The sequence below is a fragment of the Paenibacillus sp. P32E genome (assembly GCF_001909085.1).
In the GTDB taxonomy this organism is placed as follows: domain Bacteria; phylum Bacillota; class Bacilli; order Paenibacillales; family Paenibacillaceae; genus Paenibacillus_AQ; species Paenibacillus_AQ helianthi.
This window is the reverse complement of sequence record NZ_LVYY01000016.1, coordinates 1-57,671: the sequence shown is the minus strand read 5'-3', so window position 1 is coordinate 57,671 and position 57,671 is coordinate 1. Positions and strand designations below refer to the sequence as shown.

Below are 57,671 nucleotides of genomic sequence, written 5' to 3'. Positions count from 1 at the left end.
AATCTCCAAAACACGGGTAGAGCGGGACATCGCAACCAGCATGGTCAGCATTCGTCCATAACCCGGCGCGATGGACACCTCAGGCATGCCGCTCTCTTTAATATCCTGCTTCACCTTAAGCAGGAGCGTGTCCTCTGTATATAAATGTTCACTATATTCTTCTTGATTGGGCATATGTATTCTCCTTTGTGGTTAGTACTGTTCCTAGAACATCAAGCGGGCAGAATACGGCAGGACGGGCATTGTGCTGCGTCCATCATTCCCCTATACTTGATAAGCAAGCCGTATGAGGACTACCGGAAGCACCGCTTCCCTTATTGTAAAGGTTATATGTATTCATCCACAAGTTAAACGGAGTTGAGCGAATTTGGGCAAATTACAATTGATTGCGACCGCCCCCATGGGGCTGGAAGCTGTCGTAGCACGTGAATTAAACGAACTGGGTTATGAGACTACGGTCGAGAATGGCCGGGTATTGTTCAGTGGAGATTACATCGATATCTGCCGCTGTAATCTTTGGCTCAGGACTTCTGACCGTGTTTTAGTGGAAATGGGTCAGTTCCCGGCCAAAACCTTCGACGAGCTGTTTGAAGGCGTCAAAGCCATGGAGTGGCAGGACTGGATTCCCGAAAACGGAGAATTCCCTGTGGAAGGAAGGTCGCATAAATCCCAGCTTACCAGCGTACCTGCCTGTCAGGGCATTGTCAAGAAAGCTATTGTCGAAAAGCTGAAGCTATCCTATCGTACCGAATGGTTCCCGGAGAACGGCCCACGGTATGTGGTAGAAGTGATTCTTCTAAATGATACCGCTCTGATTACGCTGGATACCACCGGTCCTGCGCTGCACAAACGCGGATACCGCCGCCAGGCAACGGAAGCACCGCTGAAGGAAACCATGGCTGCCGCGCTGATCCAGATCAGCCGCTGGAACGGCCACCGTCCGCTGTATGATCCATGTTGCGGCTCCGGCACGCTCCTGATTGAAGCGGCGATGATTGCCTGGAATATTGCGCCAGGCCTGCGGCGCTCATTTCCATCCGAACATTGGCCGGAAATCCCGCAGCGTCTCTGGGAAGAAGCACGCGAGGAAGCCTTTGACGCTGTCCGCGACGACTATCCGCTGCAGCTGACCGGCACAGACATCGATCCCGCAGCGATTGAAATCGCCGAAGCCAATGCCAAGAGTGCCGGACTTGCCGGCGAGATCACATTTCAGGCTATAGCTGCCGCTAAGGCCAGACCGCAAGGCGAATACGGCTGCATCATCACCAATCCCCCTTATGGGGAACGGATCAGTAATGACAAGGAAGTGGAGAAGCTCACCCGCCAATTCGGTGAAATGATGCTGTATCTTCCGACATGGTCCTTTTTCGCCATCAGCCCCTATAAGGAATTCGAACAATTCTACGGACGCAAGGCGGACAAACGGCGCAAGCTGTACAACGGTCGTATCGAGTGCCAGTATTATCAATACCTGGGCCCCCTCCCTCCGCGCAATCCGCAATAAACCAGCATACAGGCAGGCAACACCACTCTGCAAAAATAATAAACGGACATTTCCCAATAAGGAATATGTCCGTTTTTGTATTTAGAATAGCACCTTGTCCGGATCGGAGCCCACTCGCTCACCGACATCCAGTCCGCTGATGGCAGCCAGCTCATCCGCCGACAGCTCGAAATCGAAGATTTCGCTGTTTTCCTTAATTCTCGATGCAGTTACCGATTTCGGGATGATCACGATTCCGTTCTGCAGCCCCCACCGTAAAATAACCTGGGATACCGTCTTGCTGTGCTTGCCTGCAATTCCTTGCAGCAGCTCATTATCCTGCAGTCTGCCCTTCATCAGAGGGGCCCAGGCTTCAATCTGAATGGAGCGGCTGGCGCAGTAGTCATGCAGCTCCTTTTGGATAAAACGCGGATGCAGCTCCACCTGGTTCACCGCAGGCACTGTTTCACTATCCTTACGCAATTCTTCCAGATGGTGAATCTGGAAATTGCTCACACCTATTGCCCGTACGCGGCCTTCAGCATACAGCCGTTCCAGTGCACGCCAGGTAGCTTTATATTTATCCGTGCCCGGCCAGTGGATCAAATAGAGATCAATGATGTCCAGACCCAGCTTTTTGCTGCTGATTTCGAAGGCTCTTAATGTCTCATCGTAGCCTTGATCGGAATTCCATACCTTTGTCGTGACGAAAAGATTATCCCGCGCAATGCCGCTGGCAGCTATCGAGCGGCCCACCTCTTCCTCATTGCCATAGACCGCAGCGGTATCAATACTCCGGTATCCCAGCTCCAGCGCAGTTGCAACAGCCTGGGCTACCTCTTCGCCCTCTGCCTTGTAAGTACCCAGTCCAAACCGGGGCATGACAATCCCGTTATTCAGAATCGTTCCATCGGCAATATGCTTCATTTGGCTCCATTACCTCCTATGTATCTATCTGATTTTGAGAACCTCACCATTATATCATGGGCCTCCGCGCAAACCCAAACACGCAGGATAGGGGCGAAAAAAGCAAAAAACCCCCCGCTTCTCTCAGCGGAGGTGATGCTGCAACACTGTGCCTAGTCCTTAGTAACCGGCTGTTTGACAAATGCCTCGGCTTTGGCCAGCACCTCATCTTCAGTAGGGGCACTGACATACCGTCCGTTAATATAGACAAACGGCCGCTTGCCGCAAGGGCCGCAATAGGAGATGCACCCGGTTTTGATCTCGGCATCCGGCGCCATCTTGCGCAGCTTGGGGAGGATACTTTTCATCTTGATATGATTACATTCGTCACAAATACGTATATCGTTAGCCATGGAGCAACCCTTCTTTATGTCCGTAAAATACGGGCGAACACTTAGTGATCGCCATGATTTCCTTTAGACGGATTAGTGATAACAAAACCTTCTTCTGGGAAGTACAGATAATCGATCTTCACACCGTCCAGCAGCGGCTGGTTCGGGTCAAGAATTACATCAATTTCTTTATCCGTGGATACGATAACATCGTTTTCCTTAGGCGTGTCCAGGTCAAGGCCGTAGTGAGCATGATCGCCGTGGGCATGTGTAATAGCTACGCGCAGCTTCAACTCGCTGTTGCCTTCAAGTTCCATCGTTTTCTTTATCACTTTAGCCGCATTGCGGGTAATTTTGACGTTCATCCTCATCCATCTCCCAGGCATCTATAGTTTAAATACTCAATAATTTATTTTAAGGAAATCAGCCCGTAAAAGCAACCATAATGGCGAAATAGTTCCGGATGAGGCGGGGAAAATTCTCTAAACCTTCATCTTCCGGTCTCCAGAGCCGGGTATTTGCGTTCCATCCGCGAGACGAACCAGCCCATGAGCAGCATCGTTACACCAATATCATCAATCGGCAGAAATGGCATGAAATCAGGCAGCACCCAATATAAGATTACCGGTATTGTGAATAGCAGCTTGTCCGGCATTGCCACATTCGGGGAGATGACATACTGCCAGGAGCTGCGGAATATATGGGACCATTGCTTAAGCGACAGCAGTTTTCTCAGTTTCATATGGGTCCTCCTAAAAGTTTTGTATGTGGCAGCCTCATCAAAAAAAAGGATCCAGCCGCGAAGCGCATCTAGGAATGACTGCGGCCGTACCCTTTGCTGGTATATTACGCAAATTTGCAGGAATTGTTTCATTTTTATTTGAAATTTGAAAGAATGGCTGCTAAAACAAGACCGGTCTCCAGTGCCATATCCTCAAAATCAGCCAGCGGAAGCGGATTTTTGCCACTCCCCAGCTCCACGGTGAAGCCGGGCCGGCGAAAGCGCTGAATGAACCAATCCTTGTATCCGGCATCACTGCCGTTCAATTCCACCGCCCTATAACCGCTGGCTGCCGCGAGCAGGGTTGCCAGCGCCTTGCTCTCCGGAGGCTCATAGCCCCGGTAATTCCAGTAGATCTCACCTCCCTGGCTGTGCAGTGATACGGCCGCATCGCCGGGAACCTTCTCCGCCAGCTGCGCCAGGGCAGCAGCTTCCGGTTCACTTAATGGAGCCCTTCCGCTGTAATCACGCGGTCCCGGACCTGACACGGCCCGCCGATTCCGCTCCTCCTCCCAATGGGCGGGAAACTGGTCTCCGAGATCTACCCCGCGGATGTTGGCCTTCCAGTGACGGAAGCTGCGCCGTCCACCGTTCCATGTTCTCAGCTCATCGTAATACGGATGACCAGGCCATCCCCCTTCCTGAACCAGCTCCACCCCGTCGGGATTGGCCATGGGCACAGCCCATAATGTCCAGTTGTTATACCACGCTTCAGGATTGTGGCTATTCCAGTCTTTGCCTGCAGCATAGGCCGCGGCATACTGCTCAACAAAAGACATCAGACATGGCGATGTCAGCCATTCATTCGCATGCAGAGACGCATTGACGTGAAGATGACGCGGCCCGCAGCCAATCCGCAGCACATGGAGCGGCTTCCCCAGGATGCTAGTGCCTATAGTTTCAGCATGGAGAAATGGATACCTGATGAGCAGCTTTCCAATATCCTCATCTACTTCCGCAGGTCCGTACTCCCCGCGCAGGAATACAACCGTTTGAGGTGCCGCCTCAGGAATGACCAGCACTTTGCCGGGTGAACACCCATAGGCCGAGCTAACGCCCGGATTCAGCTTTTCAAGTCCCCCTACATCCACTCCAAATAAGGCGGAAATGCTCAAGGCATCATCGCCCTCCTGCACAACATAGCGTTTGCGCGGAGCAGAAGGCAGATATAAAACCTGCCCCGGGTATAAATACGGCTGCTTCCCTGCCCATGGATTTCCTTGTATCACGTGCTCCGGTGTAAGTCCATGCCTCGCGGCAATCCGGTGAACAGTGTCTCCCTTGCGGGCAATATACTGCTGCATATGTCTCATCCTCCCGGCCCTCTAGTTAGTGTCATCCAATGCCATCAGCCGGAAAGTTCACGGGAGACATTCGGACACAGCCCACTAATCCATTCTATGCAGACTGTGCTGTCCACCATGAAATTTTTGATGAGCCAGATGCAGCAAAAGACCGGAACATTTGCTGTCCCGGCCTCAAGTTTCAGTTCTAAAATCACCCCTGAATCAGGGGTTTGTCCCTAATCAACTCACTGCTGCGATTCTTAGAGCGAAGACACCTGCCATACCACGGGCGTGCGCTTTATCTGCTCCCCGAGCCAATCCCGGGCGATCCGCTGGAACATCTCCGCATCTCCACTGCAGAAGAACTGGTGGATTGGGCTTTCGTCCCCGCTGGACAGCTTTCCTTTGTCATACAGGATCGTGCTAATCTCTCTTGCGGTCTCGTCCGCCGAGCTGATCAGCTTCACCCCCGGTCCCATCACCTTGCCTATGGGTTCTACCAGGAACGGGTAATGGGTACAGCCCAGAATCAGCGTGTCGATGGGCTCGTATTTGATGCCATTGAGCGATTCCGCCACTGCGATATGACTCTCCTCCGAACGGAACATGCCTTGCTCCACAAAGGGGACAAGCGCCGGACAGGCCTGGCTGACCACCTGAACGAACGGGGAGAGCTGCTTCAGAGCAGCGGTGTAGGCGCCACTCTTGATTGTGCCCACAGTGCCAATGACACCCACCTGCCCTGTTTTACTTGCGCTTATGGCTGCACGTGCGCCGGGATGGATGACGCCGATAACGGGAATAGATACTTTCGCTGAGATATAGTCAAGTGCGGCCGCAGTTGCTGTATTGCAGGCAATAACAATCATTTTTGGATTAAATTGAATTAAATAGTCCACAATCTGTTCGGTGAACATTTTCACTTCTTCTGTCGAACGGGGTCCGTACGGGGCCCTTGCGGTGTCGCCAAAATAAATGATCTTCTCCCGCGGGAGCTGTCTCATCACTTCCTTGACAACTGTTAGTCCCCCTACACCTGAGTCTAGTATTGCGATAGCTTGCTGCACGAACACACCGCTTCCTTTTTACTTGTTTTGTGTAGCTTATGTAGAGCAAAAACAAAATGTACCTGGGCTTCAGCCCCAATTGCAGATAATACTCCAAATTGCGGGACAGTTCAAGAGCCGCCCTCCGCCGGAATGCGAAAAGCGGCTCATGGCCGGGAAGTACAAGTATGATTGATGGCGTGAACCATGTGATTTTTTTTTGAAAAGGTGATATCCGCCCGCCTAGGCGATGCTGCTGCCATCTTTGTCATTTTCGGTGTCATCTTCCAAAGCCGCTTCGGCATCGGATTCAGCATCCAGCACATCCAGCTCTACCAACTCATCAAGCTCTTCACCAGCTTCATCATAAATGATGCCAGTCTCTTCACCTTCAGCAACAATACCACTTACCGCAGCCTTCTCCTCTTCATCGGCACAGGTATATTGCTTGCTCCATTCCTTGACTTCAGTGACGACAGTGAGGGCAGCGTCTTTAGTTTTGCTGTACAGCTCCGTGCTTTTTTCACTTACCGTTCCGGCAACTTCCTGCACTTTATCTAGGGCTCCAGCAGTTCCTTCCGCAATGTCCTTGCGCAGCTCCTTGCCTGGCTTAGGGGCGAACAGCAAAGCCGTTACAGAACCTACCACAGTACCTGCAAGAATACCCCACAGCAAGCTTTTGTTGTCTTTTTTCATCTTTCATCTCTCCCTTGGAATCGTTTTGAGCCTCTGCCCGGCCATCCGGGCTATCGCCTAGTTCTGCTACATCATAAGCAACGAGAGTTTGTCTTGTGACAGATTATCCGCTCATTTCCGAAGTTTTGTCTTTCTTAAGGGGCGCTATGGCATACCGGCAGCTCTGACCGCCTTCAGCCATACATTCCGTTCGGGTAACCTTCGCGCTCAGCAGTTCCTCGAACAGCCCCTGTTCACACTGGCATGCCTTGCGGTATTGGGTTGCCACCTGGCGGATCGGACAGTTGTACTCCTGCATCACAAATGTGCCGTCCTCTTCCCGGTTCCACTCGGCCATATAGCCGCCTGCATTCTGAATGGAGGATAGCTCGGCAACCCGTTCCTCCAGATCACGGTTCTCCATCATGGGTGAATACTGGGCCAGCATACGCCTTTTACGGCCTTCAAACAGCACATTAACCGCATCCAGCCCACTTCCGTGATCCAGCTCACGCAGCAGCTCCAGTGCCAGATTATGATAGTTTTTGGGAAAATGGTCTTCCGCCCGCTCTGTCAGCGAATACACATGCAGCGGACGACCCATCGCCTGGCGGACGACCTTGGTTTTGGCCAGCGATTCCTGCTCCAGCTGCAGTACATGCCGCCGGACGCCCATTTCGGTTATTCCCAGTTCCTCCGCGAGCGCACCGATCGTCAGCGGGCCTTTCATCTTCAGGAGCGTCATAATCATGCGCCTCGTAGATCCGCTTTCCTGCCCCTTCTTCATCATCAAGGACCCCTTCCTTTCACAGCTGACGCCTGTGGTCACCTTTATATCGTTATATCCCAATTGCCGCTGTAACGTTACACTGGAGCCTGTGCGCCCAGCTCCTGATCCAGATAGCTTCGCACCTCGGCCGCAAATTGCTCCAGTGCCTCCGGCAACAGCGCGGCAAGCGGGTGAAGTGCCGTACGGTCCCATACATAGTAATCCTGTACCAATGGCTTGCGGAGCGCCACAAGCTGGATGAGCAAATCATATAGGCCGCTGCCGGCAAAAACCTTTTCCTCATGGATGATGGAAATAATGTCCTCGTAGCTTCCGGCATCACGCATAATGAATCCGTCAATCAAAGAGCTGCCTACATCGGTAACAACCTCGATCGCCAGATGCAGACATCTTTCCTGAACTAATCCCATGAATGTTCCGCCATCCCACGAGGCTGACGCTCCCCGCAGTCCGGTATTGATATCGGGTATCTGCCCGAGTATAGTTTCGATCTGTTTCCGGTTAACATAGTACACAGTAGACCCTCCAAGTCAGGTGATGTGGCAATTGAGCGGCTAGCAGAGTCCGGACTATTTCCCCCGTTTGCCACGGCGTTTCAGCCAGAACAGCATAATGATGCACGCGGCCAGAAAAACGACCAAATAGGTTAACGCTTCCATCGGGTATTCAAGCTCTCGCATAGACGTCACACCTTCCGGTATTTGATGGCGGTTGCCGCCTTATTCTGCATTCTATCCTAGATTTCGTAATCCACGGCAAATGAGACTTCTTTGACCTCGTTGATGTGTGCTATGACTTCCTTATGGGCCGGATGCACTTGATACGCCTGTAAATCCTCCATAGAAGCGACTACCGTCACCAGCGCAATATCAAAAGAACGCTCAGAGTGAACGAGATCAGCCCCCACCTCGATGGAGATCAGCTGTGGAATCTTGCCTTCCATGTTCCGGAGCACCGCTACGGTTTCCTGGACTTTTTCCGGAGCACGGTCTTTTAATTTGAAGAATACAATGTGCTTAATCATCTATATCGCTCCCTGCGCGTTAAGTATTGTAAAATAGATTACTAAAAATATATCATACCAGCATCACTTCTGAAAGAAACTTAAGCACAGGCGGACCGCCAAGCATTTCACCCTGGACGAAAGTGTAACCGAAATGTTAAAGTCATATAAAGCCGAACCAGAAAATTTACTAAATTATTAAATTAGTATATCGGAGGAATTATGCCTAAGAATCAGCAAGAATCACATAAAATTCAGGCCTGGTCTCTGATCAACCGCAAATATCTTGGACAAGGTGTACGGGTCAAACGATTCCGCCGGCCGAAGCGCAGCCAGATCCGCAACCGCGTGCTGCTTGCCATTCTAATGGCTAAAGACATGAAGCTGTCCCGGCTTGCTGAAGAACTCTCCGTCTCTTCACGCAGCGTTAGCGCATGGGTCTATGAAGGACGTATTCCTTCCAGAACCAATCTGGAGAAGGTCTGCCGTATTCTAGGCTATCCGTCCCATATCTTGTTCAATGAGGCTCTTCTGCGGCAAAGTCCGATTGTATGCCAGCCGACGCCTTCACGCTTCATGAAAAGATCCAATGCCCATTCCCCCCAGAGTAATGTGATTCTTACGGGGCTGTGCATGGTATATGATTTTTCCGTTACGGATGTCAGCATTTGGATCGGGGTCCATCCCGGAACGTTCCGCAAATGGCTGCATCAATGCCACCTTCCTACACTGGCGCTGCAGGAAAAAGCCGAGAATTTCTTCCATATTCCGCGCCATATCCTGTTTGCTGACTGCGAACGGCGATAACAAGAAGAAAACGGCTTCGCCGTCTGTTAAAAAAGCTAATGCTCTCGAAGCAGGGATACTGCGATTCGCTTTCAGGTATCCGTTTCAACGAGAAATCAAGAAAGCCGCAAGCTACATACTGCAACTGCGCATAACTGCTTATTATACCATCACCAGGCCCTGCTTCCTTTGGAAGAGGGCCTTTTGGTGCTCCTCCTGCTTCCTCAGCGTGAAACCTTTAATGTATATGTTAATAAAAGGTCATACTACAAGAAGACGTCCAGATTAATCTTCATAAAAACACAGGAGGTGCGCGGGTGGAATTGAATGGAATATTGACGGCAGGCCTGACCGACACTTGGGATGTTGCAGAGGGTGTAGCCGGTCTTCGGACATTATTTGTCAACGTTGTCTATATAGGTCATTCTGCATCAGATTGGATCCTGGTTGACACCGGACTGGGCAATTTCGCAGGGAGCATACTGCAAACTTCCTGGGAGCGGTTCGGCAAGCCGCCGGCAGCCATTATCCTGACACATGGTCACTTTGATCATGTTGGCAATCTAAAGGAGCTTTTGGAGGAATGGAAAGGGGTTCCGGTGTACGCACATCGCTTGGAGCTCCCTTATCTCACAGGCTCCCGGGATTATCCTCCGGCTGATCCTGCTGTGGGTGGAGGCCTCATGGCAACCGTATCGCCGCTATACCCGCACAGGGGGATTAATCTTGGGGATGCTGTTCATCCGCTTCCGCAAAATGGTACAGTCCCTTACGCGGAAGGCTGGACTTGGGTGCATACACCAGGCCACAGCCCTGGCCATATTTCTCTTTTCCGGCCTGACGACAAGGTGCTAATTGCCGGGGATGCCGTGATCACTGTCAAGCAGGAGTCAGCTTTTGCAGTCATCACCCAGCACAAGGAGCTGCACGGTCCTCCGGCCTATTTCACAACAAACTGGGTAGAGGCGGAGAAGTCCGTCCGCAAGCTGGCTCTCCTTGACCCGCGGATCGTAATGACCGGGCATGGACTGCCCATGTCCGTGCCCGAGCTGTCCACGGAATTCGCCCATTTATGCAAGACATTCAAGGAGCTATCCGTCCCCTCTCAGGGGAAATTCGTCTGATTCCCGGCGCGGCCTGTAAATAATATAGGGCCGCGCCCTGCTATGATTTACCTTCATCCTTATTTTCTCTTACGCGCGAGGATAGACCTCAATATGTACTCATGCGTCCCGCTTCCGGGGCTTGGCAGCGATTCAGTAAAGGTTCCCGTCTCCACAATCTCCACTGCGGCAAAATGCTCCCGCAAATCCGCATCGCTGAAAAAGTGGGCGTACTTCCCTTCCTTATATTCATATGTGCCCGGCTCCAGCATTATCCCGTGGCCATGGTTTGGGTCTTCATCGGAAAAGCTGGTGAAATACATCAGGCCTCCGGGCCGGAGCTGCGCAAGACTGGCGTCTATGAGCTGTCGGCGCTCTGCGGCAAGAAATAAATGAAGTACATCATAGCAATATACTGCATCTACCGTAATGTCCAGTTGAGGCTCCAATGCCGATCCTTCAATAAATCGGGTTCCACCGTCCCACGCTGCGGCAAGTTCCAGGGCAGCATGGCTGAGTTCTACCCCATAAGTGTCCATATCAGAGGAGAACACCTTGGTGTTGCGTCCATATCCAGCACCGGGAACCAAAACGGATTCTACTCCATGCTCAAGAAACCATGCTTTGGCCTGAAAAGCCGATGGACTGGGCTGATTCCCCCAGATCATACCCTCGCGGGCAAATCTTGTACTCCAATACTCTGACATACGGTTTTCTCCTCCTAATGCCGGCTCTTCACTCTGTACCAGTATTGATAAATTTCATGGTAGCCCAGCTTGTCATATAGGGCTGAAGCCCCTGCATTGGCCTGCACCACCTGAAGAAAAGAATGGGCCGCCCCCAGATTTTTGGCCCAGTTCAACAGGCTGCACAGCATTTCCTCCGCCATCCCCTGCCGGCGGAATGCAGGAGCTGTACATACATCATATAGTCCGATGTACCCGTGCTGGATAACACCGAGCCCGCAGGCCGCTGGCATCTCATCCTTTAGCAACAGGGCAAATCCCTGCTTCAAAGAGGAAGCAGACAGCATTCTGCGCAGAGTATCCCGGCTTGCAAACGACAGAGCTGTCATTCCCGCGAAAGCCTCCAGCCAATCTTCTGTTAGCTCCTCCCGGATTTGGACATTGTACCTTCCAGCTGGAGCGGGCAGATCCTGCAGATCCAGAGTCCTGACAGACGAAGGCTCCACGATCTCGTAGCCCTGCTCAGCCAAGCGTCCGTCCAGGTCTCCGGGCTGGATGAAGGGAGTGATTTTGAACACGGTGTTCAGCCCGGCACCCGCATAATACTGCTCGGCGAGGCGGATTTTGTCCATGATTTCCAGTCCGCTCTGCTGTGCATCGAGTCCGTATAGCGGATTTACTGAATTCGCACGTTTGGTGTAGCCTGCCGAGGTGCGGAGTACCCAGCCCTCCAGCAGCACACTTTGCTCTGCAGGCCAGGTATTTAGCGTGATCTCTTCAATATATTTATGCAAAATTCGGTGCTCCTCTTTGTCATTTTTTGTTGCGCATCGCATTCAGCTGCCTGACGCAGCTCACGCTATCGGATGTGAAATGATCATACTCCGGGGACTCTTTGCCATACAGGGCGATTTTCCCCTCATGATTATAGTGGATACCCCAGCCATATCTTTTGGGCAGCATGGAGGCGCGCAAGCAAGGGTGGCTTTTGGAGAAAAGCTCAGTCCAGATCTCCTCCTTATGCTCCGCTCTCTCCTGGTCAGGAATCTCCTTATGGCGCACATGTACCTCGTACAGCAGTTCTTCATGGGTATAGGTATAAGGCGCCCCTGAGAGCAACTCATACTGTATGACATGGACCGGCGGGTGCAGGCGTGCAGACACAGGAATAATACCTGTCTCGACCGGACAATCGACAGCTACACGGATGAACGTATCGGTATAACTCATGATCTGGCCTCCTTCAAGGTCGGTTACATTTGTCTACTATCATAATTCACCCCGCTTCATCAGGCAAAGCCTAACCGCCCGATATTTGGTAAAACCTTGTATATACAGTAAAACGGCTATCTCTCCGCTTAAGCAGAGAAACAGCCGTTCTATCTGAAACGGGTATACAGTCGAACCGGTTACCAGCTTGATTTGGTAATGCCGGGGATTTGTCCTTTGAGCGCAAGCTCCCGGAAAATAATCCTTGAAACCTGAAACTTGCTTAGGTATCCCCGGGGTCTGCCGGAAACGGCACAACGGTTCTTTTGCCGGGTGGTTGACGAATCGCGCGGCAGCTTTTGCAGAGCCATGTAATCCCCCTCTGCCTTTAGCGCTCTCCGTCTGTCAGCATATTCTGCCACAAGTTTCTGCCTCTTCATTTCTTTCACGATCTTCGATTTCTTGGCCATGCTGCTTCATCTTCCCCCTTCATAGGTGTATTGTATCTAACTCTATTCGTTCAACGCTGTCTTCAGCGCTTCGAGGTTCTTACGCATAATACTCAAGTAATCCAGATTGCTGCTGCGGTCCTCATCGGTCAAGCCTTCAATCGGATTGAGCACCGCGGTCTTGGCACCAATCTCCCGGGCGACCGTATCAGCGACACTGGATGATACCAGGGTTTCAAAAAAGATGGTTTTCACATCATGTGCCTTGGCGAACTCCACAATACCGGCCATTTGGGCGGCGGAAGGCTCCTGCTCTGGAGAAAGACCGGCGATTGGGACTTGCGTCAGGCCATACTCCTTCGCCAGATAGCCGAAGGCAGCATGCTGGGTGATGAAATCTTTGCGCTTTGTATCTTTCAGACCTTCCTTAAAATCCCGGTCAAGCTGCTCCAGCTTGGCGACATAGGCATCACTATTCGATTTGAAGGTTGAAGCATTCTCAGGAGACGCTGCGGACAAAGCGGCGGTGATCGTCTGAACCTCCTTGATGGCAAGGGAAGGTGCCAGCCAGACATGCGGATCAAGACCGCCATGGTCGTGGCCTTCATCGGTATGCCCGCCTTCTTCATCAGTATGTTCGCCTTCTTCAGGAGCATGATCATCTTCCGCTCCGGTGTGATCCTCTTCTTCCTCTTCCACACCTTCCATAATATTCAGCCCTTTACTGGCTTCAACAGCAATCAGCGGGGTGCCGGAAGCACTTCCGATCACCTGCTGCGCCCAGCCCTCCATACCGGCACCGTTGTATACAAGCATGTCGGCAGCAGATATTTCAGCCATATCCTGAGCCGTCGGCTCCCAGTCATGCGGCTCTACACCTGCTGGAATCAGCGTTTCCACATCGGCCAAATCGCCGGCAATATTTTTGGTGAACTCATACATCGGGTAAAAGCTGACTTTGATGTCCAGCTTGTCAGCCTTGACATCGGTACCGGCGGCTGTCGGCTCTGTGCTTCCAGATGAAGCAGGGGCGGCACTTTCCGCATTGCTTGGGGTTTTGTTATTGTTGCAGCCCGCGGCAATCAGGGTTAGGGCTAGGGAAAGAACGGCAAGGTGGCGGATTTTAAAACTCAGCATAGTGGGATCAAGCTCCTTTTTTATGTGGACTTACGGACATTGCGGCGTCTTCGGACTGCCAACAGCTTCTGAATGGAAATGGCACCCAAGAGAAAGCTCAATAAAATAAGAGCTATCGTACCTCCGGGCGGTGTGTTGATGTAATAAGAAGCGGTCAGGCCGCTGAAAACACCCGCAAGGCCAACACTGACCGAAATCAGAATGGCGGCGGTAAAACCGGATGCAATCCGCAGAGCGATGGACGCCGGAAGGACAATCAGCGCGGATACGAGCAATACGCCGACAACCGGCATAGCCGCTGCAACCGTCATGCCGGTCAGTACAGCAAATGAGAATGACAACAAGCCGGTATGAACACCGCTGATCGAGGCGGTCTCTTCGTCAAAGGTCAGGCTATAGAGCGGACGTCGAAGAAGAATAAAATACAATAGACCCACTGCAGCCACTATGGCTATCAGCCCCAGCTGGGTATTACTGACGGCGACGATGGAGCCAAACAGATAGGAGGTAAAGCTCCGGCTCAGGTTCTGTTTCAGACTCATCAGTACTACCGCCAGCGCAAGGCCTGAGGTCATAATGATCGCTACCGGAAGCTCACTGTATGTACGGTAAGAACGGCGGAGCTGCTCAATGACAAGGCCACCGGCCACAGCCACTGCAAATCCGCTGAGCGCCGGATTCAGCTGCAGCACTGAACCCAGCGCTACACCGGCAAGCGACACGTGAGATAGCGTATCGGCCATTAGCACCTGCCTGCGCAGCATCAGGTATACACCCAGCAGCGGACCGATAATGCCGATCAGGCCCCCGGCCCAAAATGCGCGCTGCATGAATTCGTAACCAAGCATGTCCAGCCCTCCTGCTCTTTTCGTTCCAGACTAATCGTGGTGTCCAGATAGGGACTAGTCTCTTCAAGACCGTGTGTGACCATAATGACCGTCCGGCCGTGGTTGCTCACATAATGGCGCATCAGCTTATAAAATCCGGTGCGGCTCCCGATATCCATGCCTGTTGCCGGTTCATCCAGCACCAGTACCTGCGGCTGCTGGGCCAGTGCCCGTGCGATGCAGATGCGCTGCTTCTGCCCGCCGGACAACTCCCCGATCCTGCGGTTCCGGTATTCCCACATGTCCACCTGCCGCAAACTCCGCTCCACAAGCTCCTCCTGCTCCTTCGTAAAACGTCCGAACAACCCCAGCCGCGGATAGCAGCCGGACCGGACCAGCTCGATGACCTTGCTCGGAAATCCGGCGTTGAAGGAAGCGACCTGCTGCGGAACATAGCCGATGACAAGCTTCCCTCCCTCCGTCATCTCCTTGTTAAGAGAAACGGTTCCGCTCCAAGGCCGAAGCAGACCGAGCAGAAGCTTGAGCAGTGTGGTTTTGGCTGCTCCGTTCGGTCCGGTGATCCCGATAAACTGTCCGGCTTCAATATCGAGCGACAGGTTGTCAATGACCGGCTCATGTCCGTAACCGAACACCACATCCTTCATGGATGATAAAATCACGGCGTATCCCCTCCCTTTATAATTTCGCGTCTGTTTCGGACGGGTTTATTCGTAATAATTACGTATTAACTCCAATGATATTATCGTAATAATTACGATTTGTAAATACAAAATGAATAATTAATCGTAATAATTATGATTAGAGTCACTAACCATTGATAAATCAACGTCATATTTCGCCCGCTCTACTGGTCAGGTTATTCTCATACAAAAGAGCCGGAATCACAGATTCATGATCCCGGCTCATTCCATGACTTCAAGCTCCAGCTCTAGATTCCGCTCCCATTGGGAGTGGTTCAAGTCTGCTTACTCCAAGGCTGCAACCCTTTCCCCGGCTGGCCAAGGCAGCGGGTTATTGAAGCTACTCCAATCCTGCTGCATCTCACTGGTGGTCAGCAGGCATCTGTCCAGCCGGGCTTCAATATTCGCCCGGTTCATACCGATGCCAATAAATACGACCTCATTCATGCGGTCGCCCCAGCGCTCGTCCCATCTGGCTGTCATATCGGGCTCCGTGGCAAGTACTTCAAGCTGCTGCTCCTCAGGCAGCGTTGCCAGCCAGTAGCCTGCAGGGCCGAACTGGATCGAGGGCCCCGCCTGGCTAATCGTTGCGGCAAGGTCACCTTTGGCCGCCAGCCATACCAGCCCCTTGGCCCGTACCACTTCTTCTGGCCAATTGCTGAAGAAGAAGCTTAGCCGCTGCGGATGAAAGGGCGCTCTGCGGCGGTACACAAAGGAACCAATACCGTATTCTTCCGTCTCCGGCGTATGCTCCTCCTTGTTCAGCTCCGCAATCCAGCCGGAGGACATGCTGGTTCGTTCGAAATCGAACCGTCCTGTATTCAGAATCTCTTCGGGATCAACCACACCATTAACCGTACGGATGATCTTCGCGGCAGGTTGTAGTCTCCGCAGCACAGATTCCAGCTTGTTCAGCTCCCGCTCCTCCACCAGATCACATTTATTCAAGAGCAGGACATCACAGGTTTCAATCTGATCGATAAGCAGATCGACAATATCGCGTGCATCTTCTTCGCCGGCAACAGTTCCACGGTCAATCAGGCTGTCGCCCGAAGCAAAATCATGCCAGAAGCGGTTGGCATCGACTACGGTAACCATAGTATCAAGTCTGGCCAGAGCAGTCAGATCAATATCTAACTCAGAATTGGCATAGGTAAACGTCTGGGCTACAGGCACAGGTTCACTGATGCCGGAGGACTCGATCAGAATATAATCGAAACGCCCCTCCGCCGCCAGACTCTGCACTTCACGCAGCAGGTCATCGCGCAGCGTGCAGCAAATGCACCCATTGGACATTTCAACCAGCTTCTCCTCCGTCCGGGAAAGAGTGTTGCCTGATTTCACCAGGCCCGCATCCACATTGACTTCACTCATGTCATTCACAATTACGGCCACCTTCAGGCCGTCCCGGTTGTGAAGGATGTGATTAAGCAATGTAGTCTTGCCTGAGCCCAGGTATCCGCTGAGCACGGTAACAGGAATGGGGTTCATAGGTTATCTCCTTAATCTCGCCTGAGATGTTATAGGTTTACAGCTTGTCTTACAACGATCCGTAGATCATCGGGTCTCACGGTGCAGCGTAACCCGTTTCAGACGGGGGCTGTATTTCTTCATCTCGATTCGGCCCGGCTGAGTCTTCTTATTCTTGGTGGTGGTGTAATTGCGGTCGCCGGTTTCTGTACAGGCCAGTGTCACGATAACTCTCATTAACATCAGCTCCTTTATGTTTAATCGTAATGTTTACGATTTACACATTCTACAGGTTTGTTCTGCTCAATGTCAACAGCAATCCCAAAAAATTTCAACTCTCTTAGATTTGTGGTCTTTCTGGCAGATCCATTACGTATAGATGGAATTATGAAAATATGATTCTTGCAATAGCAGGAATGTAGCGGGAGGGAGAAACATGAAGATACCGGTAATCATCCTGAGCGGATTTCTGGGGAGCGGCAAAACAACTCTGCTGCTCACGCTGCTTAAGGCGAGTAAAGCAAGAGGTCTGAATCCCGGCGTTGTAATGAATGAACTGGGTAAAAAGGATGTCGATGGCTACATTCTGCAGGAGCATGGCGGCACCATTGTGGAAAAGCTCCTGGACGGCTGCGTCTGCTGCAGCCGCAAGGAGGAACTTCCAAAAACGCTGGGCCTGCTGCTCTCACGTCGGCCGGATGTGATCTTCATCGAGCTTACCGGCGTTGCCGATCCCGAGGAAATCGCCAAATCACTGCTGGAGCCTTCGCTTAGCGAGCGGCTGAAGCTGCACTACTCCATAACCGTGCTGGATGCAGAGAATGTGCTGGAATATGGCAGCCGCTTCTCCGCCGACAAGCAGCTTGTGCGGACACTGCGCCGCCAGCTGTCCAGTGCTGATCTGATTATTGTCAACAGGAGCGATCTTGTGGAACCGGAAACCCTATGGCGGATTGAAAAAATGGCCAGCCGTCATAATGCAGAATCCGAAATTGTATTTACACATTACAGCGAAATCAATCTCACTCCGCTGCTGGCAGGGATCATCCCCCGTGAACAGCGTACTTCAGGACCACAGCGCGGGCGCAGTGATATGAACGGCACCACACTTAAGCGGATGAATAGTCTCCACGGCGGACAAGGAGCAACCGCTGTGCAGGAACCGGAATCTGCCCAGCAGGCCTCGTATTCGCAAGTAGCTGCGGTGACACTGACCTTTCCGCCAGAAGCTGCAAGCGGAATCCGGATGGAGCAGCTTGAGGGCTTTTTCCGTGAATGGGGAGACAGCCTGGTGAGAGCCAAGGGGCATGTCCGGCTCGCCGGGCAGGACGGGGTCCAACTGGTCCAATACGCAGGAAACCGCTGCACTTGGGAGTTCTCGCGCTATCCCGGCCACCCTTATCTGGTATTCATCGGACTACATCTGGACGAGAAGCAGCTGACAGACCGCTGGTCCGCCTTGTTCCAGCAGCCTTGAGCACCCTTTCACCGCTCAAAATGCTGCCCCTGCTGATTCCTGCCGCTTTCCTGATTACAGCGGGTGTCCTCTGGCTTCCGGGTCACCCGCGGATGCTGGACAACGCCTATACCGCAGCCTTCAAAACCGGATTTATCGGCATTTTGCTGGAAGCATTGCCATTTGTCCTTCTGGGCGCGCTGCTCTCTTCACTCCTCCGTGTATTCGTACCGGATGAGATGATCTCACGCTGGATTCCGCGGCGGCCGGTTCCGGCGATCCTATTCGGCTGCCTGCTTGGCATTCTTTTCCCTGTATGTGAATGCGGGATGATTCCGCTGGTCCGCCGCCTGATGCACAAAGGGATGCCGCTATACGTGGCCATCGTCTTCATCCTGTCGGGTCCAATCCTGAATCCAGTGGTCTACGGGGCTACATTGACGGCCTTCCGCGCCCATCCGGAGCTGGCTTATGCGCGGATGGGACTGGCCTTTCTCGTGGCCTTCGTGATCGGTTTGGTGGTGTATGCCACCGTCCGCAAATCACCGCTCCGGCTTTCGATCAGCCGGGAGGGCGGAGAAATCCATGAGCGCAGTACGCGCGGCGGCAAACTGGTTGCTGTATTCGTGCATACGTCGGAGGAGTTTTTTGAAATGGGCAAATATCTGATCATCGGGTGTCTGCTCACCTCCGGCATTCAGACCTTCATGGATCAAGGCAGCCTGGCCGCCATTGGCGGGAAGCCGCTGGGCTCCTATCTGTTCATGATGGGGCTGGCGTATGTACTCTCGCTATGCTCCACCTCGGACGCCTTTGTTGCCTCCACTTTTCTGCATACATTTCCCAGCGGCTCTCTGCTTGCCTTTATGGTGCTGGGACCGATGCTCGATTTCAAAAACTCGCTGATGCTGCTCTCGCTATTCAAGACCAAATTTGCTTTTTATTTGTTTTTCCTGATCTTTTCAGCTGTGTTTATCGCTTCCGTTCTAGCCTCGCTGTGGCTATGATACCCTCAAGAACGTTCAGGAGGTCCGTATATGAATGACTCCCGGAGCATCCGGCTGCACTATGGATTCAGGTCGCTGGTCCTGCTGCTCTTCGCGCTCTATATCGGGCACCTGGTTCAGCAGGATGCGCTGCATTACTATGTCGCCCCCAAGCTGGCACGCTGGATTCGCCTTTGTCCGGTACCGCTGGCACTGATGGCGCTAAGTCTCGGAATCCAGGCGTTATTCGGCAAAAGCACGCTGCTCTGCGACTGTGAGCACCGCCTGCCGCGATCCGGACTGGGCAGCGCTATGCTGTACAGCCTGTTTCTTTTCCCGCTGCTGCTAGGCTTCCTGCTTCCCGACCGTTCGCTAGGCAGCGAGGCAGCGGCCAAGAAAGGTATCGCCTTATCCTACATTGCCGAGGAAGCTGCTGAGCATGTGAAATTCAATGCCGCAAGTCCTTACCTGGAGGAGTTCGCCGAGCTCGCCGGGAAGCTGTATGCGCAGCCTGTAATTCAGGTGTATCCGGAGATTTTTTCGGAAACCCTGGGAGCTATCGACTTGTACAAACCGCAATTTGAGGGCAAATCGATAACTGTGACCGGATTTCTATACCAGGAGAACGGAAAAGGGGCCAAAAAGGCGTTCGCGGTTAGCCGCTTCCTGGTGCAGTGCTGTACGGCAGACGCAACTCCCCTGGGCATCCTCCTTGATCCCGCAACGCAAATAAGCCTGCCGGCCGATACCTGGATTGAGGTTCGGGGCAAGCTCCATATGTCGTTTTATCAGGGCAAGGAAGTCATAAAAATAATACCCGATAGCATTGTTCCGGTTCCGTCCCCCTCCACTCCCTATGTCTATACCAATGCTGACTCGGTGGCTGCCTGGGCTGAGATCCACGAATCCGGACACGTGGCTGAATAACCGCAGCCTTTAAAATCTTCACGTGTCAACGCCTGCGCAGCCTCTTCAGGATGATCCGCAGCCAGACTGTAATCGCCGCATAGATCACAAGAACCACGATTAGGGTGAGCGTCCGCTCTTTGGCGGAGCCGTCGGCGAACAGCACCGGACCGAGGACGAAGAATGTGGTCAACAGATACAGTATTGCAAACAGCACATACAAAAGCCCTCTCATTCACAAGCCCCTTTTCAAAAAAACACACCTTATCTGTGGATATGGGCGGACCATTCCCGCAGCACTCTATCTACTTCAGCCGGTGAGATCGGCTTGGAGATAAAGTCCTGCATACCCGCTCTAAGACACAGCTCCTTGTCCTCTTTGCGGGCAAAAGCTGTTGCAGCAACAATAACCGGAGTCTGCCCCATTTCGTGGCGGATGATGCTGGTCGCTTCAATCCCGTCCATGAGCGGCATTTGAATATCCATGAATACCAGATCATAATGATGTGAGCGCACCGCTTCAACAGCCTTCTCCCCGTTCAACACCACATCGGCGCAATATCCGCGCTTTTTGAGGTAGGCCTGAAGCAATTGCAGATTCACCGGGTGATCTTCAGCAATCAAGATAGACAACGGACCGTATTCACCCTCCGAGGAGGTTCTGTCCCCTGCGTTCTTCTCATTACTCGCACCAGCGGCACTTATGGAGAGTTGGTCATAGGTAAGTTCCGACAGCGGCAGGAAAACATGGATAGTGAAAAAGAATTCCGCCCCTTCTCCTTCGTTACTGTCTACACCGATCATTCCGCCCAGCAGTTCCACCAGTCTTTTGCTGATCGCCAGTCCAAGTCCTGTGCCGCCATACTTGCGGTTGATCGAGGGGTGAAGCTGGGAAAAGGACTGAAACAGAAGGCCCTGGCTGCCTTGCGGAATGCCGATTCCTGTATCTTTCACAGTGAATTTAACAACCAGATCACCGGTATCGGCAATGGATTGCAGCTTCGCAGTAATGTGAATTTCGCCCTCTTCGGTAAATTTCACTGCATTGCCGAGGAGATTCACCAGAATCTGGCGCAATCTGGCCTCATCCGTCACCACAAGTAGCGGTAAATCCGGGTCCAGCTCAGTATGAAGCAGCAGGCCCTTTTCCTTGACTTTTGGATAAAACAGCTCGGTCACATTCTGAAGCACCTGGGACAGATCTACTGTCTGCAGATCCAGCGTCATCATCCCGGCTTCAATCTTGCTGAAATCCAGCACCTCGTTCAGAATATGCAGCAAGGTCTCGCTGCTTTTGTTGATAATTTGTGTGTAGTATTCCTGCTCTTCATCAAGCTCAGTTCCAGCCAAAAGATCCGCCATGCCAATGATTCCGTTCATCGGCGTACGCAGCTCATGGCTCATGATTGCCAGGAATTCCGACTTGGCCCGGTCTGCCTGCTCCGCTGATTCCTTTGCCCTTACAATAGCCTTTTCTTCCGTAATGTCCCGGAAGACGACAACCGCGCCCTTCCGTTCCCCATGATCAAATAATGGAGACATGCGGTATTTCACCAGGAAGCTGGAACCGTCCTGTCTCCAGAACACCCCTTCCTTGTCCTCGTATGAGAGATAGCTTGCGAGGGAGTCCGATAGCGACCTCCGTCCGCTGGTATACGGTTCGGCGTCCAGCCATGTCTGTTCCACGGTATGCAGCTTAATATTCCTCGCCAGTTCACCTGGCTCATACCCCAGCATCGTCGATGCAGCCGGATTAATAAACATCGTTTCGCCCTCAAGATTCATACCAAAGATACCTTCGGAGACCGAATTCAGAATCAGCGCATGCTCATAGCTGAGCTTCTCAATCTGCTGCAGATGGCGTTTGCGTTCTGTGATGTTACTGGTAATACCGAACACACCCACGACTTGGCTGTTCACCATAATCGGCACATAGATCACGCTGACCTCAACCGGATAACCTCCCCTGTGGATCAGTCTGCTCTCAAAGGTCTGAGGTAATCCTTGCGCTGCCTGCTCAAAACGTTCCTGGGCAAAATCCAGCTCTTCCGGGTCAATAATCTCGCTGTAACTGGAATGCAGAAGACTCCCGCGCGGATAGCCGCTCAGTTGCTGGAGACTGGCATTCAGTGACTGGATATGCCCATCCAGATCCATCGCACTGATCGCGGACGGATTATACTCAAATAGGGATTTATAACGGTTCTCACTTTCCAGCAGCTTCAGTTCATATTGCTTGCGCTCGGACACATTGCGGGTGACACAGACCATTTCGGCCATGCCACCCGGGCCTGCACTGATATGGCGCAGCGTCGTTTCCACCCATAAGTAAGAGCCATCCTTGCACAAGAAGCGGAAATTGATTGGCTCCAGCTTGCTGCCCTCCATGCTCTTCTGCAGATAAGAATGAACTCTGTCAACATCATCCGGATGAACGTACTGCATGCCACTCGAGCCTTCCAGCTCCTCTGGTGTGTAACCTAGCATAGGCTGGCAAACTGGCGATGCATACAGGTAAGCAGCCTCGCTGTCCGTGGTATTCCGGGAGATAAAATCCAATGAATTCTCAGAAATCAGCCGGTAGTTCCGCTCACTCTCACGAAGCTGCTCCTCCATCCGGTAGCGTTCGGTGATATCCTGTACAATCCCATTCACCTGTAAGGTTTTACCTGCTGTATCCAGCACGACTTCCCAGTAGGTATAAATAACCCTGCGCTCGCCCTTCTCGTTCTCAATTCTAAACACATATTGACCATTAACCCCGGACTTCAATGTCTTGTGCAGCTCCACCCGCAGCTGCGCCAGGTCCTCTGGAACCACGCGGGCTAACAGCTGCAAATAATCAATATGGCTGTGCGTGCCAATTTCGCCATTTTCGCACATATCAAAAATTAACCGCAGCTGTTTCGAAACGGTCATTTGCCTGCTTGGGGAATCCCATTCCCATGAACCCATCTGGCCCAGCGCCTGGGCAGTTGCCAGCATATTCTCATATTTCTTGCGTTCTGTGATATCACGGGCAATAGTCAGTACCTGCTCTACATTCCCATCGCTGTCACGCATCACCTGAAATGAATTTTCGAGCCACAGATAATGCCCATCCTTATGCCGGGCCCGGCGGGTAAACACATCACTGTCGGAATATGCCTTCCCGTGCTCAGTCATTTCTATCACATCTTCTTCATGATAGAAATCCGGTCTTTTCCTGCCGATCACCTCTTCCATCGGGTAACCAAGCAGCTTCTCAACGGATGGAGACACGTAGCGTACCGTTCCGTCCGCATCCGCAAAGGAAATCATATCCGGTGTATTCTGCGTAATCAGATTATAGAGCAGCCGGTCCTCCTCAATCTTTTTCTCGGCGAGCTTACGGCTTGTAATTTCCGTCAATTCGGCGATTAGGTGAAGAGGATCACCGGTAGTCTCATCAAACGTTAAGAAAATATGTAATGCAATCCAAATGATCCTGCCGTCCTTGCGCACAAAACGTCTCTCTTTATTTACAGCCGCACCGGGACTGCGCAGCAAATATTGCATGATCATATCATGATCAGCAGCAGGCTTATCCTCCGGGTACGCAATATCCAGGTAACGGAGATTCATCATTTCTGCTTCCGAATACCCGAACATACTGCAGAGCGCGGGATTCGCCATAATCATGGTACCGTCTTTCGTGGAGACTACTGCGAACCCTATAGAGGACCGCAAAAACAGATGCTTAAAGAGTATGTCGGTCAAGTGATAGAGCCTCCTCTGTGAAAGTGGGGACTGAAACTAATCCTAGTATACCTTTTTTTCGGAAAAGATGCTTCTGGTGTAACAGTCTCGTTTTTGACTCCCGGTGCTTACTCCCCGGTACTGAGCTTTTTGCAGACAACCAGCCCAAATACGGTCAAGCCGTTCCGGTTATCAAGTCTTAGCACACCTCTGTGCAGCTCCATGATTTGCTTGGTGATAGCCAGCCCCAATCCGGTTCCCCCATCTCCCGGCCGGGCCGCATCTCCACGTACAAAGGGCTCAAAAATTACATCCTTCAGCTCATCAGAGATCCCAACACCGTTATCCTGAACCGTTATCACTACTTCATCAGCCAATTCTTCAAGTGCGATATAGACCTCTGTACCCTCAGGGTTATGCAGGAGAACGTTGGACAGCAGGTTACCTATGGCTCTACCCATGAGAGCAGAGTCATAATTGGCCAATACCTCACCCGGGGGTATATCCATTTCCATAGCCATACCCTTTTCTTCAAAGGGATCATAATAATCAGCCGCAATTTTTCTCAGCAATTCTGCTAGATCTCCCTGCTCCAACAACACAGGATATTCCGTACGCTCCAGCTTGGAAAGTCTAAACAGATCATCAATCAGCTCAGTGACCAGAGTTGCCTTATTGTACATGAGCTGCAGATACCGCTCTTTCTTTTCCTCATTATCAACCAGCCCCAGCTGGAATGCCTTGGCATAACCCTGTATGGTTGTTATCGGTGTCTTGAGATCATGGGACAGATCGGCCAGCATCCGTTGCTTGCCTTCCTGCAGCCTGCGATTCTCCTTCTCCGCCTGTTCCAGAGACTCCGCCATTTCATTGAACCGGTGCTGAATTACCGAGAACTCATAATCCCCCGTTATAAGGAGACGCTCGTTATATTGTCCCTTGCCCATTCTCTCTATGGCTTCTGCGATATGCTCCAGTGGCCTGGTAACCCGTTTCGCCGTCCAGAGGCCGTATATGTAAATGCTCATGCCAAACAGCGCAAGCAGCAGAAGCAGCATGGGTAATGTCAGCTCAATAGTCTGGCTGTTCAAGTCAATAACCAGCATCAGGAAGACTACAACAACCAGCCCCAAAGTAAGGGCAAAATAAACATAGGATCGGATCAGCTTGGAGATCAGCTTTGTTTTTTTCAGCGGAAATCATCCTTTTTGGCAAACTTGTACCCCAGTCCCCGGATCGTGCGAATGTACACGGGCTGCTTCGGAGCTTCCTCCACCTTATCGCGCAATCTGGAGATGTGGACCATAATGGTGTTGGCATCCTCATAGTATTGTTCCGACCAGACCTGCTCAAACAATTGCTTCTTGGTAAAAATGCGCCCCGGCGCGTTCATAAACGTGGACAGCAGCTTATATTCGATTGCGGTCAACGGTATCTCCCGCCCTGACTTGTATACCACGCAGTCCCCATGGTCAAGCGTCAGCTCACCGATACTGCTCTGCGCCGGAGGTTCCTGACCAAGTGCTGCCGGTTCATTTAAGTCATAAGTACGCCTAAGCATTGCATGAATCCGGGCCACAACCTCTAAGGGATTAAACGGTTTGGAGATGAAATCATCGGCTCCAAGACGAAGGCCAAGAATCTTGTCACTATCCTGATTCTTGGCAGACAGCAATATTACCGGCAGCTTGTACTCCGTGCGGAGCAACTGCAGCAATTGAACACCGTTAAGCTCAGGCATCATAATATCAAGCACGGCCAGATCAACGGGCTCCTGCTGAATGCATGCCCATGCTTGAGCGCCATTATAGGCTTCTATAACGCGCAGTCCTTCCTTTTCCAGAAAAAGTCTCAACAGCTCTACAATTTCCGGGTTGTCATCGACGAGCAGTACCGTTCGCTGCACATCCCAGCCTCCTCATTCATCCAGCTTCCATGACCATTAGTTTATCATATCCCGGGCTGTTTTCAGCGATTTAAGGTTATTGTAAGATTGGCGACATGGCTCTGAAAGAATGCTCCCTTATTCTTATTCCAGAAGACTTGCACATATCTGTCTGGGAGGTTCTGATAGTGAATTTGAAATCTGTAGTAAGTATTTCTGTTATGGTGTGGATGAGTATTTTCGGAGGGGTGTCTGCTGCGCAAGCAGCCAGCGGAGATGACGCAATGACGCAGGAACGACTGGAAGCGACTCTGACTCCGCTCCTCAGCGGAATCATGAAGGCCGATCATATTCCAGGCACTGCTGTCGTAGTGACGAAGGACAATCGCATTGTATTCAGCAAAGGCTATGGCTATGCCGATATGGAGAAGCAGATTCCTGTTAATCCCGCTCAGACAGTTATGCGGATCGGCTCGCTCACCAAGTCCATCACGGCAGCAGCAGTCATGCAGTTGCAAGAGCAAGGGAAGCTGTCCATGGATAAGAATATTAACACCTATCTGACCAGCTTCAAGGTGCCCCTCTACAAGAATCACCCCATTACCCTGCACCAGTTGTTGACTCACACGGCTGGCCTGGATGAAGCTATCTATCATCTGGCAGCGCAATCACCGGACAAGGTTATACCGGCTGGGAGTTTTTTGCGGCAATATCTCGACAAGCAACCTCCTGTTCGGGAGCCTGGGACAGAATATGCTTACAGTAATGCCGGAGTGGGGCTTGCCAGCTTCCTCATCGAACAGGTGACGGGAGGCACGCTTGAGACTTATATGAAACATAGCTTATTCGATCCTCTTCAAATGCCAAGTGCCAGCCTGCTGCATCAGGAGAACGACAGGAACATGGCCAAATCCTATCAGTATCAGAAGGGAAAGTATCAGGAAATCCCCTATTCTTACTTGAATCTGCCGGGGGCGGGAGCCCTCAGTGTGATACCTGATGAATGGGCTCACTACATGATGGCTTTGTTGAACGAAGGAGGCTACCGGGAACAGCATATTCTAAAACGGACCAGCATAAATGAAATGCAGGCAAGGCAGTTTACAGAGCATCCGGATGTGGAGGGCGTAGGCTACGGCTTATTTCGAAACCGCTTAAAAAGTGGCCTGCTTTCCCTGTCGCATACTGGCGACATCGATGGCTATTCTGCCAAGATGGAGCTTATACCCAAGTATCGACTTGGTATATTTGTTGTGAGCAACGCAGTCTCATCAGGAAAGCCTCTTCGCGATCAAGTGACAGATGCCATTGTCCGCCTGCTGCCGGAGGAACAAAAACAGGCTGCTCCAATTGTCTCTACCCCCTCCCCCGATCTGGAGCAATATGTGCGGACATACACCATCGGTCTGGGGCCTCAGCATGGCTGGGGCAAATGGTTTAGATGGCTGGGCGGAAGAAACTTTGAAGTGCAAAGCACCGGGAAGTCGCTGCTGGTTAATGGAGTCTTTCCCGAAGGAACTGGATCGGAGCAAACCAAAACCTATATTCCTGCAGGAACAGGATTGTTTCGTGACAAGGACAGCGGAGACTTCATCTGGTTCCATCGACAGCACGGCCCCTGGAAGCTGACCTTTATCCAAGGGGTAACCATTAAGGAAGAGCCGCCGTTTGTACAGCAACCCGCCACCCTTCTTGCCGTCTACGCAGGTGTTGGCTTGTTGTGGATCTTCATCACAATTATTGCTCTGGCTCGAAGCCTGCTGCGATTGATGCTGCGCAAGAGACCACACGGTCCCGGACATGTGGGATGTATCGCGGCAGTCTTTTCAGTCTTCCTGATAGGCCAATTCCTGTATGGGAACTCACAAGTAATGACATTCGGATACCCGGCATGGTATGCCTGGGGCTTCTCCTCTCTGCCTTTTCTTGCTTCCGCCGCTGCGATCACCCTTGCTGTTAGGACTGCGAGCCTCCATCGTTCGAATCCTGCTCAGCACCGGCTTGTTACGTACGGCCGTTATTTGCTGGCACTCATGAGCCTTGGTTATACTTTTTTCTTATTCTATTGGAATATGCTCTCCATTCATTTTTCTTGAAGAACAAGATCATGCCCATGCTCAAGTCATGAGCAATAGCTTAAGTCTCCAATCCACGTAAAAAAGGTCCGTAATTGCCTAAGCAACTACGAACCATATTTGTAAGGTGATGCGGTCAAGAGGACTCGAACCTCCACGATATTGCTATCACTGGCACCTGAAGCCAGCGCGTCTGCCAATTCCGCCATGACCGCACATTATGAACTTCAGCGTTTTGATCGCTGTATATAAGACTATACTCTCTTTGCCAATCAATTGCAAGAGAATTTTGTTGCAGCTTATGGAGCAAAGAACGAATATCTTACTAAGCTAAAGTGGATAGCGAATTCTGGACTGCATTACACAAGATATCACTTGGTCTTCATGGATGCCATTGATTATAAAATTATCACAGGTACACTTTACTGAGTTTATCTTTTGTCGCCCACAAAACGGCTACTGCCCGCTCCAAGTCCTACTATGAACAATAAAATGCTTGCCACAGCAAGTAATGCCAGCGGCACGTTCCAGCTATGGGTCACGTCATGCAGCAGTCCGAAGAGGGCGGGACCCATTGCAGCAAGCAGATACCCCACCGATTGGGCCATACCGGACAGCCCGCTGGCTTCCTGTGTGCTGCGGGTCCTCAGACTGAAAAACATCATGACGAGGCCGAAGGCAAACCCGCCGGCAATTCCTATGCAGATAGCCCAAACTGCCATCCAGCCACTGCTGCCCAGCCATACCCCGAGAATTCCAATCATAAAAAGAATGGATGTAATGAGCACCAGGCTGCGCTGGTTTTTCATTTTGCCCGCCCAAAGGGGCACGAAAAAAGTAAACGGCAGCTGGGCCAGCTGCATGAGAGATAGAACCCAGCCCGCATGGCTGGAGGTCATCCCCCGTTCAACCAATATCACGGAAAACCAGGCAATCAGCACGTAATACAGCAGCGATTGGAGCCCCATGAACAGGGTAACCTGCCAGGCTAGCGGAGACCGCCAGAGCTGAACGGAGGATTGCCGTTTACCCTCACTGCCGCCCCTCGTCATATTCCGCATCTGAGGAATCCAGAACAGGGTCGCCAGCGCGGCCACAATAAACCACATCGCCAGAGTCCCCCGCCAGCCGAATCCGGCATGCTGTGCCAGCGGGACGCTGATGCCTGAGGCAGCAGCCGCACAGATATTCATGGATAGGGTATAAACCCCGGTCATAAGTCCGATATTCTCCGGGAATCTTCCCTTGATCAGTCCCGGCAGCAGTACATTGCAGACGGCGATGGACAACCCGATTATCGCTGTGCCTGCGAACAGCATGGCCGTTCCCGAACCCGAGCGGATCAGAATGCCCATGGATAAGGCCAGCATGGCCAGCACAAGAACATTGGCGGTGCCAAACCGCAGGGCCAGCTGTGGCGCAAAAGGTGACAGCATAGCAAATGCCAGCAGCGGCAACGTGGTAATCGCTCCCGCCAGTGTATTTGACAATCCCAGATCATCACGGATCATGCCCAGCAATGGTCCAACGGAGGTGAAGGGAGCCCGAAGAGCCGCAGCGACGCAGATAATCCCCACGATCAGCAGAATACGGCTGGCTTCCTTGTCCGGCCGGGCCTTGCCCAGTTCCGGTAATGCAGCATCTTGATGTTTTACTTTCATGTTGTCCTCCCGATTGCAGTCTTTCACCCTTACACTCCAAAGGCTTGTCCAGGTAATAAGGCTGTTCTATGTAATAATCACATTGTTACATTATATCCCCTCCAAGAATGCTCTGCACAAATTTTCCGGCAAAGTTTCCGCCATACACAATAAAAAAAACCAGTCTGTGGGACTGGCTTTACAGTTGGAGACACATCACTAATTATACCCAGAGGGATTTAGAAATGATAACGAGCAGGATGAACAGTACCAGAATTGCGCCAGTGGAAGTAAATGCACCGTATCCTCTTCCATTTTCACTCATGTAAATTCCTCCTTTATGCTTGTATACACTACACTATGTACATAAAGCAGCTGAGGATTGGGTGATTAGACAAAAATACGCAGGTACTGTTTCGTTCTCCACTTAAAATATCTTTCCGTTGACAAAACACTTCACCCTCTTTAGTATCCTTAACATGAGGTTCTTATTGAGAATGACTCTCAACAGTGAAATATCACTATAAAGAAATGAGTGAATAAGAGATGCTGCGTCGTTTTTTTTCCTATTACCGTCCATACAAAAAATTATTTATTCTCGACTTCGCCTGTGCGGTGGGAGCCGGTCTGCTGGAGCTGGCATTTCCAGTGGCGGTTAATAAATTCATCGACGAATTGCTGCCCGGGCAGGACTGGCCGCTGATTCTGATCGCTTGCATCGCCCTGATGGCCATTTACGCGCTAAATACCGCAATGCAATATATTGTAACCTACTGGGGGCATATGCTGGGGATCAACATCGAGACCGATATGCGCAAAAAAATGTTCGATCATATTCAGAAATTATCCTTCCGGTTCTTTGACAACAACAAAACCGGTCATCTGATCGGCCGGATTACGAATGATCTCAACGATATCGGCGAGGTGGCGCATCATGGGCCGGAGGATGTGTTCATCGCCGTGATGACCCTCGTGGGCGCATTTATCCTGATGGCCGATATCAATCTCAAGCTGGCGGTTATTACCTTCATCATTGTTCCGCTTATGGCCTGGATCATTATCCATTTTGGCCGTAACATGACCTCCACGTATCACCAGCTTTTCAGCAATGTGGGCAATTTCAATGCCCGGATTGAGGACAATGTCGGGGGAATCCGCGTGGTTCAATCTTTTGCCAATGAGGAGTATGAGAAACATCTGTTTGCCGTCGACAACCAGATGTTCCGCAAGACCAAGCTCATGGCGTATAAGCTGATGGCCAAAAGCTTGTCAGTCAGCTATATGATGACCCGTCTGATTACGATCGTCGTGATGGTCTGCGGTGCCTGGTTCTTCATTCAGGGTGAGCTTGAGATTGGCGAATTTGTTGCGTTTATTCTGCTGTCCAATATCTTTTTCCGGCCGATTGACAAGATCAATGCGGTCATTGAGAGCTATCCAAAAGGCATTGCCGGTTTCAAACGCTACCTTGAGGTCATTGATACAGAGCCCGATATCGCCGATCAGCCCGGCGCTGTGGATGTCCACGCCCTCCGCGGAGATATCGTCTTTGACCGTGTCAGCTTCGGTTATGATCCGGGCCGTCCGGTGCTGGATGGCATCAGTCTGAAGGTAAATGCCGGTGAGACCATTGCTTTCGTCGGGCCCTCCGGCGCAGGTAAAACCACTATTTGCAGCCTGCTGCCCCGCTTCTATGATGTGACCGGCGGCTATATTTCCATTGACGGAACCGATATCCGCAGCATGAAGCTGAATGCGCTGCGGAAGCAAATCGGGATTGTGCAGCAGGATGTCTTCCTCTTCTCCGGCACGATCCGCGAGAATATCGCCTACGGCAAACTCGATGCCGAGCTGCCGGAAATCTGGGAGGCAGCGAGACGCGCGCATCTGGAGGAACTGATTAACGGCCTGCCTGCCGGAATGGATACCGTTATTGGCGAACGCGGTGTGAAGCTGTCCGGCGGGCAGAAGCAGCGGCTCGCCATCGCCCGGATGTTCCTGAAGAATCCGCCGATCCTAATTCTGGACGAAGCGACCTCGGCACTGGATACGGAGACGGAAGCCGCGATTCAGCAGTCGCTGGCGGACCTGTCTGTTGGACGGACAACCCTTGTGATCGCCCACCGTCTGACAACCATCAAAAATGCTGACCGGATCATCGTCGTGAACGAGGACGGCATCTCCGAGGAAGGCCGTCACGAGGAACTGGTAAATGCCGGAGGCACTTACAGCCGCCTGTATCAGGCGCAGTATAATGCATAGGCGAAAGACTTCATAAAGTCAAACGTCCTTACAGAATGTCTATCTGTAGCTCTTCATGAGCATGCTGAACAAGCAAAACCTTCCGTGAGACGCCTCAGCATAAAGGCGATTACGGAAGGTTTTTTGTGGTGTAATATCATATAAGTCTTAAACAGCTTATGGGCGCTACGCCCGAATAATGAGATGCGTAGCGCGGCAGCAGGTACAGCAGTTTATAGCTCCAGACCCGGCCCGACCCGATTACTTTTTTTAAAATCAACGGTATTCCCCAAGGTTTTGCAGCCGAAAAAGTCACCTTCTGGCCTCTCCTCTATACCCTGTGCCGCTTCCGGTACTCTGCCGGGCTCATTCCAGAGGCGTTCGTAAACACTCTGCTTAAATAAAATCCGTTCTCATAGCCGCAGCGTTCGGCGATCTGTGCCAGGGTTAGCTCACTGTCCTTCAGCAGCGTGCGTGCTTTGCCTAGACGTATGGATTTCAGGTACGAGGATGGCGTTTCCCCGAATGCTTCACGGAACCGCCTAGTCAGCTGCACAGGACTCAGCCCCAGGCTCCGCGCGGTGTCCAGCAGACTTAACGGTTCCCAGGCCTGTGCAGTAATGGCCGCTGCCGCATCCGCCATCAGGGCATCTTCCGTAAATTTGCCCACCCCTGCAGCCTCTCTGCTCTCCATGTGGTACAGCTGCCACAAATCCGCTACGAGGTGCGTTTTCCATCCCAACGACTCAGGGCTGCTGTCCTCGGCAAGCTGGCGCAGATAGGCATAAGTGGAGCTCAGCCGTTTCGTGTCATTCAAATGAAGCAGACCTGGAGGAAGCCGGCATCCGGCATCCGCAGTGAACTGGATATAATGAAAGGTCAGGGGCGTGACCGTTTCCCGAACGAAGGGGACTCCCGGCGGACAGACCACTAGATCTGCAAATCCCGCTTCCCCCGAGTGCCCGCCAATCTCAAAGCGGAACACACCCTCTTCAACAGCAAAAACCACCCATGCTACATAGCGGTCCCACGGCAGCGCAAACTCCCTCTTCTGCCTCCAGTAGATATGGTCCAACAGTTCCATGCCCCGCCTCCCTGCTCTGAAATAAAGTACATGCTAAATGATAAATACATGCATTTAAAAAGTAAAGTGGCAGCTTCATTATGAAACTATAGATATGTTCAAACATCAACCGATATGAGGTGCTGTAGGGATGAAGCAGGAGCTAGTGAACAATGACATTACGGTAATCGGGGGCGGATTGGCCGGGGTATGTGCAGCCATCGCAGCAGCCCGACTGGGGCAAAAAGTGGCGCTGGTGCAGAACCGCCCCGTGCTCGGTGGCAACTCCAGCAGTGAGGTGCGTGTCTGGGTCTGCGGAGCAACTGCACATGGTACGAACCGATATGCACGCGAAACCGGTATTATGGGCGAGCTGTTCATCGAGAACCAGTACCGGAACCCCGAAGGCAATCCTTATGTATGGGATTTGGTTGTGCTGGAGGCCGTCAAAGCTGAAGCGAATATTTCACTCTATCTAAATACAGATATTCATGAGGTAATGGCTGAAGGCCCGGAGCATGACCGGACGATCACCGCCGTGGTGGGCTGGATGATGGCCTCGGAGCGGCGGATCACGTTCAAGAGCAGCCTGTATCTGGACTGTACAGGCGATGGATTGATCGGCTTTCTGGCCGGGGCCACATTCGCCCTCGGCCGGGAAGCCCGCAGTGAATACGGCGAGGAGTGGGCTCCTGAAATTGCGGACGGGATTACGCTTGGCAGTACCATTCTCTTTTATACGAAGGATACGGGGGTACCGGTAAACTTTGTTCCGCCTTCCTTTGCCAAGGATATCTCGGAGACCACGATTCCGCTCCGCCGGGTTATTAAAAGCGGCGACTCCGGCTGCCACTACTGGTGGATTGAGTGGGGCGGCGAGCACGACACGGTGCATGACAATGAAATGATCCGTGACGAGCTGTGGTCGGTCATCTACGGCATTTGGGACTATATCAAAAATTCCGGCAAGTTCGGCGCGGAGAACATGACGCTGGAATGGGTCGGCTCCCTGCCCGGCAAACGTGAATACCGGAGGTTCACCGGCGACTACGTGCTGAACCAGAATGATATTATCACCCAGCGCGGGTTCGCGGACGGGGTGGCCTTTGGCGGCTGGTCGATCGACCTCCATCCCCCGCAGGGGATGTACGCCGATGCCAGCGGCTCAAAGCATATGCATGCGGACGGGGTGTACCACATCCCCTTCCGATCCCTGTATTCCGTAAATGTGCGGAATATGCTCATGGCCGGGCGCAATATCAGTGCCACCCATGTCGCCTTCGGCACGACGCGGGTGATGGCAACTTGCGCCGTCATCGGCGAAGCCGCCGGCACCGGGGCGGCGCTCGCCAGCCGCCTGGGGCTTACGCCGCGCGAGCTGCAAGCGCGGCACCTGCCGGAGCTGCGGCAGACGCTGCTGCGGCAGGACGCTTCGATCATCGGCCTGCAGAGCAGCGATGAAGCAGATCTGGCCCGGAAGGCGCGGGTAAGCGCCTCTAGCGCGCGCTGCGCGCTCGGGCTGACGCAGCCGGGCGAAGCCTGGCCGCTGCGCAGCGATGTTGCCGTGCTATTCCCGGCAGACCCGGGAATCCACGGCTTTGAGCTGCTGCTGGACGCGGAGCAGGCAGCGGAAGTGACGGCCGAGCTGTGGGACACCGGCCGCGGGGAGAATTACGTGCCGCATACCTTGCGGGCACGGGCAACGGCACCTGCCGGAGCCGGGCGGCGGCAGTGGGTTGCCTTCGATCTGCAGTGGCAGCCGGAGGTGCCGCAGAACGCTTTTGTAATCATCAAGGCGAACCCTGCGGTCAGCCTTCATCATTCGCTGGAGCCGCACAGCGGCGTGCTGGTCTTCTTCAAGGATGAGCACCCGCAGATCTCGAAGGATCTGGAGGACCACTCGACGGATCAGCTCGTCGTCCTCTGGAAGATGAAGGGCCAGGCCAGGCGGCCGTTCTGCTTCCGGCTCAGCTCACCGACGGCGGCGTTCGCGGCGGACAAAGCCGTGAACGGTTATCACCGCCCGTTCGGCGGTCCGCAGCAGTGGATGTCGGAGCCGATCACGGCCGGTAAGCCGGAATGGCTGCAGCTGGAATGGGATACAGAACAGAGTATTGCCGAGATTCATCTGACCTTCAACGATGATGTGAACGAAGATCTGGTGAATCTGCACCATCATCGTACCCCTTTTACGGTCATCCCCGAGCTGGTCCGTGATTACCGGGTGGAAGCCCAGGGTGCTGGCGGACAGTGGACGGAGATTACAGGCGGCACCGGCAACCGCAAACGCAAAGTAATCCATCTGTTGCCGGAACCTGTGCAGGCACAGCGTATAAGAGTCCTCGTAGACGCAACCAACGGAAGCCGGCACGCGGAGCTAATCGAGATCCGGGCGTATGAGGAAGCTCACTAAACCTTCAATCTGCGGCAGCTGCTAAGTAGTAACAGAAATATTAATTTACTGGGCATGCTGAGCACGAGGGACAGTTTAATTTACTGGAAACCAAGTACGCGGCTAAAAAGCTAGGTGGAAAAAGGATCACTAATTCTGAGGTATACATGCACTTCAGCATGCTAGGTGGAAAAAGGATCATTAATTCACCTGTTGAACCCTCTTGCCGGGTTTTTTGGTTAAAGTAGGTCTACTTTTTCCATATAAAAACTCATAATAGTTTATTTTTAACAAATTAAGTTTACTTTTTCCATCTATTTCTCCGTTACTTGGACGGGAGGCTTGAATACGTGAGATTCACTTTAAGAGTTTCGAGGGGCTTTCCGGGGGGCGGGGGGTGCAGGTCCTTAGTTTGATTAAGTAAACGGACCCACATCTACGGGAATACAGAACAGAACGTGAACTTGAGCATGTCAGGCTCATACATGAGGAATGCCTCGATATTCAATGAGCTTCCTCAAATATCACTATGCCTTCTCAAGTTCTTTGAAATAAAACGAAGCCTCCGCTTTGCCCATAAGGCTATGCGGAGGCTTTTTCATACGGCAATATATTAATGGTTCTGCGTAATTACCGGTGATATCTGTTAGCTTACACATCTACGTCCATACGGACATCAACTGTATACATTGGGTAGCTACTTAACGGATTGCCAGCTGCTCTACTTCTTCGCAAGATGCACCTTCAGCAGCTTGCCCTTCACTGTTGTGTCCTTCATCGCCTGCAATACCAGCGACCCTTTGCCGTTCAGAATATCCACGTAGGTAACATTATCCTGGATCGTGATGATCCCGATGTCTTCAGCGGTGATCCCTTCCAGCTTGGCAATGGTGCCGACGAAGTCAACAGCTCTTAGCTTCTTTTTCTTTCCTCCGTTGAAATAGAGCTTCATGATGTCCTGGTTCATGACCTCAGTTTTGCCCTTCTTGCGGACCTGCTGTTTGCCCAGCTTCTCGTCAAAGGCAGGTTTGGCATAAGCCACGGCATCCTCCGAAGGAGCTTTCATCACCGGCAGGCTGAAGCCGATATAGCTCTCTATGTCCTTCACCCATTTGTGCTCGTTCGGCGTAGCGAGGGTGATGGCTTTGCCACTTTTGCCTGCACGTGCGGTGCGTCCGGTACGGTGTACGTAGCTCTCTTTTTCCATCGGAATATCGTAGTTGATCACATGGGTGATGTTCTCAATATCAATGCCGCGTGCGGCTACGTCAGTAGCGATCAGATAGCGGAACTGGCCCCGTTTAAAAGCGTTCATCACCTCAAAGCGCTCGTCCTGCATCATGCCTCCGTGAATTTTGTCCACCGGGTACTCCAGATCGGCCATCCCCCGGAACAGCGCGTTCACCTGATCCTGTGTCCGGCAAAAAATAATGCAGCTGTCCGGGTTCTCCACCGTAAGCAAGTCGCATAAGAGGCCAAACTTCGCAGCTTGTCTCACTTCAATCAGTGCATGCTCAATCGTCGCTGTCGTGATGCCGCTGGCTTCAATCTCAATGTCCACCGGCTCCGTCATATATTTACGGCACAGGCTCTTCACTGCATCCGGCAATGTGGCGGAAAATAACATTGTAACGCGATCACGGGGCAGCTTCTGGATAATCTGCTCGATCTGCTCAATAAAGCCCATGCTCAGCATCTCATCCGCTTCATCAATCACCAGATATTTAATCCGGTTCAGCGGCAGCGTACCGCGCTCGATATGGTCAAACACCCGTCCCGGAGTGCCTACGACGACATGTGTTTTTTGCGTAAGTTCAATCTTCTGCGGCGCAAAAGGCTGCTTGCCAAACAATGCGACCGCCTTGATCCGCTTGAAGCGGCCAATATTGGTAATATCCTCTTTGACCTGTGCAGCCAGCTCGCGCGTCGGCGTCAGCACCAGAGCCTGGGGCTTGTTCTCCGCCCAATCCACCAGCTCGCAGAGCGGGATGCCGAACGATGCGGTTTTGCCGCTGCCGGTCTGTGATTTAACAATCAAATCCTGACCTTTCAGGGCTACAGGAATGACCTTACTCTGGACCTCAGTCGGCTCCAGATAGTTCAGTACGTCCAGCGCGCGGATAATCTCTTCATTCAAACCATAATCTCTAAATTGCAATTCACTCATGTAGTTGTTATTCCTTCCATATTGTGCATTCTATTATTATAACAGCTTCTGGCCCCCTTGATTCCATTCCTTATAAAATTGCTCCAAAAAGCTCAGCATGAACTCATGCCGCTCCTCCGCAAGTTTGCGCCCGTAGGCAGTATTCATCAAATCCTTCAATTTCAGCAGCTTTTCGTAGAAATGATTGACCGCCGTACCTTTGGAATAGTCGCGGTACTCCTTCTGGAGAGACTCATCACGCGGAGGAATCTCCGGATCATAGACCGGGCGGCCTTTAGCCCCTGAAAAAACCATCACCCGTGTAATCCCGATGGCACCCAGTGCATCCAGCCGGTCTGCATCCTGTACTACCTGTCCTTCGAGTGTGGACATGGGTTCGCCTCCGCCGCCACTGAAGGACATCGTTTCAATAATCTGCATGATGTGCCCGCTCTGTTCCTCATCGTTCAAATGCTTCTTCAACCAGTTATGTACTTTATTTAGCCCCGCTTCTTTGGACGGGTTCAGCTTCTCATCCGCCACATCATGCAGCAGCGCGGCTACTGTGCAGATGAACACATCCGCATTCTCCATCTCCGCGATCAGTGCCGCCGTGTTGCGCACACGGTCCGTGTGGAACCAGTCATGGCCGGTTTTATCCTGTCCCAGCTGCTCTTTGGCAAAGTTCTCGGCCTCGGCAATGATTTGTGTATCCTTCATAAATGATTCTCCCTTGTTATTGAAGTTATTATTCGATATAATGTGCAGTAATCCAGCCTTGAAGGGACATGATTCGCATGAATAGCATAACCATCATACTGAATCAGCTTCATCATCACAAGCAGCGTTAGCACTCCTGAACATTTTTCAGGGAGGGCTGACGCTTTTCGCGTTTGGCCTCCCTGCCGCATATCAAGCGCGCGGGACCAAGAGGTCCGGCGCGTTTTTTGTTTACAATTGGGCAATACACAAAAAATAATAAGGAGCTGCTAAACATGCAGAATGTTAAAGGTACCTATGATTATTTCGGCCGGGAGCAGTCCATCCGCCAAAAAGTCCGCTCCACGCTAACCGAACTGTTTGAGCTGTATGATTTTGAGTCAATGGATACAACCCTGCTCAATGAGCTGGAGCTGCTGACCTCCAAATATGCGGGAGGTGACGAGATTCTCCGCGAGATGTATCAGTTGACCGACCAGGGCGGCCGCCAGCTGGGGCTGCGCTACGATCTGACCATTCCCTTTGCCAAGGTGATCGCCCTGAATCCGGGCATGGAGTTCCCATATAAACGCTATGAGATCGGCAAGGTGTTCCGGGATGGACCGGTCAAAAAAGGCCGATTGCGCGAATTCCTGCAATGCGACGCCGATGTGGTGGGCATCGCCGGCCCGCAGGGAGAAGCAGAGCTGATGCAGCTCGCAGCGGAGGCCTTCCGCAGACTAGAGATTCCTGTCATCCTGAAATGGAACAACCGGCGCTTCCTTGGCGAGATACTGGAAGCAACTGGAGTTCCGCTTGAAGATCACCTGTCCGTGATGCTGACACTCGATAAGCTCGCCAAAATCGGCAGCACCGGGGTACTTGCGGAGCTTATGGAGAAAGGACTGACTCCGGCTGCTACAGGCAAGCTTAAAGAACTGCTGGACATGGATGCCCCTTCATTGGATGAGCTTGCGGTAAAATATGAGCTGGACGGAAAGCCAGGCCTGCTGGAGGTGCTGGCCTTGCAGCAGCTGATCGCAGGAATCGGACTTGCGGAGATCTGCGTCTTCGATCCTTTTCTGTCCCGCGGCCTGTCGTTCTACACGGGTACCGTTTATGAAATCTTCGACGCTTCCGGTGCCTATACTTCCAGTCTTGGCGGTGGAGGAAGGTATGACTCTATTATTGGCAAGCTTGTGGGACGAGATGACATCGAATATCCTACAGTGGGCATCTCCTTCGGCATGGAGTCGATTATGGCGTTGCTGGGAGAACGGCCTATCCGGGAAGAAGCTTCAGGGGTACTGGTTATACCGATCGGGGAAGTTATGCCGCAGGCGTTGACTGCCGCCGCAGCACTTCGCGCTGCAGGCATCCGCACTGCCGTGGATACCGGGAAACGCAAGCTGAAGAAAACACTGGCCGCAGCGAATACGAAGGGCATCCGCTACGTTATACTGATCGGAGAAAGCGAAGCTGCTGACGGCAAGCTCCGGCTTAAAGATATGTCGCAGCAAAGCGAAGAGCTGGTCACAGTAGAAGCGGCAATTGCACAGATTGCCGAATAACCGGAGCGTCCAGCGGACGCTCTGGAGCGGCCGTACGTGAGGAATACCACCGCAAGGGCATTGGCAAGGAGCTGGTGAACGTGTTGAGCAGACAATTGGGTAGGAGGCAATGCTGTTGTTATCTGCCCCGAACGCGATGAATTATTATCCGAAGCTGGAGTTAGCAGAATCTAATATTGCCTTCTTTCATGACGAATTTAACCTTTCGAAGATTGTCTATATTGGCAAGTGGATCTCCTTCAATAACAAATAGATCAGCCTTCTTAGCAGTTTGGATAGTCCCAATCTCGTGAGACAGATTACATATCTTTGCACCGACTGAAGTTGCCGCTACAATTATTTGCATCGGTGTGAGACCAGCATCGCCTAACAAGCGGATTTCTTCCCATGGCATTCCTAACCTATACCATGGTTTTTCTTCTTCAACAAAGTCATCACCCAAGCCGATCTCCCCACCCGCCTGGACAAACCTTCGGACATTGTCCAGCCCTTGTTTTAAAAGAGGGGCTCCAAATTTGTCTTGAAACATCTTTAATACAGTGAGTGTAGGTACTATTCGAACGTTTTTTTCTACCATCTGACGTATCAAGTCATCATCTAAACGGTCATAGATCATGTGTGCAGCATCGTGAATTCCCGAATTCACTAGAATCCGGAGATTTTTGGCGTTGGTTACATGAGCAGACACATGGGCTCCCATTTCCCTAGCTTCCTTACAAATGGTTTCCAGAATCTCCTGATTAAGCTTAGGCAGGCCGAACGTACTGGGGTCATATCCATCTTCAAGAGCGGTCTTTATAAAGTGAATCCCTTTTTCTAATACCTCGCGAACCTTAAGCCTGGCTTCTTCCACATTTCCAACACCGATGGGTTCTTGCCCTCCATATCCCCCGGGAGCCGTAAAAACTTTACCTGACGTGATAAGTCTGGGAAAAAGCACACTATCCAGCCTGTTCGAATGTGCTATAACATCATCAATCGTTGCATTTGTAGTCATTCCCTCGTCGCGGATCGTAGTAATTCCCTCTTCAAAACATGCAGTTAAATACTCTTTATGGTACCCATGAAGAGGCTCATTCTGCAAAAATTTAAAGCTGGTGTGCGCATGTGTATGAATAAATCCTGGTAACATCACAAGTCCATTCAGGTCTATTTCTTTTACCTTTCCATTCTTAAACTGGGTATCCCGATATTCTGTTATGGTACCGAATCTACCGTTTACAACTTCTATTGTTGCATTTTTTATCGGCTGCCTACCCGTTCCATCGATTAAAGTCACGTTTGTTAGTAACAATGTTTCGTTTCTCATGGTAGAGTAACTCCTCAGTGAAGATTGTTTTTCATCCAGAGAAAGTATATTACACAATAATTACTAGACGAAGATACTATTTCGTTATAATTCGTTTTTTACTTACTTTTAAATCTACTCTTTTCCATGTCCACGAATGAATTTAGTATCGACCGATACCACCTCATACTCACATAAACAAGCCGCATCGGCAGAAATCCGGTGCGGCTGTTTGCTGTCTACTTTTTACCATAGACGATTTTTTTGATGCTGTCGCAGGACAGGCAGAACTGTTCTGCCAGCTCCTGGGTGGTGAGGCCTGAGGAATACTGCTTCCTAATTTCTTTATTACGGTTGGAGAGATACGTTCTGCCGCCGGAGTGCTCACCCCATTTTGCCCGTTGCCCTTCCGGTTTAGGCACATACAGCATTCCGCCGTGCATATATTTCTGGATTTCCTTCAGTAACTTTTCCGGTAGTACAATATCTGCATTTACATATTTCATGGTAGCTCCGCTCCTTAAAATTAATGAACTTTTTAAGGTAGCAAAGTCTACTGTACAAACAACGATTCCCTATCCATGAATCAAAGCGGCGTCTTACCTTCAGCTCTATACAAACAACCGCTGTTGTTGTTCATCCGTAGACTTTGCATAGAGCTGAACCCTAATCTTCTCATCCAATACCCTCCTCTCCTTAACCCTAGGCATTATAACTGAATACCTTTTCCTTATACTACCATTGATTGGGTTAAGAAAAAAAGGGTAGCGTCTCCTGCTTTCAGTTCCGGGCATGCCGCTTCACATAGCGCTCCCGGTAATCCTTGGGGCTTCTGCCGCTGTATTTCTTGAAGGCGCTGCAGAAACCGGTGAAGCTGGAATAGCCGGTAAACATGGCAATATCGGTCAGCTTCAGCTTATTTTCCTGCAGCAGCTGCTCGGCCTCGGCCATCCGCAGTCTTGTAACATAATCGTCCATGGGAATGCCGACATGCTGCTTGAACAGCCCCGACAAATACGTCTCATTGAAATGAAATCGCTCTGCCAGGGACGAAAGATCCTGCTCGCAGCAAAAGTGCTCCCCAATATCTTTTCGGACTGCCTCGATCATATGCCGGCCGCTGGATAAGCGGATCTTCTGCACTTCATCCATCACAAGCAGCGCCAGTTCTTCAATCTTCTCCCGTATCCCTTCACGCGACTGGTAATCGGCAATGCTAATCTGGCATTTCCATAAGTACTTCTGCACTGCAGAGCTGCCAAGCTCGAACTTTTGGGCAATCGAACTGAATACCAGAAGCAGACGCAGCGCCAGAAAGGTAAATACAAACATAGGTGCATCCCTTTCGCTGTTGAAAAGAGCATCAAGGTGCATTCGGAAGGCATTCATGTCCATATTTTCGATCACTCGGGCCAGCATCCTTTCCACCTCAGGCGTAAAAAACTGCATCAGCTCCCGTACCTGTCTGCTTTCACCTTCCGCTTCCCTGTAATTGGGACTCTGGTTCCAAGAGAGCATACATGAGGTATAAGCATTCTTTAACCGCTTCAGCCCCTTCACTTGCTCTCCAATCCCTGCTGCACATTCCAGCCTCAGATTACTGGCAGTACTCTGCTTCAGTTCCTCTATGAACCGCTTTGTTTTATGGGACTGCTCCGGTCCTGATTTCAAAATAACGAGAAAGTACATCATCGCAGAGTTAAATTCATCTCTGAACGGATAGATTCCCTTCCACCCGGCGGACGTCTCCCGGCAGAGCTTCTGAAACGCCAGCTTCAGCAGGGCCTTCCACTCCTGGCGGTCTGTCCCTTTTTCTGAGGGCACTTTGATCTCCAGGGCGGCAATCTGCAGATTCAAATCATTTGCTGTCAACGGATTCAGCTGCAGTTGCTGCAGACGTTCTCTAATAACGGCCATACTATTCCATTCATCCTTGATTAACTGCAGTAAAAAGCTCTCCTGCAGTAGCTGCAGCGCTTCATTCCCGCTTGACGCTTCCGAGGCAATCCGGGGACTCAATACTTCCCAATCCACTTTGCCGTTGATGCTGCTGCGGATTCCTTCACCATCTACAAGCATGCTCTCAAATATGATCCTCACTCCTTGGTATCAGTATGGACCAATAACCTGAGATGTATTGCTGTTCCCTGTTCAAAAAAACAAAAAAAGGACCCCGCCGGAGACCGGCGGGGCCAAAGATTATATTAAAGGGGGGTTATGAAATCAATATATACCCGCAAGCTTAAATCCAGATGAAAGTAAGGTAAAGATTGCATTAAACCGCTTAAATCTTGAATTTCTCCACCAATCCCTGCAGTTCTTTTGCACTTTGCGTATTCTCATCGGCCATCGTTGCTTCATGCAAGGTTTTCTCTACGATATCTGCCGTTTTCTCAGCAATATCCTGCACGCCGATGGCCCCTTCATTTACAGTAGCCGCAACTTCATTAATCGCAATGGCTACACTGGACACGGTCTCACTCAAATGGTCGGCGGCTTCCCCGAACTGATTCATCAGCTCGTCAATAGCAGAAGCGTCACTGTTATATTGCTCACTGACTTCTGCAAGACGCTCATAATCTCCCAAAACATTATGATCGATAAACTCAAGTATAGCCTCGGAATTGTCCTTCATTTGCTCAACAGAAGAATATACATTCTTGACAACTCCTTGAATACCTGCCGCTGTTTCGGAGGATTTCTCGGCCAGCTTGCGGATCTCGCCCGCTACCACAGCGAATCCCCGCCCTGCTTCTCCGGCCCGTGCGGCCTCAATCGCAGCATTAAGTGCTAGCAGATTGGTCTGGCTGGTAATAGAGAGAATGGTGTCCGCCAGTACGTTGATTTCATGAATCGAGCCTGACTGTTTAATGGCCTTCTCCATCTCCACACGCACGGATTCATAGATCCGTTTGGCATTGTCTATAGACTCAGTGGCGTCATGCTGCAGCGCAAGCGCCCGCTCGGTAATCTGACCGGACACACCGGCACCTTCCTTAACACGCCCCGAAATGCTGCGGACATTACTCTCGATCTCATGAATAGCTGCCGACATTTCCTGCGTAGAGGCTGCGGTTTCTTCCATCCCCGCCGACAACTGCTCAGTTGTAGCCGAATTATCATGGGCATTCTCCCGTACGTCATCGGACAGCTTCTCCAGCATCTCCGCATTGTCCAGCACCTTCGCGGAAATGGTAACCAGGCTGCCGGCCATTTCCCTCAGCACCGCCCGGGTATGGAACATCGCTTTGGCGATGGTTCCGGTTTCGTCTTTATTTTTCAACAGATACTCGTATTGCGAGTCGTATTTAAGATCCAGCTCCGCGGTGCGGTTAATCATTTCTGTCAGCTTAATGATCGGCGAAGAGATCCGGGTAGCCACAGTGATTCCCACGAGCAAGGTCAGCAGCAGACACCCGATACCCAATAAGATAATATAATTCGTCATGTTGTCAACAGGCTTCATAATCTCGCCAAGATCACCTGTCAGCACCAGTGTCCAATTCGTTACCGGCAGAACGGTAAAGGCAGCTTTTTTCTCAGCACCCTTGTAGGTATATTGAACGTTGCCGTCTGCAACCTTCTCACCAGCTTTGATCTTTTCTACCACTGCTTTGATCTGAGCATTCTCTATCGCTGTTCCGATCTTGGTTTCATCGGGATGAAACAGGATGTTCCCCGTCTCATCCACAAGGTAGGCGTAGGAGGAGGGCGCATTGGCCACCTTGGCATCAGACAAATATTTAATGATACTATTCGCATTCACTGCGGATGCCACGAAACCGATCATCTTGCCGCCACTGGTTACAGGATGTACAAATGCCAGAACATAGGCCCCTGTTGACTTGGATTTCAGCGTTTCACTGATTACAGGTCCGGCGGTCTTCATCACATTCTTGGTGTAGTTTCTTTCACTGAAGTCTGTTCCGACCAGCTTAGTATCACTATCTGCTATCCCGATCCCCTTCATGTTGGCCACGAACATATGCTCCAGATTGCCTGCATCCTTCACTATCTTTTGAAGTTTGGTATTCACCTCAGCCTGCAGCGGGTCCCCCGTACGGGCCAAATTGCCGTCTTCCGATTTCAGCAGCAGCTCAGCGATTTCCGATTCACCTGCAACGAGCTCCATATTGCGCTTTTCTTTGTCAATCATCGCTTCAATGGTCTGTGCTTTGTTGGTGTTCACCTGCGCCATTGCAGTATCGGTCAGATTCAGAATAGTCTTAGTAGATTTACTGTACGTAAAAACCCCCATTAATAACGTAGAAATCAGTGTAACGACGATCATCAAAACCGAAAGCTTCATCCGAATCTTCATTTTTCTCTACATCCTTTCTCCCTAATCTATATGACTATTTGTTTCCAACCCTGAAGCAGTAACATTTATTACAATAACTATCGGATTCAAGACACAAATAGTTAATATTTCTTGGAGATTAATAGGGAATATTCTCGAATTTTGTCGAATTTTTAGATAAAATTTTAGGACTTTAGTCATAAGGATATAAAGCCTTGAGTATTAAGGACAGTGCATCTTACCTATTATCTCTGGTTGAACGCAAACAAGCACCTTGGACACGGAAGTTCTCCGGCTTAGAGGCTTATTGATCACGGGTATTCAAACCATACTGTTGGCTCCCCCTACCACAACCCAGGATAATATCAGGACAATATTCCCCCAAAGCAGTAATTTTTTCGGAGCAGCAAATCCTCTCCAATCCTTGTCCCTTCATCTGTACCGATACATTTGATGATTATACATGAAAACTTTCATTTTGGAATGAAAAAAATCAGAAAAACGACCGCGGCGAGGACGCCACGGTCTTGTATAGGATTATTGCCTTGAACTTCCAGCCGCGAAGCAGTTAGAGCTGGCGGAGAACGCTTCAGACACCCTGCGGGAACAAAGCATCAAGCGCCGGGCAAGGCTGTTTATCAAGGAACTCAGACAGCGGTGCAGGCATGTTGCTGTAGAGATCCTTTAACGAGGTGCCCTTATAAATATTGCCGATAATGACCGGGTGACACAGCTCGGAGATCAGAATATCCCCATTGCCGTGCAGGTGGAGCTGTTTCTTGCCTTCGATGCAGTGCGGGAAATATACCCCTGGCTGTTCCTGAAAGCCCAGCGCCTCCATAAAACGGTCCATGCAGGTGAAGTAGAGAGTGGTATCCTCTTTTTTGCGGGCAATCAGCTCACTTACGGCATTCTTCAATTGTTCACGGGCCGCGATCGCCTTCCAGCCGGTATGGCCCATAATAATGCTGTTCTGGATTTCATGGGTTCTGACTCCCATTGCATAGACATGATCGCTGATCTCCTGCATATTATCCTGCGTCTCGCTGAACAGTAGAGTCTCCAGCACCACATCCACACTGGTCTTGGCGAACATCGTGATATTCTCTCTGATTTTATCGTAGATGCTGGTATGAATATTATAATAGCGCGAGAAGGCCTCGGCGGTTGTGAAATTGAAGGAAATATGTATCGTAGTCAGTCCGGCATGGACCAGCTGGCCGATCCGTTCCTCGGTCAGAAGGCTGCCGTTGGAATTCAGCTGAGTCTGAATGCCCCGGGATGCGCAGTAGCTGACAATCTCCAGGCAGTCTTGGAACTTAAGCGTCACTTCCCCGCCGGAAAGACGAACCCGCTTGAGATGGGGCAGCTCCTCCAGGATGCGGATTACTTCTTTGCCTTTGATGCTCTGTCCGTCGTTTCTGTTATAAGCGCAGCAGTAATCACAGCGGAAATTACAGTTCGAGGTTACCCCAACCTCCAGCCCTTCCAGCTCATACGTTAGCGGTTTGTCCAGTTCAAGTGATTTATATTTCATGCTCATGCTCAATAGTCCTCCTGAAAATAAGATGTCATCGTTGTCTGCCCACAATAGAAAGGTTGCAGGTACTACTTAGGTGAACCTAAAAAATTATACAGGTTTGCCGCGCAGGTTAATGTGACATTTGTTGTGATGTAACAACGCAAAAAACCACTCTAAGGTGCATGAGTGGCTTGAGCGCTTTTAGGAATGCAATGGAAATGAAGCGGATATGTGTATTCTTTACAATTCTACCGATTTCCCCATCTCGCTTAACACCGGCTGGCCGATCAGACCCAGACGCCAGATGGCGATACCCTTAAGACCGTAGCGTTTGGCCAGGCCAATCTTGGCATTGACCGAGGTTTCGTTCTCGCTGTATACCGAAATGCCAAGAATCAGCTTGTCCTTGCTGACCTGCTGTAAGGCGAGACGGATGGATTCATCGACCTTGTTCATCGGCTCCGGTCCGGTCTCACCCTCATAAGCATAAGCCATAATGACCAGATCGTCGGCCAGAGAGGCCAGCGTCTTGTAATCATATCCTTTGTATGAGCTGTTGAGGGGATGAAGAATAACGGTAAGCTTCAGATTCGCGGCCTTTGCTTTGGCGGACAGATTCTTGACAAAGGTGTTGTATTGACTCTGCACAAGCGCCTTGTCCCCGGTCATGCCAAGCCCCTCCAGGTCGAGGGCAATCCCTTGAAAGCCCTTCTGCGCTGCGGTGTCCACAATACTGGATATCGTCTGCTGCTGAAGCTGCAGATCCTCCATATTCTTAGTCAGCTCCAGCTCCTTGTCGCCTGAATATACCATCAGGTATGGAGCCGTTCCCCCGGCAGCGGCATTCTGAACAATGGAGTCTGGTGTAACATCTCCGGCAGCCTGCGGCCACCGGAACTCCGTACCCGAGACCGTGTATTGGCCGCTGCGGTCAATCCGGCTCCAGCCAAAGGCAACGGCATCAAAATCCGGAATCAGCGAAACCTCGCTGTAAGCGCCCTGCGCGTAGAAGCCAAGCGTGTATACATCCTTCTTTGGCGAGGTGATCGAGACCGTTTTTGCAGCCTGATTCCAGGTTACGCCGGCGCCGAACTGCTGACCAAAAAAGCTGAGCGGGATCATCGTCGTGCCGCGGACATTCTGGGGAGCGACGGCCAGCTTCACGGAAGCGCCGTTGACAGAAGCGCTTGTTTTGCCCAGAGTAAGAATGACTTTCTTGGTGCCTGAAGCATCCTTATTTGTCGCGGTAATCTGTTTGGCCGCCTGATTCCATTCCACCTTGACACCCAGTGCTTCGGATATCGCCCGGAACGGCACCATGGTGGTCCCGCTCATTACTGCCGGTTCTACTGGAAACGGTAGCGGGTATCCATCGAGTACAATACTTACACCGCCTGCTGCGGCATGAACTCCGTCTGTAGGAAGCGAACTAAAACCTGCCGTTGTAATCGCTGCGCACAATACCATTGTTGCTATACGCTTCATTGCTCTATTCCCCATTCTGTAGGATATGATTTCAAATCTCTCAACTGCAATACCTCTATCATTTTACCAAACCAGGTATTTATAGCAAATTAATAGATTGTAACCATAACTCCCCTTACATGAATGCGCTAAGAAAGATCCCCACTGCCCGTTCTGCATCCACATCCACTGCCACCTCGATGAACTCGCCTACCTTGGGCTGAGCCCGGAGATCCGCGACCACCATACCGGCAGTATGCTCACCCTGATGCTCCACGCGCACCTTCATCTGCCGGCAGGTCAGCAGGTCCGGCCGCAGTGCAGCCATCAGCGCCAGCGGATCATGCAGCGGCGCACTGTTGATCAAATAATTGGCTTCCCGGTAAAATTTAAAATAAAACGCCAGGGATTCGTCCATAAATTGAATGATGTCCCTGCAATCCTCCCGCCCGAACTGTTTGAGAAGCTCCAAATGTTCTGAAGTAATGCGTGTCTTCAGCGTAACGTCCAGTCCCACCATCAGCACCGGCAGCCCTGAAGTGAATACCCGGTCAGCCGCCTCGGGGTCGCCCCAAATATTGGCCTCGGCAACAGGCGTCACATTCCCCGGCTTAAAAATAGTGCCGCCCATCACGGCTACTTTCTTCAGCTTGCCTGTAAGTTCCGGGTCAAGATCAAGCGCCAGTGACAGATTCGTCAGACGTCCGAGTGTAACCAGCACAATTTCGCCCGGATGCTCATTCGCCAGCCGCACGATAAATTCTGCCGCCGTCTCGTTCACCGGACGCTGGGTTGAAGATGGAAGCTGTACGCCGCCAATGCCGTTGTCGCCATGCACATGGGTGGAGAAACCGGTAAGCTCACGGACCAATGCCCGGGAAGCGCCGATGGCAACCGGAACCTCATACCCTGGATTCGCCAGCGCCAGCAGTCTAAGGGTATTGTCCGCCGCCTGCGCAACATCAATATTGCCAAACACTGTGGTTATGCCTTCAACCACCACGCCCGGAGTCCGCAATGCGTACAGGATAGCAAGTGCGTCATCAATGCCGGTATCGCAGTCTATAATCATTCGGGTTGTACTCATCTCTATGATCTCCACTCCTATGATGTATCTCTATTTGTAGAAGTCCGCCGTCCCTCCTGAACATCTGTTCAAGGAGATACGGCGGACCTATGAATATCGTGTTCTTATTTTACATAAAGTGCAGCAGCCTGACAGAAACGCTCCAGCGCTTCAGCAAGAACGGAACGCGGACAAGCCAGATTAATGCGCAGATGGCCTTGACCCTCTGTGCCAAATACAGAACCCTCATTAAATGCGACCTTAGCCTCACGGTACATCAGCTTTTTCAGACCATCAGCGTCCAGTCCGAGTGCACGGCAATCGATCCACAACAGGTAAGTGGCTTCCGGAGTCATTGGCTTCACTTGAGGCAGATGCTCTCCAAGATAACGGGTGGCATACTCCGCATTTCCGCTGATATGCTGCAACAGCTCATCCAGCCATTCCGCGCCTTCATTGTATGCTGCTTCTACAGCCTCTGGCGTGAAGAAAGGAGACATGTGCAGACTGAGCGTCTTAAGCTTGTACTCAAATTTCCTTCTCATTTCCGGATTGGAGGTAACGGTGTATGAGGTTTGCAGTCCCGGCAGATTAAAGGTTTTGGTAGCCGCAAGTGTAGTCAGTGTGATATTCGACAGCTCCTCAGACAAGGAGGCGAACGGAATATGCTTGTGGCCCGGCATTGCCAGATCACAATGAATTTCATCCGAGATTACCGTTACGCCGTACCGCAGGCATAGCTCCCCAAGGCGCAGCAGCTCATCCCGCTCCCACACTCTGCCGCCCGGATTATGCGGACTACACAGCAGCATCAGCTTAGCACCGCCGATCATCAGCTCTTCGAGCTGGTCGTAATCCATGACATAATGGCCTTCTTCAAGTTTCAGCGGATTGATGGCCACCTTGCGGTCATTCATCTGGATCACATCATAAAAAGGATAATACACCGGCGACTGCAGAATCACCTGATCTCCCGGGTTACTGAACAGCTCTACCGAAAGGCTCAGTGATGTAACGATTCCGGGGGAATCCGTAATCCATTCCTTATGAATCTCCCAGTCATGACGTCTGCGGTACCAGCCCGTAATCGCCTCTTTGTAAGAATCGCTCGTCACGCTGTAGCCGTATATCCCCTCCTGCACACGGCGCAGAATGGCTTCTTGTACCGCGGGGGGGCTCTCAAAGTCCATATCCGCCACCCAGAGTGGAAGAATCTCCTTGTCTCCGAACAGCTTTTCGGACTGGTCCCATTTGTATGAACGGGTATTGCGGCGGTTAATGATACGGTTAAAATCGTACTTCAACTAAAATCACCCCATCCTTTCTGCTTGTTCATTTATTGTAACATGGGGAGACACTTCCGGCACCCTGATTCAGGTTGACCTTTATTTAATACCGATGCTTCCTGAATGACTTTTGACATATAAGGAATTCTCCCCGGTACCAACGGTACCATCTACTTTCTCATCTGTTTTCTCCGTGGTTAAGAGATTCGCCAAGTGAACCGTTGTATCTCCTTTGGCATTTTCCACTGCCACTTTCAAGCTGGCTGGCGCTGTTTGATAATCAACTTGAATGTCCCCAGTTTTTGTTTCAACTCTCATTTCACCTTTTTCATCTACCCCATTAAGAACGATTTCGCCGCTTTTAGAATAAAGATTCATGACTGGACTGGTTACATTTTTAAAATAAAGGTCATTCCCCCTGGCAGCTACGTCTATTCGTTCAAATGAGCTATCCTTTACATTAAGGTCCCCTTCCATTAAATTTAAGTCCCCTGAATCTGCTTCAACTTGATTTAATTTCATACTGCCTGCTTTATTTTCAACGATTAAATTATGGGTTGCTAGCGTTCGAATATGGATATCTCCTTCATTGTTGACTATTCTGACTTGTTCTACTGTATTTTTAGGGATTAAAACCGTGATGGTTCCCTCTTTATGAAAAGAAAAAGCTGAGAAGGCCCCGCCAATTTGCTTATCTTGTTGAATAACTAAGTTATTCGAATGACGTGTCACTGCAACAGGGGCTTTCTTCTTATCCGTCTGATTCCCCTCAATGTCTACATGGACTTGATTGTCTGTTGATTCCTTCACTACAAGCTCCCATGAATCATTATTGATTTCAATGCTCTGAATTTCTTTCGCCGGGATATCTTCTGTTAGCTCAAAGTCTTGAGGTCCATCTTGCAAGCCGATAACGAGGATTCCCACCAGAATAACCGCCATCGATATCCAAATCCACTTATTTGATTTCATAATTTATGCAACATCCGTTCTGTCAATTTTTCGATACGATAGATAAGCTACTGCTAAACCCAGCAAGCAGAATACAATGGGTACGCCGATAAATTGAAACATGGATACAGAACTGCTTCCATCAGAAACCATAGAATTTAGCAGGATTCCTAAGATTACTGAACTAGTAATTGTTGTGGCAGTAGATTTTTTGCGCATACCAAAAGACAAAGGAATAAGACTTAAGCCGGCTGTCATTACTGAAGCAATAAGGATTGATGGAATGGTAGCCAACACATCTTCCTTTGTTGCTGCTGTTTCGAAAAAGTGTACTGTCGGATTACATAAGACGGTCAATACTTCAATGATGAAGGTAGAGATTACTACACTGAAGAAACAGAAACCAAGCACAATCATTAGCTTTGCTTGAATCACTTTTTTGCGCTGCAGGGGATATGAAAATAACAATTGAATGGTTTTATTTTTATATTCATCAATCACTAGCCTGGAAATAATGATGCCTGAAAAAACAACAAAGGTAATGCGAACAAGAATGTTAGCCAGTGACATGAAGGCTGTAAAATCTAAAAACATGGGTTCATCCTGCGCATTTGACATTAAAGCCATACCGGCAACCATTCCAAAAATAATAACCATACAAATCACAGCCCTTATCCCATACCCCGCCAGATGATTTCTCTTCCATTCGATCTTCATTAATCTGAACATGTTATTTGCCTCCATGAATAAGATTCAAGAAATATTCTTCCAGGTTACTTTGCTGTGTTTCGATGCGATTTACAACAATATCATTTAGCACCAGCTCTTTATTTATGACCGATTGAGATACATCCTGTTGATAGACCCGGATGGTTTCCAGATCAATTGCTTCATAGTCCTGAATGTTCAATTTCCTCTCCAGCACAAGCGAAGCCCGCTTACTGTCAATCACTTTTATTTCCAGGTATTGGGCATTTTCTTTTCTGATTTCACTCATCTTAACTTCCTTTATTAATTGTCCATGATTAATGATTCCGATCGTATCCGCAATGGATTCAATCTCTGAAACAATATGACTAGAGACTAGAATTGTCATACCGTAGTCATTCTTCAGCTCCAGCAAAAGCAGACGGATATCTTTGATCCCCACAGGGTCCAAACCATTAATCGGCTCATCCAAAATCAAAATTTCCGGCTTAGTAAGAATGGCTCTGGCAATTCCCAGGCGCTGTTTCATCCCAAGAGAAAACTCATCTACTTTTTTGTTTCCCACTCCTTTTAAGCCAACTGTTTCCAGCACTTCATGAATGCGATTCTCACCATGATACTGAGTGTACTCACAATGATATTTTAAGTTTTCAATGGCTGTTATCCGGTCATAAAAAACGGGATATTCAATGATACTGCCTATATGCTGCAAGTATTGAAAAGATGTTGGTGATAGAGGCTGATTCAGCACAACAATCTCACCTGATGTTGGCTTCACCAAATTAAGGATCATTTTCATTATTGTTGTTTTTCCCGCACCATTGGGTCCCAAGAACCCGTAAATTTCGCCTTTTTCAATATGCATGGTTACATCTGAAATAATTTCGTTTCCTTTATAAGCTTTTGACAAGTGATTGATTTGGATTATGGTTTCCATGATTACTCGCTCCTTATGAGGTGTGGTCTATCTTCCTGCTACGTTTCCAGCATAAGGCTTTTGCCCTCCATTCAAGATGGTAACATCACCAACAGTCCTTTAACCTTCATAGACGGTACGCTTTGTAAAAGAAAAGAAGTGCCGGCCGCCATTTAAGAAATAGCTTCCAGCACTTCATATTAAGAATTCATATGTAAGCAAAAAATTATTGTTGCCTTAAAGCTTCTATCTTTTCAATGGTTTCTTTTTGTAATCTTCTTGAAACCGGACAGCTTTCATTATGATCAAACAAGACTAATTTGTTCTTCTTATCAACGGATCTAATGTTGGCTAAATTCACTACAAACGCTCGATGGCAACGGAACAGGCGTTCATCATAACCTGCAATTTCATTTAATTCAGCATAAAAATCAAGAACTTTAGACTTAGTAATTAATCTTATTTTATGTGCAATTTCCATGGTTTCAAAATAAAAAATATCTGAAAAAGGAATTTGAAAGCTGGTGTATTTATTCTCAAAAGAAAAATTATCGGGACTTACCGGAATCGTCCGGCGCGAATCGGCAATCAATAGACACTCTTCAACTTTTTGAATAAATTCTTCTTCCCGTAACTCTTTTTCAATAAAATCCAAAGCAGCCACACGATATTCAAACGTTATCGGTGCAAGCTCAGAATGTGTGGTCACAAAAACAATCGTACCGTATGGATCTTTTTTTCTGATCTCCTTAGCGACAGCCAGTCCTTTATGCTCCTCATGCTTGATCTCCAAATCCAGAAAATACAATTGATGGTCGGCCACATTTTCAATTTGCGATAATAAAAGCTCCGGTTTTGCGGTTGAGAATAGATTCCGGTAACGGATCTGATGCTTTATCGACAATGATTTAATGATTCGTTCCAACCGCTGCTGCTGGATAAGGTTATCCTCTAATATATAAATATTCATTTCCGTTCTCCAGTCTTTCTCAAAATAAGCGTCTGTGAGAATAAGTTCGATTGGACCTCCGTCTCTAGTGACGCGAAGTTATTTTCTTTTAACATTTGCTGCACATTGTATAGACCCAAACCTCGCCCCTTGCCTTTGGATGAATATCCGCGTTCTCCTAGCCGTCGTAAACTGACCTTCTCTCCGCTGCTATTTTCAATTTTAATTCGTTGAATGATAGGGTCCTCCAATAACACAATCGAAATCTTCGCTTTTTCCGTCTTTGCCGCTGCTTCAATCGCATTATCCAATAAAATGGAGAGAATCCGGGTGAAAGAAATCAATTCCATGTGTATCCAATGAATGGGTTCTTCAATTTCTAATGCAACATCAATTTTCATCTGCTGGGCCATTATAATTTTGGCAGCCAAGATGCTTTTGACCTCTGATACATGCAGGTTTCGCAGCTTAACAAAGCTATACTCATTCTTACGCATTAATTGCCCGGTTGGCTTAACGGTTTGTTCATACACCTGTTTGACTTGCTTCCAATCCTCCCGATAAATCCCATCCTCCAGGGTCAACAGGATGTTGGCATAGTCATGACGAAAACCTCTGAATTCATCGTATATTTTTTCAAGCTGTGCTGCATAATCCTTAAGTTGCACCAATTGTTCACTTTTAGCTTTTTCAATTTCTCTTTTATGAATATGAGTGTACTGAAACTGCATATACAGCAACGCAATGATAAATAGCAGCCACATTCCTACAAGTAAGGCTCTATGAAATGAATTGAAATCACCCGTTTCATTACCAATGGTTAAAATCGGATACACCGAGATAATGATGATAATGAAGAGAACGATCACTGGAAAAAGAATGACTTTACTGGATTCCTGCAGGATTTCTTTGTTGAGCTGTGGAACATAATGACGCACTAATCTAAGGCCGATTTCATTGATAACAGGCGGTGCAATAGCTGTAAAAAGATACGGAAGATAATCTATATTCGCTGTTGATTGTTTGAAGATAAATTCAACCACGCTTGTAATCGGATCTGCAGCCAGATAACCGATAAATGAATTCATTACTAAGGCATATGCTCCGTAAAAAACACCTAAAGCGGTAAACGTTCTATGATTTTTAAAGTAGGAGATGCCCACAAAACAGAAAAACAGCGTAATCGCACCCCATACTCCTATAAAATATGTAGAGATAAATCCAATCATTAAAAATACCACTAGCCAAACTGTTATTTCTTTGATTGTAAAGTGATAGCGTGAGATGGATCGAAAAATAAAAAAGAAGCTTAATATTTGAATCGCCATAATCAAATTAATCATTTTGTGCACCACCAGTCTTTACAAGAAAGAAGTTACCTGTTCCCACTAATTTCCTTATCAGTTTATTGACACTCCCCAGTCTAGCACTAAACTTTTATTAACAACAGCATCGAGAAAGATAAGGATCATTTATTGCACGAAGCATATATTATCTTATCCATTCAAAAAAAAGCAACGCTCCAAGGCGCTGCTCCAATTGAACTATACATTATCTTCTCATTACTAACAGTGTCTTCCTCTTCATCCCTGCGCTTCCTTACTTCCCCACCGGTGCCCGGCCAATTGCCGCGCCAACCTTCCGGAGAATCTCCGCCATCGATCCCGGGTCCTTCACATCGTAATCGTCGATGTTCAGGCGCAGTACCGGACAGGCGCTGAACTCGCCAATCCACTGCGAATAGCGGCCGTGCATATGCTCCCAGTAGGAGACATCGGTCTGGATTTCCATCTCGCGTCCTCGTTCATTGATGCGGGTCAGGATCGAGGGCAGGCTGCCTTCGATGTAGATCAGCACGTCTGGATGCGGGAAATACGGTGTCATGACCATGGCCTCATACAGGCTGGTGTAGGTGTCATAGTCGGTCTTGGACATGGTACCCTGATCGGCATGCATTTTGGCAAAAATACCGGTATCCTCATAGATCGAACGGTCCTGCACAAACCCGCCGCCGAGTTCGAACATCTTCTTCTGCTCCTTGAAGCGTTCCGCCAGGAAATAAATCTGCAGATGGAAGCTCCATCTCTCAAAATCGTGATAAAACTTCTCCAGGTATGGATTATGGTCCACCTGCTCCAGGGACGTCTGGAAGTTCAGACGCTCGGCCAGGGCTGCGGTCAACGTCGATTTACCGACACCTACCGTTCCGGCTACTGTAATAATGGCATTATCCGGGATGTTGTATGGGTTCATGTCATAAGCTCCTTTAAGTGTTCGGCGATCGCAGCGAAGTCTTCCTTGTTCTCTACAAAATCAACCTGATTCCCATCGATGGTCACAATGACTGTCGAAGGCTCGCGGACAGCGAGTGAGGCCATAGCGTCATCATAATCTTCTATTAATTGCTGCATGTATGCAGGTGAAATTTCCTCTTCGAACGGACGGCCGCGTTTGGCGATTCTGGCCATAAGGGTATCCAGATCAGCACGGATATAAAGAATAATATCGGGCTTTGGCAGATCATCCGTCAGCACATGATAGATTTCCCGGTATTTGTCCCGCTTCGTCCCCTTCAGTGTACGCTCGCCAAAGATCAGATTCTTATAAATATGATAATCCGAAATGACCGGTTTACCTTTATCTATGTACTGGTTCACGGTATCTTCAAGCTGCTTGTAACGGTTGCAGAGAAAAAACATCTCCAGCTGAAAGCTCCAGTCGTCCATATTCTGATAGAACTTATCTAGATACGGATTCTCCTCCACAATTTCTCTAATCACTGGTAGCTCCAGTTCACTGGCCAGCATCGTGGCGAGGGTTGTTTTGCCGGCCCCGATCGGGCCCTCTACTGCTATAAAGGGTGCATGTTTCATTAACGCTGATTTCCTCCTCAAATACGGTCAATCCCGAAGCTGGCTCCGGTATGGAGCATGACTCCGAAGTCTGCAAGGTTCCTTAAAAAACAGACTAAATTATTGTATCACAGAGAGCAGGCCAGGAGTGATTTTAATTTTTCGTCACTCTTCATTCCCTGCTGCTGCAAAAGGGGGTGTCCCATAAGCCATGAAATGGCTACTTGGGACATCCCTTGTTTTTGGAGTCGGACAAACGTTGTGCTCCGTGAGGACGCTCCGCGAACGGACCGTTGTTCCAATCGCTCTTGTGTCCAGATTTTTTTAATTCCCCTTAGCGGTGAAAATCCGGACACAAAGGCGAACGCTATCGCTTTTCCACAATCGTTCCGTCCTCTCCGCTGTTTAAGCGGGAAACATACTACAATATTTATAAAAACGCAAAAAAGAAACCACTCTTTTGGTAAAATGGAAGTGCGACCAACCATTTCAAAGGAGGGTTTCTTTTGTACATTCAATATACCATGGACCCACTTTGCTTGCCAATGGATTTAGAAGAAGATATCCCACCAAATCACCTCGTTCGTGTCGTGAACGCCGCCGTAAATCGACTCGACGACGCCCTCTTTGACGCGGCCTACCCTGGCGGTGGCCGCGACAGCTACCATCCTAAAATGCTGACCAAAGTCATTATCTATGCCTATACGCAGCGAGTCTATTCCTCCCGGCAAATCGCCAAAGCGGTCCGAGAAAACATTCCCTTCATGTGGCTGGCTGGACGTCAACGTCCGAATTTTCGCACGCTCAATCGCTTTCGTTCTGAGCGGATGAAGGACGTCCTTGAAAGGGTATTTACCGC

At 50.2% G+C, this 57,671-nt stretch carries 56 protein-coding genes and 1 tRNA gene (1 of these 57 running past the window's edge); 12 read left to right on the top strand and 45 right to left on the bottom strand.

What is annotated here, in order from left to right:
* Window positions 1-174, bottom strand: the 5' end (the start) of a protein-coding gene (locus tag A3848_RS16855; RefSeq protein WP_074086078.1) for an O-methyltransferase. Its footprint begins 456 nt before the window's first position; only the first 174 of its 630 coding nucleotides appear in the window; the start codon lies at window positions 172-174; its stop codon lies off the left edge, out of view.
* 193 nt (window positions 175-367) lie between these two features.
* On the opposite strand from A3848_RS16855, the gene A3848_RS16850 reads away from it, so the two are divergent.
* Window positions 368-1,507: a THUMP domain-containing class I SAM-dependent RNA methyltransferase gene (locus A3848_RS16850; protein ID WP_074086077.1), complete on the top strand. Its 1,140-nt coding sequence runs from the start codon at window positions 368-370 to the stop codon at window positions 1,505-1,507.
* A gap of 81 nt (window positions 1,508-1,588) precedes the next feature.
* Here A3848_RS16850 and A3848_RS16845 read toward each other — a convergent pair whose 3' ends face one another.
* The 10 genes from A3848_RS16845 to A3848_RS16800 all read right to left on the bottom strand — a co-directional run bounded on the left by A3848_RS16845 (window position 1,589) and on the right by A3848_RS16800 (window position 8,386).
* The gene (locus A3848_RS16845; protein ID WP_074086076.1) at window positions 1,589-2,413 is read right to left on the bottom strand and encodes an aldo/keto reductase; all 825 of its coding nucleotides are present in this window, start codon (window positions 2,411-2,413) and stop codon (window positions 1,589-1,591) included.
* 152 nt (window positions 2,414-2,565) lie between these two features.
* A complete protein-coding gene (locus A3848_RS16840; protein WP_074086075.1) occupies window positions 2,566-2,805 on the bottom strand; it encodes a YuzB family protein in 240 nt (79 codons plus the stop codon).
* Window positions 2,806-2,846: 41 nt separating this feature from the next.
* A complete protein-coding gene (locus A3848_RS16835; protein WP_074086074.1) occupies window positions 2,847-3,149 on the bottom strand; it encodes a HesB/IscA family protein in 303 nt (100 codons plus the stop codon).
* Between the two features lie 125 nt (window positions 3,150-3,274).
* A complete protein-coding gene (locus tag A3848_RS16830; protein ID WP_074086073.1) occupies window positions 3,275-3,526 on the bottom strand; it encodes a hypothetical protein in 252 nt (83 codons plus the stop codon).
* Between the two features lie 134 nt (window positions 3,527-3,660).
* Window positions 3,661-4,869, bottom strand: a complete 1,209-nt coding sequence (locus A3848_RS16825; protein ID WP_074086072.1) for a M14 family metallopeptidase — start codon at window positions 4,867-4,869, stop codon at window positions 3,661-3,663.
* Window positions 4,870-5,111: 242 nt separating this feature from the next.
* The gene (racE, locus tag A3848_RS16820) at window positions 5,112-5,918 is read right to left on the bottom strand and encodes a glutamate racemase (protein ID WP_074086071.1); all 807 of its coding nucleotides are present in this window, start codon (window positions 5,916-5,918) and stop codon (window positions 5,112-5,114) included.
* Between the two features lie 222 nt (window positions 5,919-6,140).
* Window positions 6,141-6,593 carry a YtxH domain-containing protein gene (locus A3848_RS16815; protein WP_074086070.1) on the bottom strand — a complete coding sequence of 151 codons (453 nt, stop codon included), beginning with the start codon at window positions 6,591-6,593 and terminating at the stop codon, window positions 6,141-6,143.
* Between the two features lie 103 nt (window positions 6,594-6,696).
* Window positions 6,697-7,362 carry a helix-turn-helix transcriptional regulator gene (locus A3848_RS16810; protein ID WP_178382024.1) on the bottom strand — a complete coding sequence of 222 codons (666 nt, stop codon included), beginning with the start codon at window positions 7,360-7,362 and terminating at the stop codon, window positions 6,697-6,699.
* A gap of 74 nt (window positions 7,363-7,436) precedes the next feature.
* Window positions 7,437-7,877, bottom strand: coding sequence for a DUF86 domain-containing protein (locus tag A3848_RS16805; RefSeq protein WP_074086069.1), 441 nt, complete (start codon window positions 7,875-7,877; stop codon window positions 7,437-7,439).
* Window positions 7,878-8,098: 221 nt separating this feature from the next.
* On the bottom strand, window positions 8,099-8,386 hold the full coding sequence (locus A3848_RS16800; protein WP_074086068.1) for a Dabb family protein: 288 nt from the start codon (window positions 8,384-8,386) through the stop codon (window positions 8,099-8,101).
* Between the two features lie 201 nt (window positions 8,387-8,587).
* On the opposite strand from A3848_RS16800, the gene A3848_RS16795 reads away from it, so the two are divergent.
* Window positions 8,588-9,172 carry a helix-turn-helix domain-containing protein gene (locus tag A3848_RS16795; RefSeq protein ID WP_074086067.1) on the top strand — a complete coding sequence of 195 codons (585 nt, stop codon included), beginning with the start codon at window positions 8,588-8,590 and terminating at the stop codon, window positions 9,170-9,172.
* 296 nt (window positions 9,173-9,468) lie between these two features.
* Window positions 9,469-10,275 carry an MBL fold metallo-hydrolase gene (locus A3848_RS16790; protein WP_143186202.1) on the top strand — a complete coding sequence of 269 codons (807 nt, stop codon included), beginning with the start codon at window positions 9,469-9,471 and terminating at the stop codon, window positions 10,273-10,275.
* Window positions 10,276-10,334: 59 nt separating this feature from the next.
* On the opposite strand, the gene A3848_RS16785 is transcribed toward A3848_RS16790, so the two are convergent.
* The 9 genes from A3848_RS16785 to rpmG form a co-directional block, all read right to left on the bottom strand.
* On the bottom strand, window positions 10,335-10,961 hold the full coding sequence (locus A3848_RS16785; protein WP_074086066.1) for a class I SAM-dependent methyltransferase: 627 nt from the start codon (window positions 10,959-10,961) through the stop codon (window positions 10,335-10,337).
* A 14-nt stretch (window positions 10,962-10,975) separates the two neighbouring features.
* Window positions 10,976-11,734 (bottom strand): GNAT family N-acetyltransferase, encoded by a 759-nt coding sequence (locus tag A3848_RS16780; RefSeq protein ID WP_178382023.1) that lies wholly within the window; start codon window positions 11,732-11,734, stop codon window positions 10,976-10,978.
* A gap of 19 nt (window positions 11,735-11,753) precedes the next feature.
* On the bottom strand, window positions 11,754-12,170 hold the full coding sequence (locus A3848_RS16775; RefSeq protein ID WP_074086064.1) for a DUF6157 family protein: 417 nt from the start codon (window positions 12,168-12,170) through the stop codon (window positions 11,754-11,756).
* Window positions 12,171-12,349: 179 nt separating this feature from the next.
* Entirely contained in the window at window positions 12,350-12,619 is a 270-nt protein-coding gene (rpsN, locus tag A3848_RS16770; protein WP_074086063.1) for a 30S ribosomal protein S14, read from the bottom strand.
* Window positions 12,620-12,661: 42 nt separating this feature from the next.
* Window positions 12,662-13,735, bottom strand: coding sequence for a metal ABC transporter substrate-binding protein (locus tag A3848_RS16765; protein WP_074086062.1), 1,074 nt, complete (start codon window positions 13,733-13,735; stop codon window positions 12,662-12,664).
* A gap of 20 nt (window positions 13,736-13,755) precedes the next feature.
* Window positions 13,756-14,589 carry a metal ABC transporter permease gene (locus A3848_RS16760; RefSeq protein WP_074086061.1) on the bottom strand — a complete coding sequence of 278 codons (834 nt, stop codon included), beginning with the start codon at window positions 14,587-14,589 and terminating at the stop codon, window positions 13,756-13,758.
* Window positions 14,535-15,242: a metal ABC transporter ATP-binding protein gene (locus A3848_RS16755; RefSeq protein ID WP_074086060.1), complete on the bottom strand. Its 708-nt coding sequence runs from the start codon at window positions 15,240-15,242 to the stop codon at window positions 14,535-14,537. The genes A3848_RS16760 and A3848_RS16755 overlap by 55 nt, the downstream gene beginning before the upstream one ends.
* Before the next feature lie 306 nt (window positions 15,243-15,548).
* Window positions 15,549-16,754, bottom strand: coding sequence for a GTP-binding protein (locus tag A3848_RS16750; protein ID WP_074086059.1), 1,206 nt, complete (start codon window positions 16,752-16,754; stop codon window positions 15,549-15,551).
* 66 nt (window positions 16,755-16,820) lie between these two features.
* Complete coding sequence (gene rpmG / locus A3848_RS16745; protein WP_074086058.1) at window positions 16,821-16,970, bottom strand: 50S ribosomal protein L33; 150 nt, start codon at window positions 16,968-16,970, stop codon at window positions 16,821-16,823.
* A gap of 199 nt (window positions 16,971-17,169) precedes the next feature.
* Between rpmG and A3848_RS16740 the strand changes: the two genes are divergently transcribed.
* Genes A3848_RS16740 through A3848_RS16730 form a run of 3 tightly spaced genes read left to right on the top strand, consistent with a single transcriptional unit; the run spans window position 17,170 to window position 20,102 of the window.
* The gene (locus A3848_RS16740; protein WP_074086057.1) at window positions 17,170-18,210 is read left to right on the top strand and encodes a CobW family GTP-binding protein; all 1,041 of its coding nucleotides are present in this window, start codon (window positions 17,170-17,172) and stop codon (window positions 18,208-18,210) included.
* On the top strand, window positions 18,207-19,196 hold the full coding sequence (locus A3848_RS16735) for a permease (RefSeq protein WP_143192418.1): 990 nt from the start codon (window positions 18,207-18,209) through the stop codon (window positions 19,194-19,196). The genes A3848_RS16740 and A3848_RS16735 overlap by 4 nt, the downstream gene beginning before the upstream one ends.
* Before the next feature lie 30 nt (window positions 19,197-19,226).
* Entirely contained in the window at window positions 19,227-20,102 is an 876-nt protein-coding gene (locus tag A3848_RS16730; protein ID WP_074086056.1) for a TIGR03943 family putative permease subunit, read from the top strand.
* A 25-nt stretch (window positions 20,103-20,127) separates the two neighbouring features.
* On the opposite strand, the gene A3848_RS16725 is transcribed toward A3848_RS16730, so the two are convergent.
* From A3848_RS16725 to A3848_RS16710, 4 genes are all read right to left on the bottom strand, one after another.
* A complete protein-coding gene (locus tag A3848_RS16725) occupies window positions 20,128-20,316 on the bottom strand; it encodes a DUF6954 family protein (protein ID WP_074086055.1) in 189 nt (62 codons plus the stop codon).
* A 29-nt stretch (window positions 20,317-20,345) separates the two neighbouring features.
* Window positions 20,346-23,819, bottom strand: a complete 3,474-nt coding sequence (locus A3848_RS16720) for a PAS domain S-box protein (protein WP_074086054.1) — start codon at window positions 23,817-23,819, stop codon at window positions 20,346-20,348.
* Window positions 23,820-23,926: 107 nt separating this feature from the next.
* Window positions 23,927-24,904 (bottom strand): HAMP domain-containing sensor histidine kinase, encoded by a 978-nt coding sequence (locus A3848_RS16715; RefSeq protein ID WP_256702423.1) that lies wholly within the window; start codon window positions 24,902-24,904, stop codon window positions 23,927-23,929.
* 83 nt (window positions 24,905-24,987) lie between these two features.
* Entirely contained in the window at window positions 24,988-25,704 is a 717-nt protein-coding gene (locus A3848_RS16710) for a response regulator transcription factor (RefSeq protein ID WP_074086052.1), read from the bottom strand.
* Between the two features lie 167 nt (window positions 25,705-25,871).
* Here A3848_RS16710 and A3848_RS16705 point away from each other — a divergent pair, with 167 nt between their 5' ends.
* Entirely contained in the window at window positions 25,872-27,779 is a 1,908-nt protein-coding gene (locus A3848_RS16705) for a serine hydrolase domain-containing protein (RefSeq protein ID WP_178382022.1), read from the top strand.
* A gap of 110 nt (window positions 27,780-27,889) precedes the next feature.
* Here the strand turns inward: A3848_RS16705 and A3848_RS16700 are convergent.
* The 3 genes from A3848_RS16700 to A3848_RS32675 all read right to left on the bottom strand — a co-directional run bounded on the left by A3848_RS16700 (window position 27,890) and on the right by A3848_RS32675 (window position 29,723).
* Window positions 27,890-27,973 (bottom strand) — tRNA-Leu (locus tag A3848_RS16700).
* 216 nt (window positions 27,974-28,189) lie between these two features.
* A complete protein-coding gene (locus tag A3848_RS16695; RefSeq protein WP_074086051.1) occupies window positions 28,190-29,419 on the bottom strand; it encodes a CynX/NimT family MFS transporter in 1,230 nt (409 codons plus the stop codon).
* A 202-nt stretch (window positions 29,420-29,621) separates the two neighbouring features.
* Window positions 29,622-29,723 carry a YjcZ family sporulation protein gene (locus tag A3848_RS32675; protein ID WP_208619463.1) on the bottom strand — a complete coding sequence of 34 codons (102 nt, stop codon included), beginning with the start codon at window positions 29,721-29,723 and terminating at the stop codon, window positions 29,622-29,624.
* Between the two features lie 221 nt (window positions 29,724-29,944).
* Here A3848_RS32675 and A3848_RS16690 point away from each other — a divergent pair, with 221 nt between their 5' ends.
* Window positions 29,945-31,660, top strand: a complete 1,716-nt coding sequence (locus A3848_RS16690) for an ABC transporter ATP-binding protein (RefSeq protein WP_074086050.1) — start codon at window positions 29,945-29,947, stop codon at window positions 31,658-31,660.
* Window positions 31,661-31,970: 310 nt separating this feature from the next.
* On the opposite strand, the gene A3848_RS16685 is transcribed toward A3848_RS16690, so the two are convergent.
* Window positions 31,971-32,723: an AraC family transcriptional regulator gene (locus A3848_RS16685; protein ID WP_074086049.1), complete on the bottom strand. Its 753-nt coding sequence runs from the start codon at window positions 32,721-32,723 to the stop codon at window positions 31,971-31,973.
* A 130-nt stretch (window positions 32,724-32,853) separates the two neighbouring features.
* On the opposite strand from A3848_RS16685, the gene A3848_RS16680 reads away from it, so the two are divergent.
* Window positions 32,854-35,115, top strand: a complete 2,262-nt coding sequence (locus A3848_RS16680; RefSeq protein ID WP_074086048.1) for an FAD-dependent oxidoreductase — start codon at window positions 32,854-32,856, stop codon at window positions 35,113-35,115.
* A gap of 700 nt (window positions 35,116-35,815) precedes the next feature.
* Here A3848_RS16680 and A3848_RS16675 read toward each other — a convergent pair.
* Together A3848_RS16675 and A3848_RS16670 are read right to left on the bottom strand one after the other, a co-directional pair.
* Window positions 35,816-37,261: a DEAD/DEAH box helicase gene (locus A3848_RS16675; RefSeq protein WP_074086047.1), complete on the bottom strand. Its 1,446-nt coding sequence runs from the start codon at window positions 37,259-37,261 to the stop codon at window positions 35,816-35,818.
* A 36-nt stretch (window positions 37,262-37,297) separates the two neighbouring features.
* Window positions 37,298-37,960 carry an HD domain-containing protein gene (locus A3848_RS16670; protein WP_074086046.1) on the bottom strand — a complete coding sequence of 221 codons (663 nt, stop codon included), beginning with the start codon at window positions 37,958-37,960 and terminating at the stop codon, window positions 37,298-37,300.
* Window positions 37,961-38,235: 275 nt separating this feature from the next.
* On the opposite strand from A3848_RS16670, the gene A3848_RS16665 reads away from it, so the two are divergent.
* Together A3848_RS16665 and A3848_RS33440 are read left to right on the top strand one after the other, a co-directional pair.
* Window positions 38,236-39,510 carry a histidine--tRNA ligase gene (locus A3848_RS16665; RefSeq protein ID WP_074086045.1) on the top strand — a complete coding sequence of 425 codons (1,275 nt, stop codon included), beginning with the start codon at window positions 38,236-38,238 and terminating at the stop codon, window positions 39,508-39,510.
* Window positions 39,507-39,650 (top strand): GNAT family N-acetyltransferase, encoded by a 144-nt coding sequence (locus tag A3848_RS33440; RefSeq protein WP_371916095.1) that lies wholly within the window; start codon window positions 39,507-39,509, stop codon window positions 39,648-39,650. The genes A3848_RS16665 and A3848_RS33440 overlap by 4 nt, the downstream gene beginning before the upstream one ends.
* Before the next feature lie 20 nt (window positions 39,651-39,670).
* Here A3848_RS33440 and A3848_RS16660 read toward each other — a convergent pair whose 3' ends face one another.
* The 15 genes from A3848_RS16660 to A3848_RS16590 form a co-directional block, all read right to left on the bottom strand.
* Complete coding sequence (locus A3848_RS16660; protein WP_074086044.1) at window positions 39,671-40,819, bottom strand: amidohydrolase family protein; 1,149 nt, start codon at window positions 40,817-40,819, stop codon at window positions 39,671-39,673.
* A 218-nt stretch (window positions 40,820-41,037) separates the two neighbouring features.
* Window positions 41,038-41,304, bottom strand: coding sequence for a CD3324 family protein (locus tag A3848_RS16655; RefSeq protein ID WP_074086043.1), 267 nt, complete (start codon window positions 41,302-41,304; stop codon window positions 41,038-41,040).
* 274 nt (window positions 41,305-41,578) lie between these two features.
* Window positions 41,579-42,898, bottom strand: coding sequence for an AraC family transcriptional regulator (locus tag A3848_RS16650; protein ID WP_178382021.1), 1,320 nt, complete (start codon window positions 42,896-42,898; stop codon window positions 41,579-41,581).
* Window positions 42,899-43,082: 184 nt separating this feature from the next.
* A complete protein-coding gene (locus A3848_RS16645) occupies window positions 43,083-45,119 on the bottom strand; it encodes a methyl-accepting chemotaxis protein (protein WP_074086041.1) in 2,037 nt (678 codons plus the stop codon).
* A gap of 568 nt (window positions 45,120-45,687) precedes the next feature.
* A complete protein-coding gene (locus tag A3848_RS16640; RefSeq protein ID WP_074086040.1) occupies window positions 45,688-46,647 on the bottom strand; it encodes a radical SAM protein in 960 nt (319 codons plus the stop codon).
* A gap of 213 nt (window positions 46,648-46,860) precedes the next feature.
* A complete protein-coding gene (locus A3848_RS16635; RefSeq protein WP_074086039.1) occupies window positions 46,861-48,105 on the bottom strand; it encodes a stalk domain-containing protein in 1,245 nt (414 codons plus the stop codon).
* Between the two features lie 115 nt (window positions 48,106-48,220).
* Window positions 48,221-49,171, bottom strand: coding sequence for a nucleoside hydrolase (locus A3848_RS16630; protein ID WP_074086038.1), 951 nt, complete (start codon window positions 49,169-49,171; stop codon window positions 48,221-48,223).
* 104 nt (window positions 49,172-49,275) lie between these two features.
* Entirely contained in the window at window positions 49,276-50,454 is a 1,179-nt protein-coding gene (locus tag A3848_RS16625; protein WP_074086037.1) for a MalY/PatB family protein, read from the bottom strand.
* Between the two features lie 81 nt (window positions 50,455-50,535).
* Window positions 50,536-51,408 carry a DUF4097 family beta strand repeat-containing protein gene (locus tag A3848_RS16620; protein WP_083612201.1) on the bottom strand — a complete coding sequence of 291 codons (873 nt, stop codon included), beginning with the start codon at window positions 51,406-51,408 and terminating at the stop codon, window positions 50,536-50,538.
* A gap of 3 nt (window positions 51,409-51,411) precedes the next feature.
* Entirely contained in the window at window positions 51,412-52,116 is a 705-nt protein-coding gene (locus A3848_RS16615; RefSeq protein WP_074086035.1) for an ABC transporter permease, read from the bottom strand.
* A gap of 1 nt (window position 52,117) precedes the next feature.
* On the bottom strand, window positions 52,118-53,032 hold the full coding sequence (locus A3848_RS16610) for an ABC transporter ATP-binding protein (protein ID WP_074086034.1): 915 nt from the start codon (window positions 53,030-53,032) through the stop codon (window positions 52,118-52,120).
* A 205-nt stretch (window positions 53,033-53,237) separates the two neighbouring features.
* Window positions 53,238-53,981, bottom strand: a complete 744-nt coding sequence (locus tag A3848_RS16605; protein WP_074086033.1) for a response regulator transcription factor — start codon at window positions 53,979-53,981, stop codon at window positions 53,238-53,240.
* Window positions 53,978-55,303 carry a sensor histidine kinase gene (locus A3848_RS16600; protein ID WP_074086032.1) on the bottom strand — a complete coding sequence of 442 codons (1,326 nt, stop codon included), beginning with the start codon at window positions 55,301-55,303 and terminating at the stop codon, window positions 53,978-53,980. Before A3848_RS16600 ends, A3848_RS16605 begins: the two co-directional genes overlap by 4 nt.
* Before the next feature lie 256 nt (window positions 55,304-55,559).
* Complete coding sequence (locus A3848_RS16595; RefSeq protein WP_074086031.1) at window positions 55,560-56,213, bottom strand: deoxynucleoside kinase; 654 nt, start codon at window positions 56,211-56,213, stop codon at window positions 55,560-55,562.
* Window positions 56,210-56,833 (bottom strand): deoxynucleoside kinase, encoded by a 624-nt coding sequence (locus tag A3848_RS16590; protein ID WP_074086030.1) that lies wholly within the window; start codon window positions 56,831-56,833, stop codon window positions 56,210-56,212. Before A3848_RS16590 ends, A3848_RS16595 begins: the two co-directional genes overlap by 4 nt.
* Window positions 56,834-57,318: 485 nt before the next feature.
* Here A3848_RS16590 and A3848_RS16585 point away from each other — a divergent pair.
* Window positions 57,319-57,671 (top strand): transposase (locus A3848_RS16585; protein WP_143192417.1); only part of this gene is annotated, 353 nt, incomplete at its 3' end.

Coding starts and splice junctions, on each gene's coding strand:
- A3848_RS16845 (WP_074086076.1), bottom strand. CDS start 2,413: ATGAAGCATATTGCCGATGGAACGATTCTGAATAACGGGATTGTCATG.
- A3848_RS16840 (WP_074086075.1), bottom strand. CDS start 2,805: ATGGCTAACGATATACGTATTTGTGACGAATGTAATCATATCAAGATG.
- A3848_RS16835 (WP_074086074.1), bottom strand. CDS start 3,149: ATGAACGTCAAAATTACCCGCAATGCGGCTAAAGTGATAAAGAAAACG.
- A3848_RS16830 (WP_074086073.1), bottom strand. CDS start 3,526: ATGAAACTGAGAAAACTGCTGTCGCTTAAGCAATGGTCCCATATATTC.
- A3848_RS16825 (WP_074086072.1), bottom strand. CDS start 4,869: ATGCAGCAGTATATTGCCCGCAAGGGAGACACTGTTCACCGGATTGCC.
- A3848_RS16815 (WP_074086070.1), bottom strand. CDS start 6,593: ATGAAAAAAGACAACAAAAGCTTGCTGTGGGGTATTCTTGCAGGTACT.
- A3848_RS16810 (WP_178382024.1), bottom strand. CDS start 7,362: ATGATGAAGAAGGGGCAGGAAAGCGGATCTACGAGGCGCATGATTATG.
- A3848_RS16800 (WP_074086068.1), bottom strand. CDS start 8,386: ATGATTAAGCACATTGTATTCTTCAAATTAAAAGACCGTGCTCCGGAA.
- A3848_RS16795 (WP_074086067.1), top strand. CDS start 8,588: ATGCCTAAGAATCAGCAAGAATCACATAAAATTCAGGCCTGGTCTCTG.
- A3848_RS16785 (WP_074086066.1), bottom strand. CDS start 10,961: ATGTCAGAGTATTGGAGTACAAGATTTGCCCGCGAGGGTATGATCTGG.
- A3848_RS16775 (WP_074086064.1), bottom strand. CDS start 12,170: ATGAGTTATACCGATACGTTCATCCGTGTAGCTGTCGATTGTCCGGTC.
- rpsN (WP_074086063.1), bottom strand. CDS start 12,619: ATGGCCAAGAAATCGAAGATCGTGAAAGAAATGAAGAGGCAGAAACTT.
- A3848_RS16765 (WP_074086062.1), bottom strand. CDS start 13,735: ATGCTGAGTTTTAAAATCCGCCACCTTGCCGTTCTTTCCCTAGCCCTA.
- A3848_RS16750 (WP_074086059.1), bottom strand. CDS start 16,754: ATGAACCCCATTCCTGTTACCGTGCTCAGCGGATACCTGGGCTCAGGC.
- rpmG (WP_074086058.1), bottom strand. CDS start 16,970: ATGAGAGTTATCGTGACACTGGCCTGTACAGAAACCGGCGACCGCAAT.
- A3848_RS16740 (WP_074086057.1), top strand. CDS start 17,170: ATGAAGATACCGGTAATCATCCTGAGCGGATTTCTGGGGAGCGGCAAA.
- A3848_RS16730 (WP_074086056.1), top strand. CDS start 19,227: ATGAATGACTCCCGGAGCATCCGGCTGCACTATGGATTCAGGTCGCTG.
- A3848_RS16725 (WP_074086055.1), bottom strand. CDS start 20,316: ATGAGAGGGCTTTTGTATGTGCTGTTTGCAATACTGTATCTGTTGACC.
- A3848_RS16715 (WP_256702423.1), bottom strand. CDS start 24,904: ATGCTGGTTATTGACTTGAACAGCCAGACTATTGAGCTGACATTACCC.
- A3848_RS16695 (WP_074086051.1), bottom strand. CDS start 29,419: ATGAAAGTAAAACATCAAGATGCTGCATTACCGGAACTGGGCAAGGCC.
- A3848_RS32675 (WP_208619463.1), bottom strand. CDS start 29,723: ATGAGTGAAAATGGAAGAGGATACGGTGCATTTACTTCCACTGGCGCA.
- A3848_RS16690 (WP_074086050.1), top strand. CDS start 29,945: ATGCTGCGTCGTTTTTTTTCCTATTACCGTCCATACAAAAAATTATTT.
- A3848_RS16685 (WP_074086049.1), bottom strand. CDS start 32,723: ATGGAACTGTTGGACCATATCTACTGGAGGCAGAAGAGGGAGTTTGCG.
- A3848_RS16680 (WP_074086048.1), top strand. CDS start 32,854: ATGAAGCAGGAGCTAGTGAACAATGACATTACGGTAATCGGGGGCGGA.
- A3848_RS16675 (WP_074086047.1), bottom strand. CDS start 37,261: ATGAGTGAATTGCAATTTAGAGATTATGGTTTGAATGAAGAGATTATC.
- A3848_RS16670 (WP_074086046.1), bottom strand. CDS start 37,960: ATGAAGGATACACAAATCATTGCCGAGGCCGAGAACTTTGCCAAAGAG.
- A3848_RS16665 (WP_074086045.1), top strand. CDS start 38,236: ATGCAGAATGTTAAAGGTACCTATGATTATTTCGGCCGGGAGCAGTCC.
- A3848_RS16660 (WP_074086044.1), bottom strand. CDS start 40,819: ATGAGAAACGAAACATTGTTACTAACAAACGTGACTTTAATCGATGGA.
- A3848_RS16655 (WP_074086043.1), bottom strand. CDS start 41,304: ATGAAATATGTAAATGCAGATATTGTACTACCGGAAAAGTTACTGAAG.
- A3848_RS16645 (WP_074086041.1), bottom strand. CDS start 45,119: ATGAAGATTCGGATGAAGCTTTCGGTTTTGATGATCGTCGTTACACTG.
- A3848_RS16635 (WP_074086039.1), bottom strand. CDS start 48,105: ATGAAGCGTATAGCAACAATGGTATTGTGCGCAGCGATTACAACGGCA.
- A3848_RS16630 (WP_074086038.1), bottom strand. CDS start 49,171: ATGAGTACAACCCGAATGATTATAGACTGCGATACCGGCATTGATGAC.
- A3848_RS16620 (WP_083612201.1), bottom strand. CDS start 51,408: ATGAAATCAAATAAGTGGATTTGGATATCGATGGCGGTTATTCTGGTG.
- A3848_RS16615 (WP_074086035.1), bottom strand. CDS start 52,116: ATGTTCAGATTAATGAAGATCGAATGGAAGAGAAATCATCTGGCGGGG.
- A3848_RS16610 (WP_074086034.1), bottom strand. CDS start 53,032: ATGGAAACCATAATCCAAATCAATCACTTGTCAAAAGCTTATAAAGGA.
- A3848_RS16605 (WP_074086033.1), bottom strand. CDS start 53,981: ATGAATATTTATATATTAGAGGATAACCTTATCCAGCAGCAGCGGTTG.
- A3848_RS16600 (WP_074086032.1), bottom strand. CDS start 55,303: ATGATTAATTTGATTATGGCGATTCAAATATTAAGCTTCTTTTTTATT.
- A3848_RS16595 (WP_074086031.1), bottom strand. CDS start 56,213: ATGAACCCATACAACATCCCGGATAATGCCATTATTACAGTAGCCGGA.
- A3848_RS16590 (WP_074086030.1), bottom strand. CDS start 56,833: ATGAAACATGCACCCTTTATAGCAGTAGAGGGCCCGATCGGGGCCGGC.